The organism is Flavihumibacter sp. UBA7668 (genome assembly GCF_002483205.1).
In the GTDB taxonomy this organism is placed as follows: Bacteria; Bacteroidota; Bacteroidia; order Chitinophagales; family Chitinophagaceae; genus Flavihumibacter.
Map to the genome: position 1 here is coordinate 403,699 of NZ_DLHM01000007.1, position 57,671 is coordinate 461,369.

The window sequence follows — 57,671 nt, forward strand, 5'->3', positions numbered from 1 at the left end:
GATGGTGAATTGGAACATACTTATTCAACCTCAGGCAACAATTTGTATATAGTAACAGTGAAAGCCAGCAATGCTGCTGGTGATTTGACTAAGAGCACACAAATCCGGGTAAATGTTGCATCCACTGAACCGGGACTAGTTTGGAGTGATGAATTCAATTCAAATGGGGCACCCGATCCCAGCAAGTGGGATTATAATATTGGCACTGGTGATAATGGCTGGGGTAATCAGGAATTACAGTACTATACCAATCGCGCTGAAAATGCGGTAGTTACGAACGGAGTGCTGCGAATAACAGCACAGAAAGAAAATTACAATGGAAGCGCCTATACCTCTGCACGTTTGCTGAGTAAAGGTAAGTTTACCATGAAATACGGACGCGTTGAAGTAAGTGCAAAGATGCCGGAAGGGGTGGGTACCTGGCCCGCTATTTGGATGCTGGGTGCCAATATTGACCAGGTTAATTGGCCTGCATGTGGTGAGATTGATATAATGGAACACCTGGGCCGTGATTTGAATAATATCTATGGTACTTTTCATTATCCGGGAAGATTTGGCGGCAATGCAGATGGAGGAACCCGTCGGATTGAAAATGCCACAACTGAATTTCATAAATATAGTATGGAATGGCGGGCAGATAAGATCCAGCTCTTTGTGGATGACCAATTGATCCATACGCTTAACAATTCCCCGGCCGTGCCCTTTAATCACGAATTTTTCTTTATTCTGAATGTTGCGATGGGCGGTAATTTTCCTGGTCCGGTTGACCCGGCCTTCACCAGCGCTTCCATGGAAATTGATTATATCCGTGTATACGAATGAGAGATTAAGTGTCAGACAGGTGTTAGAACACTGTTAGAGAGGTGTCAGATACGTATTCTAACACCTGTCTGACACCTAATTGACGATTATCAACGAAACAACTGACCTGCATCATTTATCAAGAAAATAAACTTGATGAAATTAGAGGTTGAATTTATTCACCCGCTAAAAATAAGGAGGTTGTTATGTCAAACAAACCTATGTTGCAGAAAGAAAGCTCGCCATCCATTTTTGAAGATTTATTCAAACCATGGAATGAATGGTTTGATAGTGGTCATATATGGAACCGAACCATGAAAGTACCCGCTGTAAACATTACAGATAATAAAGAAAACTATATGGTCTCATTAGCCATTCCCGGCATGGAGAAAAAAGATTTTAACATTGACATTGAAGGCAATATGTTAACAGTCAGCTGTGAAAAAGAAGAATCAAAAGAAGAAAAAGACAAGGCCTATTCCAGAAAGGAATATAATTACAGCAGTTTCAGCAGAAGTTTCAATTTACCGGAAGAAGTAATGCAAGAACAAATTAATGCTGTCTATGAAAATGGAATTCTGAACATCACCCTTCCGAAAAAAATGTTAGAAAAAAAATCAGGCAATGGTAAGCACATAGAAGTCAAATAGTTAGTGCACTTTAACATTTTTCTGAGCCCGCAGGCATAGTTATTGAAACAGTAAGGGTGAGAACAGCATTACTCACCAAAATGGAAATACTATGGCAAAGAAAATAAAACAAAAAGCATTGAATTTTGAAGTTGTGGTTAATGGTCGTCCAATTGAAGTAGTTGCCAAACCATATACAGCAGCAAATGATCTTCCCAGATTTCGGGTAAGTATAGATGGTAGCCCGGTTCAGATTTTTGGATTGGAACCATCCATAAATAAAGTTGTTGTACTGGATAAAGGAGCAGCCCAACACCCGGCCAATGTTGAACATGTAATCGGAGAAACCCTGCTTCAGGCAATTGCAGCATAAAAACGTACCCACGACGTTGTCGTTCAGATAGGTTGTGTAAAAAGCCGGTTGACAATCAACCGGCTTTTCTTTTACCTCGCGAGTAAATCAGACCAAATGATCATTTATGATTTGTTTCAAGGTTGCTTTAGGCAAAGCACCTGGTTGCATCATCGGCTGGCTCCCAACCGGAATAAATAATAAAGTAGGGATACTCTGGATCCCGAATGCAGCACTCAATTCCTGCTCGGCATCTGTATCAATTTTATAAATAACCAATTTCCCTTCATACTCTTTGGCAAGATCCTCCAGTATTGGCGCTACCATTTTACAGGGGCCACACCAATCTGCATAAAAATCAACAATAGCAGGTAATTCCCCTTTATACAACCATTCCGTCGCATTATCATAATTGAATACTTCCTCCTTAAACTTCGCTGTTGTTAATTTTATCGTTGCCATCAAACTAAATTTTCAGCAAAATACCCATTCTTTCATGAAAACAACAGTGCCTTTTATCACCCGACCGGTGCCATCCGCCGCGGCGGAGTAACTTAAGAAAATAAATACCGAAGGTCGTCTTCCGTAAGCTGTTTGATAAAGCCCTCATCCTCGGTAATCAACGCATCTGAAAGCAACCGCTTCCGATCCTGCAACTCAATTATTTTTTCCTCTATACTATCCTTGCAAATCATTTGGTAAGCAAATACATTTTTTGTCTGCCCAATTCTGTAAGCCCGATCCACCGCCTGTTGTTGAACCGCAGTATTCCACCAGGGATCCACCAGAAATACATAATCGGCAGCAGTCAATGTCAATCCGGTATTACCCGCTTTCAAGCTGATTAGAAATATATTCACTTCATTTCCTGGAGTCTGAAACTGCTCTACCAATTCGGATCGTTTTGCTGGTGGTGTATCGCCATCAAAATGATAATAAAGCATCCCTGCCTGCTGACAAGCTTGCCCAATCAGGTTAAGCATCCCCTTAAATTGGGAAAAAATCAATACCTTATTATTACGCAAATTATTCTGTAATTCCTCCATCAATACTTCAATCTTAACGGAATCTGCCGTAACTAAGCCTGCATCCTTTACTAATGCAGGAGCAGCGCATACCTGGCGCAACTTCTGCATGCCGGCTAAAATCGACAGCTTGCTTTTATTCATTCCTTCCTGCTGAATATTCAGGAAAATACTATCGCGGATCTGACTTTTAATTTCATCGTACATCGCTTTCTGATCCTCCGACATTTCACACCACAAAACGGATTCCGTTTTAGGTGGAAGATCCGTTGCCACCTGTAGTTTGGTCCTGCGTAACACAAACGGTGCAGTCAACTGTTTTAATGCCTGCATTTTCTCCTCATTTCGCTCCCGATCAATCGGATGCGCATATTCCTTCCGAAAAAATTCCGGCTGACCAAATAATCCGGGTACCAGAAAATGCAACTGAGCATATAAATCAAAGGTATTGTTCATTACCGGTGTTCCACTCAATGCCACACGTGCAGCAGCTTTCAGCTGATAAACAGCTTTCGTTATCTGGGCAGACGGATTTTTGATGGTATGACTCTCGTCCAAAACCACCACATCCCAATTGACCACCTGCAAGCGCTCTATATCAGACCGCAAGGTTCCATAGCTGGTAATTAATACACGCGCACCGGATAAACGAAATGCTTCCATATCACGCGTACTACCATGATATATAAAAGACCCCAGAGAAGGTGCAAATTTCTCCAGTTCCAATCGCCAGTTATGCATAAGAGTAGCCGGACAAACAATCATGGATACACGAAAATCAGAGCCGGCAACTTCCATACGATGAGCAAGAAAACAAATTGTTTGAAGTGTTTTACCCAGGCCCATATCATCTGCCAGACAAGCGCCCGCATCAATTTCAGATAATAAACAAATCCACTCGAATCCTTTTTGCTGATAGGGCCGAAGTACGGCTTTCACAGCAGACGGGAGGGGTACAAGCGTTGTTTCTGCAGATTGCCAATGCAACCATTTTTCCCACCAGGCTTGCGCGATGGCCCGCCGCAATTGGTAGGATCCGCCAACCACCGGAACTTCCTCTAATTCACCGGATACTTCATCCAGGGTATCAACAGATTCTTCCTTCTGTAAGCCAAGCAAAATCCATTGCGGCACAATTAATTCAGCACCCTTGATTTTGCCATGTTTGACTATTGCGCTGAACCGGTTCAACCATTCTTCTGTCAATACCCCAATAGAATGATCTTTCAATAAAACCGATTTTACGCCGGCTAATAATAATTTTTGCAGCTCAGGTAATGGAATTGTTTCGGCACCAAATCTCAATGCAAAAGAAATATGCAAGGAACTGCCCTCTGTTTTAAGAATAGTGCAATCAGTTTCCGGAGGAAATTGCGAATAGCGGAAGGTGCGCAACATTTCCATTCCCAGCAACTCTACATTCTCCTCCAGCAGCCGATGATAGACTTTCAAAAACCAGTGTTTCCTTTTCGCTTCCGCAAAGGGCAGATTAAATACACCATTCAGCTGCCTGGAAAAATTCGGATGCAAGGATTGTAGCCGGTCATGAAACAACTGCTCCTCACCTCGATCCCGTTTTACCACAAAAACCTCTCCATTACGAGTAAACTCCTCCGTATGTTTCCAGGAACCTTCCACCCAAAAACCATCATAATTCCATCGGGGAGTCAGCATAAGAAAGCTGCCACTGATTTCACTTAAATAAACTGCATGCGTTGGCCGAACTTCCACCATTTCTTTATTCAAAAGGGAGCCCATCTCGATTTCATAATCCGATTCCAGCCGTTTCAAAACATGTTCCGAAAATCCGGCCGGATCATCCGCATAAACTGCCGGATCATTTGCTGCCAGCCATTGCAGGGTTTGATAGTCAGACAAACTCAATAACCAATAATTATTCTGTTGTGACAGAAAAAAATAATCGCGCTGAAAACAATCTAATCCGGTCTGTTCATTTTCCAGCCGGATGAGCGTAACCAATTGCAATCCGGCTTCCTTTTTCTCCACCTTGAAACTCAGTTTTGGCTGCAACCGATTCACCAAACAGGTAGTCGTCAGGTGATTTCCCGTAACCGGATTCACCGTTTGATGATACCAGCTGAATTCAACCGGTTGCTCTAACAGCGTCGTAAATAACTGGTGAACCTGCCGAAGAAACGACCGGTCAATATAGGAAGTCAGGGAAGTACCCGCTTTTTGTTTGGCATGCGTTCGGGTTAATTGTTGCACCAATTGGGCCAGAGCCTCATCGCCCAATGCGGCCAATGCCAGCTGAGCTGCCTGCGGCCAATGAGGAAATGCTTTCCGAGCCACTTCCACATCAAGGGCTTCACGGGCGAAATCCACCCCTCGGGTTTGTTTCGTGATATAAAAAGCTTCGACCGGCGACCAGCGCTGGCGCAGTCGGTTAGGCTTTAGAAAAATGGCCGATTTGCGATCCGGTTTACTCATAGAGCCGGCAAATATAAGCTCCACAATTGAACCAGGCAGACAAACCCTTTCCGTACCTTTGGCCCGCTAAAGGTCGATTATGAAACTGAGTTATTTGTCTGAAACGCTGATAGGGTCCGAGATTGTAAAGCTGGGAGGGGAGATTCGGGAGAAGATCCGCCTGGGAGAACGAATTTATAATTTTACCGTGGGCGATTTTGACCCGACTGTATTTCCGATTCCTACCGAACTGGAAGAAGAAATTATCGCTGCCTACCGCGCGCATTTCACCAATTATCCGCTTGCGGAAGGCAATCTCGACCTGCGGGAATCCATCGCGTCATTTATTAAAGAACGGGAGGGATTGGATTACAATAAATCCGAATACCTGGTGGCCGCAGGTGGCCGACCATTAATTTATGCGATTTTCCGGGCTATTGTGGATGCCGGCGAAAAAGTAGTGTATGCGGTGCCTTCCTGGAACAATAATCATTATACCCATTTTGTGGGAGGCGAGCATGTGGTGGTGGAAGCCGGACCTGAAACCAATTTCATGCCCAGTGCTGATTCATTGAAACCGCTGCTTAAAGGCGCGAGCCTGCTGGCCCTTTGTTCGCCACAAAACCCGACTGGAACCGTATTTACAAAGGAAGAACTTGAAAAAATCTGTGATCTGGTGCTGGCTGAAAATGCCTCCCGCGGTGAAGGGGAGAAAAAATTATACGTACTCTACGATCAGATGTATTGGCACCTTACCTATGGCGATATCGAACATTATAATCCGGTCAGCCTGCGCCCGGCAATGCGTGATTTCACCGTTTTCGTTGATGCTATCTCCAAAGTTTTTGCAGCTACCGGCGTTCGGGTGGGATGGAGCTTCGGTCCGGCTGCCATCATCGATAAAATGAAAGCGATTCTCGGTCATGTTGGCGCCTGGGCTCCCATGGCGGAACAGAAAGCAGTAGCCAAATTTCTCCAGCAAAAAGAAGCGATTGATCGTTTTCTTGCGCAGTTTAAATCGGAAGTGGAATTCCGACTACGGGCTATACATGACGGGTTTCAGTTGCTGAAATCGGACGGATTTTCAGTTGATTCAGTAGCTCCGCAGGCCGCCATTTACCTCACTATAAAAGTTGATCTTGTTGGAAAGCAAACGCAAGATGGTCAACTAATGGAATCTCAGGCGGATGTTACCAGCTACCTGCTGAATGCGGCAAAACTGGCCGTTGTTCCGTTTTATGCATTTGGTGCAGCTGCCCAATCACCCTGGTATCGCCTCAGTGTGGGTACCTGTAAAAAAGAAGAAATCCCAGAAATGCTGGAAGGATTGAAATCCGCGCTTTTAGGTGTCAGATAGGTGTTAGAACGTTGTTAGAGAAGTGTCAGACAGGTGTTAGAACATTCTGAGACATGTATCAGACACATGTTAGAACAGTGTTGGAACTGGTGTCTGACACCTAAGATTAATTTTTATTATTCAGGAAAACAAAGGGAGGTTCCCCATTGTGGATGAGCTTCATGATGCGCCTGCAATCAGTATTGATTCGAAACTTGTTGCAATCAATAATTTCATAGACATGCGAAAAGGTCTCCTGAGTTTCAACATCCATCAGAAGTTTGTTCAGTTGAACCAATTCACGTTCCATCGCTTCCTCATTGTCGCGAGCATGCTTAACCAGCACTAACAAATCTCTGTTTGGCGCTTTCATTTAATCAGATTTAATAGCCTACATAACCCTTATTCATATTGCAGCCACATCCTTTACCGCCAGCTTTTCTGCTGCTGCTGCAGGAAACAGCAATACTACTAACCATTATTACCAGAACGACGTATATCAGCGTCTTCTTCATACTTTTAACTTTCTAATTTAAACTTATTTTTTCACAAAAAAGTATCTGGGCTTGAGCAATTTTTCCAATTTACTCCCAAAATTTTCACAAGGCTCCAGAATACTGTTGTCTCCGATGGAATGGGGCCTTGGTCATGCCAGCCGTTGTTTACCTCTTTTAAACTATCTAATAAACAATTGTAAGGCAGATTTGGTTGTTGCAGCTAACGGTTCTCAGGCTGATTTAATCCGGGAATCCTTCCCTGCTATAAAAATCGTTCATCCACCAAGTTACACTATCCGATACCACAAAAACCGCGCCGGCACTATTGCCCGATTAGCCTTTTCCCTACCCCATCTGGCTCAGCAGATTAAAGCTGAAAACCAGTGGCTGCGTGATTATGCATTGAATAACCCTCCTGATGCAATCATCAGCGATAACCGGTACGGCTTCCGGCATCCATCTATCCCATCTTATCTCATAACGCACCAGCTTGCCGTCAAAACACCCTTCGGAAAAGCTGTTGATGCCCTGGTCAGAAAACAAGTATACCGGTATATAGAGCAATTTACCGCCTGCTGGGTCCCCGATTTTGAAAAGATCGACCGCTCCCTCGCCGGTGAACTTTCCCATCCGGCACAATTGCCTGCAATTCCGGTTCATTATATCGGTCCGCTTACGCGAATTCATGCCGCCGAGCCAGGACGCTCTCTTCCTCACCTGATCAATTCGCAATTGGAAAATGGCCGGAACATTCAACTATTGGTCATTTTATCCGGACCAGAACCACAGCGTAGTATGCTGGAGACCAAAATATTAGAGCAATGGAGTAAGGAACCGGGCAAATCACTTGTACTCGTACGCGGATTGCCGGAACAGGTTTCCGGCAATCAGGACCATTCACACATCCAACCTGAATTACTGCTTCCAAATTCCTGGGTTATCAATCATCTGTCTTCACCTGATCTTTCGCAGGCAATAGCAAATGCATCCATCATCCTCACCCGAAGCGGTTATAGCAGTGTGATGGATTTAATACCAAATCATAAAAACCTTTGGATGATTCCCACACCCGGACAAACGGAACAGGAATACCTGGCGAATTACCTGTCAAAAAAGGGACTGATCCGGACTGTAAACCAAAACCAGCTCTCGTTAGAAGAAATCCTTTCACCCAACGGGCACCAGCAGGTACCCGACCGGTGAAAATTGTCAACCAAACTTAGGGGCGTCGAAGAATAGAAAGGATTTGCGAGATAACGCAAAACCTGACCAGCGTTCTGTGTCTGCAGTAAATGCAAAGATTCCGCAGGTCGGCATATCATCAATACGGGTGGAAGTCAGCGAATTTACAAATTCAGTAATGCCCGGATTATGGCCGAAGATCGCAACAGATTGAACCGTATCCGGAAGAGCACTCAATACATCCCTATAAACTGATGCAGGTGCATGGTATAATTCATCTCGCAACTGAAGTTCCTCTAAAGGACGTTCGTAAATTTTGATAAAATGACTGGCAGTCTGAAGGGCACGTTTGGCTGTACTCGTCACAAAAGCATCCAGTTTAATTTGCTTGTCGAGTAATCGCCGGGCCATTTCCGGCGCATTTTTTTGTCCCCGCTCATTGAGCGGCCGATCAAAATCAGGCAAGGTTAAGTCACCCCAGCTACTCTTGGCATGCCTCACCACATAAATGGTTTTCATCCCCTAAAGGTAACCGGGTTTCGTGATTCATAACCGTTTTACATGGGTACGGAAGGAAAATAAACAGGCCTGTTTAATGGTCCATCATAGGTTGTGTATTAAAAACGGTCGGTCGGCGTTTAAGCATCAAATATGTTGCCAAAACAGGCCATGGGGGCGATTATTATCCAAATGGGGCGAACAGTTGACCAAAATCAATATCCCCGTTCATTCTTACCTTCCATATAATTAAGGAACGCCTTATTCACTACGCGATTACCTCCCTTGGTTGGATAATTACCTGTAAAATACCAGTCGCCCGTATTAGTAGGACAAGCGAGGTGCAAATCCTCAATTGTCTGGAAAATCAATTCAACCGGAAAATCAATTTCAGGAGGTGTTATCAGTTCTGCAATTTTTGCAGAAATTTCTTCCGCCGTAAAAGGCTGGTAGATTTCTTTCACCAGGTTGCGGCTATCCAGCTGACCCAAACGGGCTAATTCCTTACATTCTTCATGCAGTGTCACCAGCCGGTCTTCCATCCCCCGATCCTTCATCAATGCAATGGCCGCACGGAATGCAATGAAATCGCCCAGCTTACTCATATCAATCCCATAACAATCCGGGTAACGAATCTGCGGAGCAGAAGAAACAATGATGATTTTCTTCGGTTGCAATCTTCCCAACATACGTACAATACTCTCTTTCAGAGTTGTACCACGAACAATTGAATCATCAATCACCACCAGACTGTCTACATGCGGACGAACCGTGCCATACGTAATATCATACACGTGTTGCACCATTTCATTCCGGTTGGCATCTTCAGTGATAAATGTCCGCATTTTGACATCCTTGATAGCAATTTTTTCCATCCGGATTTTTCGGTTGATCATCTCCGTAAGCTTCTCTTCATCGAAATCATTCCCCCAGGAAAGAATCCGCTGAATCTTGATCTGGTTCATATAATCTTCCATCCCCTTCACCATTCCATAAAAAGCCACTTCTGCGGTATTGGGAATAAATGAAAAAATAGTGTTCTTCAAATCATAATCGATGGATTTCAAAACGGCATCGCGCAGGTTATATCCTAACTGGCTGCGCTCCCGGTAGATTTTCTCATCATTCCCACGGGAAAAATAGATCCGTTCAAAACTACAGGCCTTCCGCTCTTTGGCTTCCAGAATCTGCTCAATTTTAAAATTGCCATCCACGTCAACAATCAGTGCCTGTCCAGGCATCAGTTCCTTTACTTCATTTTCTCCCACATTAAATGTGGTACGAATCGCTGCACGCTCTGATGCTGCAACAATTACATCATCAGAAATATAATAATAAGAAGGTCGGATTCCATGTGCATCACGCATCACAAAACTTTCACCACTTCCAACCAATCCACCGAAATGATAACCGCCATCAAACCATTTAGCCGATTGGCGCAGTACATTGGCTATATCGGGTCTACCCGGATTATTCTGATCTTCCTGCACCAAAAAATGATGCACCACTTCCATCATCGCAGCCAGATCGCTCTGCCGCTGAAAAACACCCGGATCTATATTCACCAATCCGAACAATTCTTCCGTATTTACCAGGTTGAAATTACCCGCCAGTGCAAGGTTACGGCTTTGAATAGTATCCCGTTTAATAAAAGGATGACAGAATTCTGCATTGTTTTTGCCCTGGGTTCCGTAACGTAAGTGTCCCAATAATAATTCTCCCAAAAAACGCACATGGCCTTTTAATAATCCGGGATGTTTTCGAATATCAGGCTGATATTTTTCAAGATCTGCTATTTCTTCTCCAACCTGTGAAAACAAATCAGCTATTGCTCTTTGTTCAATGCTGCGATTTCGATTCAAAAACGGATAACCCGGTTCTACATGCAATTTCACCGCTGCGATCCCCGCACCATCCTGACCACGGTTATGTTGTTTTTCCATCAACAGATAGAGCTTATTCAGCCCGTACATAACTGTGCCATATTGCTGCTGGTAGTAGGAAAAGGGCTTGCGTAAACGAATGAAAGCCAGGCCACATTCGTGCTTAATTGCGTCGCTCATGGGAAGAATTGAGGCGCAAAGTTAGGAAATTGCCTTTCTTTGTGCAAAAACAGAAATGGAAGTAAATGGTAAAATTATACAACTGCTCGGAATTCAGACCGGTCAGGGTAAAAATGGCACCTGGAAAAAGCAGGAATTTATTCTCGAAACAGGCGATACCTATCCAAAAAAGATCTGTATTGCCGTATGGGGCGATAAAATCGATATGAGTCAGTTTCGGATTGGCGACCCAATTCAGGTATCTTTTGATGTGGAAAGCCGCGAATACAACGGACGCTGGTATACCGATGTTAAAGCCTGGAAAGTGGTGGCTGCGGGACAAGCAGGCGTGGAACCTCCTCCATTCACTGGACCAATTGACCCAATGCCGGAAGACGATTTGCCATTTTAACAAATCCGAAAAGCGGCACCTGCCGCTTTTTCTCTTATACTTTTACGGTTGTCGTGATTTTATCCGGCAACTCTTTTTCCTTAGATGCCAGCAGGGCAACCTGTTCTCCACAGTGATTCAATGCTTCCCTTACAGAATCCGCATATTCGCTTGAGCGCGAATGCGTGAATAGGTTTTCGCCATGCATCGTTACCCTGAGTTCACAAACTTTATTGTCTACAGGACTGATTTTCGAATCTTCCCGAATAGTGCATTCAATTCTTGAAATGCCCTTGTACAATTGTGTGAACCGGATAACGGAGAGCTTCACCAGACGCAGTACCGTTTCTTCCAGTCCCTTCTTTGGTGTATGTATCTCGATGGTCATTACTTAAAGTTACTACCATACTTTTACTTTGTCCAGTTTTTTGCCCACTAAATAAGCGAATTTCTTTACATTAAATTCTGTATCTTATAGAGCAGGATTACAAACCTTTTAATTCAACATCATGAGAGTTTTCGGCATTATTCTTATTGTTATCGGCATTGCTATGTTTCTGTTCAGAGGATTCAGTTTTACACAGGAAAAAAATGTAGTGGATCTGGGTCCGGTGGAAATCAATAAAAAAGAAAAGAAAAATGTATCCTGGCCCATGTATGCAGGTGCCATCGTTACTGCAGTTGGTGCATTTCTGGTTGTTAGCGGGAAGAAAAAATAATCAGCATATGAAATCATTGATACTATCCTGTTTGCTTTCTGTTTGTATGCTCAGTTCATTTACCATACGAAATCCAACAGGCAATAACATTATAACAAATACAGGATTAACCGGTTCCTGGATAACTGAAAAAGACCAAAAACAACATGTACTCTTGTTCACGAACCGTCATTATTCTTATACCGTCTATGATTTATCGGGAAAGAAATTTTACCATACCGAAGGAGGCACTTATACCATAGATGGTAATAAATTAATTACTACGCTTGAATTTAATTCTTCCGATCCTAATGTGATGGGCAAACAATATACGCTGACTGCAAAGCCAGACGCAAAGCAACTGAATATAAACTGGCCCGAAGAAGGTACTATATGGAAACGCATTGATTCGGGTGGTGGTGAATTAAACGCAACCTGGAGAATCACCGGAAGAGAACAACAGGGTACTATGAATCCCATTCAGAAATCTGCCCGTAAAACAATAAAGATCATAACCGGACAGCGATTCCAGTGGGCAGCCATCAATACAGCAACCGGTGAATTCTTTGGAACAGGAGGCGGAACATTTACGTTTAAGGATGGACGTTATACAGAACAAATTGACTTCTTCTCTCGTGATGGCAGTCGGGTGGGCATGTCACTCAGCTTTGAAGGCAAGGTGGAAGGCTCAAACTGGCACCATAAAGGCAAGAGTTCCAAAGGTGATCCCATCTATGAGATCTGGTCAAAAGAAGATTAACTCTTTCTGGCTCCTGAGGAAGAGAATACATCTTCAATTGCGTGAGCAAGAGAAGAAATGGGACCCTCCATTTTATTTGTACGATCATCCAGTGTATCGTCCTTCATGATATCACCCAAACCTAATTCTGGAGGAAGGTGCCCAAGTATGGATTGCCGTTGATTTCCGAAATAAGACTGAAGCGCATTGGCCGTTTTGTTATTCTTTATTTCCTGTTGAGTAAATTCCATTGCCTCTCTTGTAACCGCCAAAATCATTGTACCGGCTTGTAATGAAGTAGACCCAGCAAATTTAGATAATTGAGTTATCAACTCATCCTGTTTATTGTTCAATAACCGGCTCATTTCCAACTCAGCGGGTTTTGTATTTAGGAGGTATTCAGCACCATCGCTGCTTCTGGAATATTTATAAAGGATTACCAATCCGGCTGCCATTGCCCCCTGGGCAAGTCTTCCTGCCATTCCATCGGATGCATTTTTTGTTTCCTGGGTTACCGAATCAATTTCCGGCATTTTAGCACCCATATATTCTTCAAGATGTATAATAAGGGAGGATTTCATAATTCATAATTTTTAAGATGAAAAAACATGTGCGCCTATTGCTGGTTTACGATTTGGTTCTCCCATAAACCAGTCTGTCACACTTTCAAGCCAACCAAACAATTTACTGGTAACCGCAGATTTTCTCAGTGGGGTAACGGTTACCTGATTCATTTTCAGACAAACAATTAACCCATGATATCGAAGTGCTTTTGCCATACCATAGGATATAGCCGGGCAGGAAGACCACTCTTCAGGGGTAGTTTGAATAACACCCTTCCCGTTTGCCTCAACATAATAGTCTTTCCCCTTTTCATAAAAACGAATTCTTGCAGGAAATTCTTTTTCATATACAGTGGCGTCTTGTAAGTTGGAATGAAACAATAACCAACAATTTCCCATTTCATCTGCATGAATCAGTCGGGCTACTCCATTTTGAAGACGGAATTCCTGATCACTAAAATTCATGAACAAACCATGTTGGAAACTATTGATCAGTTCGGTGAGTGGGGTATTATTGTTCATATCCATTGATTTTATTGGTAAAATGAAAAAATAATACCACTGTGCAAGTTATCTGTAAGGAGTACAAGATGTGGAATTTCCACCCCAAAAACGTCGAACTTCACAGTGATTTCGAAGCTATTCCCCGTATTCTACAACTACTTAGGAAGATAATATCACTCCAGCAGTTGGAATAGAAATTGAACTGATTGAAATAACGAACTTTAAAGAACAAATAGTAAACCTAAAAAACCTAGCGTATGAAACCCAATTCAGATGCAGCAATTATGAAAAGTTTGAGTCATTGCATGGAAAAAATGACAAAAGACGGATACACAGCCAATTTTGGTGTGGTTGATCAGCACCTTCAACATATGGACAGTGGGCATTCCTATACTTCCGACCAGATTCAAATTGTTGACTTCTACCGTTTCGAAGGAGAAAGTGATCCTGAAGATAGTTCGATTTTATATGTAATTGAAACCAGTGATGGCCGAAAAGGTATGCTGGTTGATGCTTACGGTGCCTATTCAAATCCTGAAGTGGATGAGTTCATCAAGCAGGTAGAGGAAATAAAGAAGAAGAAAGGAAGTGAGAAGTGAGGCTTGAGATCTGAACAAGTGAACGTTAAAAAAGGGAGGCTGATGGTCTCCCTTTTTGTGATTATTATACATCGCACAAATAACCAAACAGGCTTCAGCGAAATCTTCCAGAATGGATTGATTACACTGAAACCTGTTACATATGTACAATTCTACTTTGCCCTTTTATGGCTATCGGTCTAAATTCTTCGGAATATCTTCATCCTATTTCGCTGTTGAATCTCCTTTCACCTTTCACTTTTCACTTTTCACCTCCTCACACCTCTCCCCTCTTGATAAAACTCAGCAGAATTGAAACAACTGCCAATACAAGTAGGATATGAATCAGCCCGGTTGCGCTGTATACAAAGAATCCAAGCAACCAACCAATAATAAGTATCACTGCTAATAGATATAATAAGCTTCTCATAACATTAATTTTTTGTCTTGATAAATGTTGTTGTTTCCCTACCTATCGAAAAAACGTGCCTCCTGAAATTAAGCGGTAGAAATCCGGATGTCGTGGAACACTTTCCCCAAAAAGGGAACCAGAAATATATTTTATACCAGTTTTTACCCCGGCATAATTTCTTTTCCACAATTCTGTCAGAAAACTGTCGATATCCCATTCTGAGAAACTATTAGGCTATGAAGAAGATAAGCATACTTGCAGGCAAAATAAAGAACCAGTCCATTCGATTTTTTGGATTGGTTAAAAATGCGGGGGCCGCCTTTATTCAGGATGATGCCATCAAGTTAAGTGCATCCCTATCTTATTATACTGTATTTGCGCTAGGACCAGTTCTTCTTCTTATCATTTCCATTGCGGGAATTTTCTATGGTGAAGCAGCATTGCAAGGCAAACTTTTTGGCCAGATAAAAGGAATGGTCGGCAACTCAGCAGCCTATCAGTTACAAAGTATACTGGCAAATATTCAAAAAGCAGACAGATCTGTTTCAGGTGCCATAATTGGTTTTATCGTGCTCCTGATTGGGGCTACCGGTGTGTTTACTGAAATTCAAAGCTCCATAAACTTTATCTGGTCCATAAGAGCAAAACCAGAAAAAGGCTGGTTAAAACTGCTAAAAAACCGGCTCCTTTCTTTTTCGCTTGTTGTTGGTGTAAGTTTTATATTATTGGTAGCATTGATCGTAAACGCTACCCTTGATCTTTTAAATGATCAGCTAGCGTCCATATTTCCCGGGATTGCCTATTTTGTTTTTTACATACTCAACATTTTCGTCATCTTTATCGTCATAACAGGTTTATTTGCCATTATTTTCCGGGTTTTACCAGATGGCACCATTGCCTGGAGAGATGCAATAAAAGGCGCTTCTTTTACCGCTCTGCTGTTTCTTTTGGGCAAGTTTCTTATTGGCTATTATATCGGTCGCTCTGATTACGGCATGACCTATGGTACAGCCGCTTCCATAATGATTATTCTGGCCTGGGTCTATTACTCTTCAGCTATCCTGTATTTCGGGGCCGCTTTCACAAAGGCGTATGCACTTAAATATGGATCGGGAATCCAGCCCAATGATACTGCCGTTTTCATAATTAAAAGAGAAGCAAAAGAAATAGAACCGATTGCTGAAACCTAGGATTTTTTCATATTAAAATCAACTTAAAGAATAAAAATGGACCTGCGTTCCCCAAACCCTTATTGGCTGCTCAAAAATGGATTGATCAGCAATTATCCCTCCCTTACCCAAAATGAAAAAACCGAACTTGTTGTTATGGGCGCCGGTATTACCGGAGCCTTGTGTGCCTGGCATCTGGTAAACGCCGGATTTCGTGTAATTGTCTGCGATAAACGGCATGCCGGCATGGGATCGACTGCAGCCAGTACCGCCTTGCTGCAGTATGAAATAGATACTCCGTTGCACGAATTAATTGACAAAGTGGGTGAGACAAACGCCGTACGCAGTTACGAACTTTGCTCATACGCTATAGAGGCGGTCGAAAAAATCTGCCGAAAGTTTAAAGGCAATGCCGGATTTACCTATCGACCAAGTTTGCAATATGCTTCCTTTAAAAAACATGTACCTGATCTGGAAAAAGAATTTCGTCTTCGGAAAAAACATGGTTTTAAGGTCAGCTGGTGGGAACCGGATAAATTCCATGATACCATGGGTTTTGAAGCACCTGCTGCAATTTATTCCCAACTCGGTGCAGAAGTAGATGCCTATCAACTCACTCATCATTTGCTGCAATCCTGTATTCGAAAAGGAGCTCGTGTATTTGACAATACGGCAGTTACAAAAATCAACTACCATAAAAAATCAGTAGAACTGCTTACAGAACAGGGGTACTATTTAACTGCCAGGCACCTGATAATTGCTGGCGGGTATGAATCGCAGAACTATATTCCGAAAAAAGTGGAAACCCTGCATTCCACTTATGCTATGGTCAGTGAACCAATGCCTGATCAGGATTTCTGGTTTCGTAACTGCCTGATCTGGGAAACCGCTGAACCTTATCTATATCTTCGAACTACAAAAGATAAACGTGTTCTTATAGGCGGACTCGATGATGATTTTTATTCGCCAGAAAAACGCGATGCCAATATTCAGTCTAAGTCAAAACAATTACTTGCCCAATTCAAGAAAAAATTTCCAGCCATTCCATTTAAAATTGATTTTCAATGGGCCGGCACATTCGCGTCAACAAAAGACGGACTGCCCTATATAGGTTCCATACCCCAGCGGCCCAACACCTCTTTTGCTTTAGGCTTTGGCGGAAATGGAATCACCTTTAGTTTGCTTGCAGCTGAACAAATTACCGCAGCCCTATGCAAAAAACCACACCCTGATATGCGTATTTTTTCTTTTAACCGTTAACAAAAAACCATGACACCCATCACCCTTGCACAATTCTTTCACTGGTACTATCCGTCCGACGGTTCCCTATGGAACCAACTTAAAGAAAAAGCACCTGAATTAGCCAAAACAGGAATCAATGCCGTTTGGTTGCCGCCTGCCTATAAAGGGGCTTCCGGTGGTTACTCTGTCGGTTATGACACCTATGACCTGTTTGATTTGGGCGAATTTGACCAAAAGGGATCCATTCGCACTAAATATGGTACCAGAGAAGAATACCTGGCAGCCATCGAAGCCTGCCACCAGAATGGTATAAAAGTAATTGCAGATGTGGTATTCAATCATAAAGCAGGCGCCGATGAATCGGAAAAAATAACCGTTCGCAGAGTTGATCCGAATAATAGAAAAGAATTTATAAGTGAACCGTTTGAAATAGAAGCCTGGACAAAATTCACCTTCCCGGGAAGAGGGCAGAAATATTCCAATTTCATCTGGGACCATACCTGTTTTACTGGTATCGACTGGGCAAAAGATATTGAGGAGAGTGGAATATTTTCCATTCAGAATGAATTCGGAGAAGGATGGGAAGACCTCACAGATGACGAATTGGGTAATTACGATTACCTGATGAATGCAGATATCGAATTTCGAAATCCACATGTACGTGAAGAACTCAAACATTGGGGAAGATGGTATCTCGAAACTACCAATGCAGGTGGATTTCGCCTGGATGCCGTGAAACACATGTCACCAAAAATCATCAATGAATGGGTGGATTATGTTCAGGAATACTGCCACGATCAGTTATTCATTGTAGGCGAATATTGGAATGTTCATGATGTAACTGCATTACATCAGTATATTGATGCAACGTCTGGCAGAGTGCAGCTCTTCGATGCACCGCTTCACCAAAATTTTTATGTGGCATCCCGAATGGGTAAAGACTTTGATATGCGGCATATTTTCGACAATTCCCTGGTGAAAATAATCCCCGAACTCACTGTTACGCTGGTAGATAATCACGATACGCAACCCCTTCAGGAGCTCGAATCGCCGGTTGAAGCCTGGTTTAAGCCAATAGCTTATTCATTGATCTTGCTGAGGCAGGAGGGCATTCCCTGCGTCTTTTATCCGGCACTCTATGGAGCCCATTATAAAGATCATGGGGACGATGGGCAGGAATATGAAATTTGGTTGTCTGCAGTGGAAGAATTACCCACCCTGCTTAAGCTCCGAAAACTTAGCCTAAAAGGCGATCAGCATGATTATTTCGATCATCCGAACTGCATTGGCTGGATACGAACAGGCACGGTTGAAGAGGAGAACAGTGGTTTCGCAGTTGTGTTATCCAATGGTTCGGATGGATGGAAATATATGGAGTTGGGAACACATCGTGCCGGACGGAAAATGGTGGACATTTTGGGTAAAATTCCCTCGGAAATCATATTAAATGAAAAAGGTGGGGCAGACTTTCCCTGTCCGGCTGGAAATCTCTCGGTTTGGGTAACAAAAGAGCTGGCACAGAATTTTTCTTCTCTCTGATACAAAATCGTATTATATGAGAAAAGAATGGAGAAATCTGGCCGTACTCTTTGTAACTGCAGGTGCAATTTTTAGCACCAGTCAGCTGCAGGCCCAACAACAGGAAATGAGTGGAAACGGACTAAGTCCCCGTTTCGGTGTTAAAGCAGGTTTGAACCTTAGTAATTTTTACAGTGATGAGGTGAATGACAATAACCTTAAAGCGGGTTTGAATGCTGGTGTGTATGCCAAATTACCCGTATTTAAAGGATTTTCTATTCAACCTGAATTACTGTATTCCAACAAGGGAAGTAAACGTACTTATGACAATGCCGTTTTTGGCGAAGGAGAATATCGTACCAATTTGCACTATATAGAAATGCCGGTGCTGGGTGTGATTAATCTCGCTAAAAATTTCAACATTCATGCCGGTCCATATGTTAGTTATCTGGCAGGTGCGAATATCACCGATCTTGAATCTGATGGATCAGTAGATGAAATTGCCGACTTGAATCCGGAAAACCTGAATCGTTTTGATTATGGTCTGGCTGCAGGTTTTGGTATTGATCTGGGACCTACTACAATCGGTGCCCGTTACACGCTCGGTATGAGAGAAGTAGGCAAATCCGGATCCATTGCCGGTGAAGCTTTCCGCGATACCAAAAACAGCAATATCAGCTTATTTATAGGTGTCGGGTTTTAGGTTGGAGTATCCGAATCCCGTAAAAAAGGCTGCCGTAAGGCAGCTTTTTTCTTTTAGGTACAGGGCATTTTACTGGTTTCTTCCAGAGGTAAATGAACTATAAAACTTGTTCCCTGATCCGGTTTCGAATACACTTCAATATATCCCTTATGCGATTGAATAATATTCATGGTGGAAGCCAACCCCAATCCCATCCCATTTCTCTTGCTGGTATAATATGGTTCAAACAAGCGACTCAGGTTTTCTGCAGTTATACCACACCCATTATCGGTAATTTCACAAATCGCCTGATTCTCCTGAGAAAAAAGTCGGACAATAAGGCGCGATTTTTCAGTTGTCTCCATCGCCTCAATTGCATTCACGACCAGGTTCATAAAAGCAATTTTCAATTTGCTCTTGTCAGCCAAAACATAAAATGTAGATGGCTGAAAATCCACCACCAACTCTACATTTTTCAATTGTAAACTATCTGCTGCCTGATCAATCACTTCCTGCAGCAACTCCTGTAAACCGGTTTTATCCAATTCAATTTCTGAAGGACGGGAACTGTTCAGCAATTCAGTAATAATTGTGCTGATACGGGCACTGTTTCTACGAATTACATCAAGATAAAGCAAGCCCTCCTCATCCTTCATTTCCTGGAGTAACTGATCAGCTGATAAGCTGATATTATTGAGGGGATTTCTAACCTCATGAGCCAATGTTCTTACCAACCGGCCGGCAGCAGCCAGTTTCTCCGTTTGCAGGGTTAACCACTCGGCTTTTTTCAGATTGGAGATATCGTGCAGGATTCCCTGGATGTATTTTCTACCCTCCATATCTGTTTCCACCGATGCGGAAAAAATACAGGAACGATTTTCATCTTCGGCTGTTTTAATCTCTATTTCCTTATCATTGACATCATTTCCTGATTGCAGCAGAATTCGAAAATGAGTAGCTAGCGACTCATTCTCCATAAAATCGGTTAGTGCATATTGCGTAAACGCCTCCCGATTAAGTCCCAACATTTCAATAGCTGCCGGATTCAGATCCAAAAACCGAAGTTGCATATCCGTTATAAAAACTGCATCCATCGATTGCTCAAAAATATTTCGGAATTTTTGCTCATTCTTTTTAATGGCTTTTATATTGGCAGAACGCTCCAGAGCATAGCGAATCGTACGTTCCAGTTTTTCCGTATTCAAATCTGTTTTTACCAGATAATCAAATGCACCAAGACGCATGGCCTCCCGGTCAATTTCACGATTGCCTTTTCCCGTTAGTAAAATAATTGGTGCTTCACAATTGGTAGTGACGGCCTCTCTTAGAAGATCAATACCTGTTTTAGCGCCGAGCCTATAATCAACAAAATAAACATCGTAGGTTCCGCTGCACATATTTTCCAACGCTTTGGTATATTGATTCGCCCAGTCTATCTGAAAATGTCCATTTTCTATTTCCTTTATATAATCACTGGTAATAAAAAAATCGTCCTCATCATCATCAACTATCAGAATACGGATAAGCTTATTTAAAAAAGGCATTTGTGGTTATTGTTTTTCGGGTAAAATGATAGAGAAAACGGCACCCTCACCTTCCTTACCGGAGGCGCTGATAAAGCCGTTATGCCGTTCGGCAATTCGTTTACAGATTGCCAGTCCTATTCCTGTGCCGGGGTATTCCGATTTTCCATGCAGCCGTTGAAATACCTGAAAAATCCGCTGTTCGTATTCCTGGTCAAATCCAATTCCATGATCCCTTATATCAATCTGAATATAGTTGGATGATGGGCTGAGAAAATGAGTTTCTTTTTCTTTTTTGTTCAATGGTCTCGAACTGATCTCAACCTTTGGCGCTTGTCCGGCCTGATGAAACTTAATCGAATTGGATAATAAATTTATAAAAAGCTGTCGGAGTAAAGATGGTATACCATCCACCTGAGGCAGTTTCCCCACCTGAATTTCCGCGCCTGTTTCTTCTATTGATAATTCAAGGTCACTGATGACATCGTAAAACAATTTATCAAGTCCCACTTTTTCAAAGGGCTGTTTATTCCGAGTAACCCTGGATAGTTCCAAAAGATTTTCAATCAGGCTTCTCATATGATCCGTTGCAACCTGCATACGATTAATATACATATAGCCTTCGTCTCCTAATTGAGCCGAAAATTTCTGAAAAAGCCTGGAACCAAAGGTCGTAATCTTCCTGAGTGGTTCCTGTAAATCATGTGATGCCGCATAGGCAAATTCTTCCAGTTCCTTATTGGAACGATTCAATTCACGCAAATTCCGCTGCAAATCGATTTCAACCTTTTTGATATGGGTAATGTCACGGGTATTACCAATCATCCGGATCGGATTGTTTTTGTTATCCACCACAACCGTACCCTTGGTATTTACAATTTTCAGGTTGCCTTTGCCTGTTAGAATACTGTATTCGATTTCGAATTCTTTTTTTTCTGCCAATGCATCCTTGATTGTTTTTTGAACCTTCTCCCGGTCATCTTCCACAATCTGATCAAAATACCAGAACATGGTGAGCGGTGTTGCAAAGGAAGCACGGTCGTATTCAAAAATTTCAAACAATCCGTCTGACCATGAAATGAGTTTGGAATCTGCATTCCAGATAAAGATTCCGTAATTCAGCATTCGCTCGGTCTCTTTCTGAAATTCCTTATTGGCATTGTACTCCATGGTTTGCTGGTACTGATCGCTGATATCACGATTGATACCATTTAACTTCAACACCCGGCCACCCTCATCCACTACCGGCTTGGTAACCGTTGTAATGAAAATTCGCTTCCCATCCTTACGCTCAATGGAAAAATCATGGCGAAATTCCTTTCCTGATTCCAGGGCCTCCTGAATTTTCAGACGCAACATCTCCAGATCCTTTGGGCAGACATGCTCATAAAACAAACCCGATGGAATCTGGGGCAGGTCCTGCCGGCTGTATCCCATCAACTGGTACATACCATCTGACCAATCAGTTTTACCGGTAGCCTGATCATGACTCCACATGCCCACTCCCAGCATTTGTTCGGTATCATCAATCAACTGCCTTGCAGCACTTCGTTCTTCTTCCAGTTTTATTTGTTCTGTAATATCCTGCGAAAGCAGCAGCAGACTTGCCGGTGCACCGTCTTCATTACGTCGTAAAACCGTACCAACTGTTTTGAAAATGCGAAAAGTATGTTCCTTATGACTCAGTCTGCATTGGAAACAATGTTCGGTTGCATCTGCATTGAGTTTTTTCAATTCCTCCAGTACGGTAGGCAGATCTTCCTGATAAACCAATTGGGAAAGATCTTCTTTCCAGGAAGCCACATCATCCCATGTATACCCAAGCAAATCAGTAATCTTACGGTTGATATAACGGATCTTGCCCTTATCTGTATCATATACATAAATAAGGGCAGGAAACAAATTGGTGATTTGCTTAACCAGTTCTTCGTTGCTTTCTCCCGATGCAAGCAGCTCACGAAGCTGCTGGATAGGGATTAAATCGTTTTCTACGGTCATTACATATTATTGAATTGCTGATATTGCTTCATTTTGTTGTAAAGGGTTTTTCGATCAATATTCAGCAGTTTGGCAGCTTTGGTTTTATTGAAATTGGATTGTTTTAATGCTTCCACAATCATTTCATATTCTGCATCAATGCTCACGGCTTTTAAACTGTTTTCATTGAAACTTGGAATACCAGGTGCAGCCGCAGTTTCTGCCGGTATGGAAACCGCATTCGATGATTGAAAATTCCCGGTTGCTGCAACTGCCGGGGAATTTTCTGAATTTAATTTATTGTGATAAATAATTTCAAATGGAAGTGCCTGCAATCCAACCTGTAACCCATCTGTTAAAAGAACTGAACGTTTAACTACATTTTTTAATTCGCGCAGGTTGCCATACCAGGGATAACTATTGAAAACCTGTTGCACTTCCGCTGAGAAATCGGCAATGTTTTTTCCTAATTCCTGATTGGTTAAAGTCAGGAAATGGCGGGCATATAACAGAATATCCTCCGCTCGTTCACGCAAAGGCGGAACATTAATGGAGAATTCATTAAATCGATGATATAAATCTTCCCTGAATTTTCCGTTTCTCGCTGCATCCCATAATTTTTCATTGCTGGCCACTATTATCCGAAGGTCCAATTCAATATCCTTGTTACCACCCACCCGGCGAATTTTTCTTTCCTGCACAACACGTAACAAAGCAACCTGTATATCATAGGGCAGATTGGCAATTTCATCCAGAAAAATGGTGCCGCCATTTGCCAGTTCAAGACTGCCTATTTTCTGATTTAAGGCTCCTGTAAAAGAACCCTTTTCGTGACCAAACAATTCACTCCCGGCCAACTCGCGCGACAATGCACCACAATCTATTGCAATAAACGGCTGTTGCTTCCGACTGCTTTGCATATGGATTTTCTGTGCGATGGCTTCCTTTCCACTGCCACTTTCTCCATAAATAATAACACTATAATTGGTTGGAGCAACCAGTTCAATCTGTTTGATGATATTCACCATCTCCGGTGTTTTGCCGAAAATGTATTTCTCCTCTTCACCTGCCGGTTTTGTTTTTCGGGCTGGTTGGGCTGCCGGAGCACTACTGAATAGTTGCTGCTCTGTTCTTTCCGAAGAAAGCGCTTTTTTGATAGTTACCAGAATTTCATCGGGGAAAACCGGTTTGGTAACATAATCATACGCACCCAGCTTGAGAATTTCCACCGCCATTTTTACATCGCTGTAACCTGTGATGATTATAAAAGGAACAGAGGGATGAATTTCCCGGGTTTTGATCAGGACCTGTTTGCCATCCATGTCCTCCAGGCGAAAATCACAAAGAATCAGATCTGGTTTTTCTGAGCTGATATATTCCAAAGCCTTTCTGCCATTGTAATACTCCACCACCTGGTAACCGCGCTTCGTAAGAAAGCGGTTGAGGAGGAGGCACATATCCCGATCATCGTCTATTACCAGAATTTTCTGCATTGGTCTTTTTTTTGTTTTTTATGTTATGCCCAGATGGCGCGTACCTGTGCTACCGGAATATGCAGCAGATCACGGTACTTGGCAACGGTTCTCCGGGCTACTTTATATCCTCTGTTTAATAAAATCCCTACCAATTGTTGATCAGTATAAGGGTTCCGCTTATCTTCCCGTTCAATCACCTCTTCCAATGCATGCCGGATTACCCGGTTACTGATAACTTCCCCTTCTTTGTTTTCGATCCCTTCTGTAAACAATTCTTTCAGGTGAATGGTTCCAAAAGGCGTTTGCGCATATTTATTACTGGTTAAGCGGGAGATGGTTGAAATATCCAAACCAACCTTGTCGGCAATATGTTTAAGTACCATCGGCTGAAGCAGGTTGATATCACCCTCTTCAAAATAAGCACGCTGCATCTGCAGGATGGCCTTGGTAATTTTCATGATGCTTTCATTCCGCTGTTTAACTGCATACAGCAACCAGTTGGCTGATTGCATTTTAGAACGAAGATATTGAAGCGCCGCTTTATCCTTGGTTTGATCCATACTTTCCTGCAGGGTATCACTCAAACGGAATTGTTCACTATGTATACCGCAAACGATGATCGTATAATCGTCTCCGTTACGCAGAATCTCCACATCCGGAACGATATTATTTTTGGGACTCAGGGAATGCACATCGTTCGCAACAGGACGCATAGGCATTTTACTAAGGAAACTGATCAATTCCCGAAACTCTACTTCAACCAATTCAAGTTTGTCCATCAGTTTTTCAAATCGGCGGTTTTTGAAATCCTCGTAATAATTCTCCAATAAATCAATTGCCTTCCGTACCATCAGATTTTTATGCGTCCGGGAACGTAATTGCAATAACCAACTTTCTCCGATGGAACGTGCTCCGATACCTACTGGCTCCAGGGTATGTATAAAACCAAGTATTGATTCAATTTCCTCCGGAGTTGTCAGAAATTGGGAAAAGGAAAAATCATCCGCAAGCGTATCGAGGTCCTTTTCCAGCAAGCCGGTATCTTCCAGGCAATCAATCAGGTAATTACCAATGGCAGTCTGCCGATCGGTCAGGTTGAGCAGGTCCAACTGTCGTTTGGCTTCCTCCCTAAAATCGGCAGGTGCAGCCAATGGACGTTCCGGCATGTCTGATTCGTTGAAATAGTTGGCGTACTCTTGTTTGTAATCGGGCACATCATTGTAAGCATACTCGTCCCAGTCTTTGTACTCCGCTTCCGCCTGGAGGTCGTATTTATCACAGGGACCTTCTTCTTTGTGTTCGGCTACTTCCTCCAGATAGGGGTTTTGTTCCATTTCCTGACGGAGATGCAGCAATAATTCCTGGCTGTTGTACTGAAACAGGTTCAGTAGCTGAATCTGCTGCGGTAAAATTTTTTGTGTCTGTTGTTGTGATTGGTGCTGGCTGATCATAAACACAGGTTTTGTAGGTTTATAGAATCAAGCAAAGAGCCAGTTTTTATAAGTGCTGCCGGATAGTAAATTTTTTTTCTAACGGATTGATTATAAGAAGTTTAAACTTTTATTTTTGTTACACGTTAAACAGCTTTTTTCACTGGATATTTAACAAATGTGGCTAAAATTCCCCATATCGGGGAAAACAATTTTAATGAAGCGTAATTTATTCCTATATCTGATTATTGGATTCACCACTACACTGATTGTGATGGTAGTTTTCAGCCTCATAAGTTTTCAGCGGATGAATTCCATGATCCGTTATTCCAATCAGGTGGAACATACCTATAAGGTAATGGGGACCCTGAAAAGCCTCAGTGATGTAATTACAGAAGCAGAAACTTCCATCAGAGGATTTGTTATCACCCGGGATAGCAGTTATCTGGTCCCGATGGATCAAATTAAGTCCGAGTACAAGGGATTGATAACAGAATTGGGAAAACTCATTACCGATAACCCCAGACAGGAAAACAGACTGGCCATGATTCGCAGCACACTTCAATTGCGGATTCAGTTATTGGAATCGCTGGAACTATCGGTTGATGCCGATTCTTCCCAAAAAGATATCCTGCAAAGGGTGGCCAAAGGCCGTGATCTGATGGCCAGTTTTAAAGAAAACCTGGCTTTAATGGAAAAAGAAGAAGAAGGTTTATTAAAAGAACGGTTTGAACAAAAAGAACGGTTCCAGAAACTTACTCCCCGCACACTTAAAATTGTTACTGCAATAGTTGGAATTGTTTTTCTTGCTTCTTTTATATTACTTGTGAAAGCGATGCTGGATCGTTTTCGCTTTCAGCAGGAGCTGCAGGAACAATTGTTATCCCTGAAACAAAGTAATGATGAACTGACCCAACTGGCCTTTGCCGCTTCGCATGATCTGCAGGAACCTGTTCGAAAAATCCGGACATTTTCTGACCGCCTGAGAATTCGTCAGAAAGACCGTTTGGATGAAGAAGGTCAAATGATCCTTTCCCGTATTGATGCTTCAGGAAAGAAATTGCAAGGGATGCTGGAGGATATCTCCACTTACATGAACCTGCTGGAATGGAAAGAAAAAGAAGTCCTGATTTCCACCAAAAAGCTATGGGAAGAAGTGGTTCGGGAAAAGCAGGATCGGATCAACCAACTGCAGGCAACAATTGAAATCGGAGATTTACCCGACCTTCATATCTACCCTGAACAGGTGCATACCATGTTCAAAGCACTACTGGACAACGCGTTGTGGTATCATAGAGAGGAGGTGCCACCAGTTATTTCGATTACTCACCGTGAAGTGGATATCAATGAAATAAATATTAAAGGTCTGCCAACCCTTCAGAAACATTATCATGCCATTACTATTCAGGACAATGGGATCGGTTTTGAAAATGAATACAAAGACAAGGTTTTTCAATTGTTCCGCCGACTGCACTCACAGGAAGAGCGATCCGGTAAAGGAATCGGGTTGGCTATCTGTCAGCGTGTTATGGCCAATCACAACGGAATAATCGATGCCTTCGCCGAAGTTAACCAGGGAGCCGCCTTCACCATGTACTTCCCCAAAGTCTAAATTCCACCCGACCGGTGGCACCGGTCGGGTGCCACCGGTCGGGTGAATGGTGCAATGGCACGATAATTTAACCGGGGGGATAGTATCTTAATTGATCACACCTAAATCAACGAATTATGTTACGCTGGACAATTATTTTCCTGGTGGTTGCACTGGTAGCAGCGCTTTTCGGATTTGGCGGAATTGCTGCCGGAGCAGCTGGTATAGCAAAAATTCTTTTTTACATTTTTATTGTATTATTCCTCGTATCCCTAATTGGAGGGATGCTGAAAAAGGGTTAACCCTGAAATTTATTGAAAGGGCAGGATCACTGCCCTTTCTTTGTACATTTACTTATGAATAAGATTTATATTCTCGTAGCAGAAGATGATGCCGATGACCGTTTCCTTTTGGAAACCGCTTTCGCGGAAAACGGTTTCACCGGTAAACTCCAGTTCGTAGAGAACGGAGTTGAACTGCTCGATTATTTGAGTAACCTGAACCCTCAGGATGCAGGCAATGAAAATCATCTGCCAGGATTTATTCTGCTTGATCTAAATATGCCCAAAAAAGACGGGCGCGAAGTTTTAAAAGAACTAAAAGAGGATCCCCGTTTCAAGAAGATCCCCGTAGTAGTATTTACCACCACCAAAAATGAGAACGAAATCAATCGCTGCTACGAATTGGGGGCGAATACCTATGTAGTAAAACCAGTAGGTTTTGAAAATTTAGTTAAGACTATTGAAGACATTCGTTCTTACTGGTTCAAAACAGCACAAATTCCATAAGTCAGGCATATTTTAACCTGCAGGAACAACTGTCTCTTTCCCGTTTTTACCACTTAATAAAGACTGAATCCCTTTCCATATACCAGAACCCTTTTTATCAAAAAGATTGGTAGCAAGGTTACGGACCAGTATAGGTGCGCCAAGTCTGGTTAGCAGTCCCGTATTTTTAAAAAGAGTTCTGCGCAACAATATATCAATACCAAGATCCAGACCTAATTTCAACAAGGGGTTATTGGATTTTGTAGAAGTAAACATACCCAGTGAACCCACCAGTTTGGTAGCCGGTTCCAATTCTTCTTCAATACCCATCCAATCTTGTCGAACCTGGTTTTTCTGAATTACCAGCAGACTCTTGAGTCGCGCTTTTTCTTCCAGCAAATCACGGTGTGTGCGTATCGGATTTATCATATATTGATTGTATTATCTGGTTACGAATCATCGGCACCAGAAGAGATTTACGAAATACAAGCAGCGCAGCCAGACCCAGCAGAAAAAATCCGCCAACAATAAAAAAGCCCGCTTTCATATTGTTCATCGTTTCACCGATCCACCAGGCCATGCCGATGCCACCAAAAAAAACCACAATCAGTCCGAATATGGCAGCAGCCAGGGCCACTACACTTACCGAACTGGCTTTGGCAACTTTTTCTGTTGCATTCACCACCGTCAGGCGATAATAGGTGTCTAGCAGTTCGCCTCCGTGTTCCAACAAATCCGCTGCCTTTGTTTTTAGTGTTTCCATAATGAACTGTTCAGAAGTTAAAAAATGTCGCATTGCCCAACCCGACAATGCGACCCGTTTCCACTTAACTCATAGAGCGCTTGGCTCTATTATATTCCTGACCAGCTTCATCTGCAATATCTTCTGCTTTGGATGCCATTTTCTTAGCAGCCATCGTTGCTTCAGACTTTTTATCGCTCAACCAGGTTCCAAATTCATCGGCCCAGTTTTTTGCATTATCGGCAATCTTGTTACGAAGATCTTTCCCTTTTTCAGGAGCTACCAATAGGCCGATTGCAACACCTGCTGCTGCAGCACCCAGTACCCCTAAAACGATTTTTGATGTAGTTGTCATAGTATTCAATTTAACTGGTTATAAATTTTAATCTGATTAGTCTGGTCAAAACTTCGTGCCAGACTAAACTTTACCTAAATTGTACCCAGCTTACATTTCAGAGGAAATTCATGGGGAAAATACTCCCCATACCGATAAGGATTCACCCCCTGGTAAGCGTAAAAAATTGTGGCATTTTATTAGCGGAAGTTTAAACATGGGTTCAGCCAAGAAAATACTAATCGTAGACGATGAAGAGGATTTGTGTTTGTTGATGAAGATTTATTTTACCCGAAAACAATACGAAGTATCTATCGCAAACACACTGGAAGAAGGCCTGGCCAAGCTGGCAACGCTTAATCCCGATGTACTCTTTTTAGACAATAACCTACCCGATGGACTCGGATGGGAACAGGCACCGGAATTACTTGATAAGTACCCGGAGCTGAATATTCATTTAATAAGTGCATTCCATCCAACTATTCCGCAACATGTGGACCAGCATCGGTTACGAATTATGGAAAAGCCCTTTACCCAACAGCAATTGAATGAACTGGGATTATAAGAATAGAAAATTTTCAGGTCTCGGCTATATAAAAGGTCCCGGCTGCATTATGCAAACGGGACCTTTTCACTTATCCACAACCTGCCACTTTGGGCTTATTGTATCGGTTGATATTCCTTAAATAATTGAATCGGATTAGCTTCCACCAGCTTCCGGTACCCTGCCCATTTGCCACTGAAAAAGGCATTTATTTTGGTTACTGCTTCACCCAGTTTGAACTCTGCGTCTTTCACCAGTTGTTCTTCCTGTGCACCCGGTTTCACCGGCTTGGCACCTATGTACCTGCCTGCCAGTTGCAATACACTCATCGGAGTGGGTGGCTGCTGCGGACGGCCATAGCCCTGGCGTTCAATGGTTTTTCCATTAATAAATTCGCGGATCGATTTGATTTCTTCCTGCATCGCTTTCCCTGCCTTACGTAAGGTGTCCGCGTCCTTACCGGTAAGATCTTTTAATTGTGCGTCCATTTTTTTGGTCAGGTCTTCTGCATCTGTCAGGCGATCCATCCCTTCGATTAATTTATCACTGCTTTTTTTAAGCCGATCTCTTAACTGCCGCTGTGCCAATAATACTTCGCGCCGATCTCCCATGCGGGGATCACCCACCACGGTCAGCATGGTAGAATCCTTCACGCCTGCCAGTTCCATTACCACTTTATAGGTTCCCGGGAAAACATCCTCCCCTCCCGGCTCCGGTGCATTCGGCCGTGGCTTGGGTGAACCCGGACGCCGGTATCCTTTCTGCTCAAAACCCCAATAATTGCGATTATACCCCGAATCAGCCTTCCATTTCAACGTTCGGATCAGTTCATTTTTATCATCGTAAATTTTTACCCAAAGACTATCTGCTTTCTTCCTTGCGCTTGTATCCAGGCGGGATTTATCTACCAAATAGGTCAATGCCGCACCTCTGCGTCGGTTCTCTGCATCCCAGATTCCCCAGGTACTCCATTCATAACCGGGGGCATTCCGGATTTCCGCCTGCACACCAACAGGTGCGGGGAAAACAGTCAATGCCGTTTTGGTGGCCATCCCTTTGTTGGCGGCCAGTTTACGAAGGGGTCGGATATCATCCAGAACCCAAATCGACCGTCCAAAAGTCGCAATCACCAGATCTGCTTCCCTTTCCTGAATCGCCATATCATAGGTAGATACGGAAGGATAACCGTTTTTCCATTGCTCAAAGCTGACTCCATTATTCAGACTCACCCACAGGCCCTGTTCGGTACCCACAAAAATCAGGTTGGGTTCGGTTGGATCCTGTAAAACAGAAAGCGCATATCCCACCAGATTCTTATTGTCTGCAAGGTTTGTCCAGGTTTTACCAAAATCCAGGGTGCGAAAAATATAGGGTTTGAAATCGCCCCGGCGATAATCATTCACCACCACCATGGCCTCTGCTGCATTGTGGCGGGAGGGTTGGATTTGCTGCACCCAGGATCCCAAGGGCATTCCCGGAATTTTACCCCGGAAATTCGTCCAGCTTTTCCCGCCATCCTGTGTAAGCTGAACATTTCCATCATCGGTACCTACCCAAATAACTCCCTGCTGTTTGGCAGATGGTGCAATAGTTAAAATAGTACAATGGTTTTCTGCTCCAGTGATATCAAGGCTCAGTCCGCCATTTTTATTCTGATCAATTTTGCTGGAATCATTGGTGGTGAGGTCGCCGGAAATCATTTCCCAGGTCACCCCTTTATCTGTACTCTTATGCAGGTACTGACTTCCGAAATAGATGGTTTTTTTATCGAAGGGATCCTGCGCCATCCCGGCATTCCAGTTGAACCGCAAAATCGTTTGAAGATTGGGGTTAGCCGGTTTGATAGTCCAGGATTCGCCGGTAGTAACATTATATCTGCCCACATTTCCCTGCTGGCTCATGGCATATACCCAGCTGGCATCTTCGGCATCAGGCATCACATCAAAACCATCACCGCCCCAGAGATTTTCCCAATAATAGTTTTTGATACCGGCGCTCATCCAGGTATAAGCCGGACCTCGCCAGGAGCCATTGTCCTGCATGCCACCCATTACATTATAGGGCTGCTCGTTATCTACATTAATATGATAGAATTGCCCAACCGGCAGCTTTTCATCAAAAACCCAGTTCTTACCCATATCGCGGGTGATACCGATACCGCCATCATTTCCGTCGATGATGAATTTATTGTCTTTGGGATGAATCCAGAACGCATGGTGATCGGGATGGATCCCATTATAGGGGATGACCACTTCAAAATCCTTACCACCATCTTCACTTTTGGCAATCATCTGATAAATCAGCCATACCCGGTTTTCGTTGAGCGGATCCACGGCAATTTCCTGAAAATAGAAGGGCCGGTTTGTTACCCAGGCCGGATTGCTGTTTACCAATTTCCAGTTGTACCCACCGTCTTCGCTTTTGTACAAGCCGTTTTTGGTGGCTTCCACCAGCGCATAGACCACATTCGGATTATTACGTGCAATGGCCAGACCGATTCTGCCGTAATCTCCTTCCGGCAAACCGTTTTCCTTGCCGAGTTTTTTCCATGCTTTACCACCGTCCACGGTCATATACAAGCCGCTTCCGCCACCGCCACTCATGAAACTCCAGGGCGTGCGGTAATGCTGCCACATGGCGGCAAATAGTTTATTGGGATTGGAGGGGTCCATGATCATATCAGAAATTCCGGAACTGTCGTTGGTGTAGAGAATCTTGTTCCAGCTTTGTCCGCCGTCGGTGGTTTTGAATACCCCACGATCGGGATGGAACGCATAGGGATTGCCAATAACCCCGGCATACACGGTGTTTGGATTGGAGGGATCAATCAATACCCGATGGATATTCCGCGTTTTTTCGAGTCCCGTGCGGTTCCATGATTTACCACCATCGATGGATTTATACATGCCTTCACCTATATTGATCGAGTTTCGCGGATTGCCCTCGCCGGTACCCACCCAAACCACATTGGGATTGGATTGCTGCACCGCAACCGATCCGATATTGAGGATGGGTTGTTCATCAAAAACTGGTTTCCATTCATGGCCACCGTTGATGGTTTTCCATACTCCGCCGGAAGCAGAACCCAGGTAAATAATATTGGGGTCATCCACCACGGCATCAATGGCAGTGATACGGCCACTCATACCAGCCGGACCGATATTCCGGGGTTTCATGTTTTTGAACTGATCCAGTGAAACGGTTTCGGCAACAGGTGCAGGGCCCGGTGTTTTTCGAGCTGTCTTTTTTTGTGCTGTTGTTACAAAAGCAGAACCTACCAGCAGAAAGCCTGCCAGCCCTAATTTTCTCCAGTGTGTCATGTGCAGTAAAAATTTGAACTTGGAAATTAAAGGATAATGTGGGAACAATGATCGGAAATTGATGAAAGGTGTACCTTAGTGTTTAACCAATAAAACCAATTTATATGCAAAAATGGAACGTGCTTATGGTGGCGGCTGCTATGACGCTTGGATTCTCTGCCTCAGCTCAAACCAAATGGAAACTGGACAAGGGACATTCCAGTGTTCGGTTCTCGGTGAATCACATGGTAGTATCAGAAGCAGAAGGAACCTTTAAAATGTGGGATGGAACAGTAGAGCACTCCAAAGATGATTTTTCTGATGCAAAGATTGCCTTTACAGTGGATGTGAACTCCATCAATACGGATAATGAGCGCCGCGATGGGCACCTGAAAAGCGATGACTTTTTCAATGCGGAAAAATATCCCACTATCAAATTTGAAAGCACCTCAATGAAACCATTGGGAAATAACAAATACAGCCTGAGTGGCAACCTGACGATCCGGGATGTAACCAAACCGGTAACCTTTGAAGTATCACATGGTGGGGTAATTGCGGGTGGCCGTGGCCGTAAGGCAGGTTTCAAGGCAACTACCACTATTAATCGCTTTGATTATAACCTGAAATGGGACCGTGCAACCGAAACCGGCGGACTGGTTGTTGGCAAGGACGTAGAAGTAACCGTGAAGGTGGAATTGGATGAAGTGAAGTGATAAGTGTCAGACAGGTGTTAGAACAGTGTTAGAGAGGTGTCAGATACATGTTGGAACTAGTGTCTGACACCTAAACGAAAAAGCCCCCGTCCAGAGGGGCTTTTCTTTTTTAGTAGTGTTAAGTGATCCAGATCCAGAATTTGTCCATATGTAACAACCGAGACAATTCGCTTACTGCTGCTTCATGATGTAAAGATGCACCGGCTAATCTTTAAAAAAGAATGTCTTCGGTCATCGCTCACCATTTCCCGATCAATCGACTTTTTTGCCCGTTTTCCGGATCTTGGCAACTGGATTATTGTTCCTTATTCTTTTCGTTATAGGCTTTTTCTGCGGCTTTTGCTTTTGCAAAGTCCAGAATCAGGCCGTTAATGCAATAACGGAGGCCGGTTGGTGGGGGACCATCTTCAAAAACATGTCCCAGGTGCGCCTTGCAACGGCCACATTGAACCTCCGTGCGGCGCATGCCATGGGTATTATCGGGCGTATAGATGATACTGGTTTTGGAAATAGGCTGGTAAAAACTGGGCCAGCCGCAACCGCTTTCAAATTTGGTATCGCTCTGGAAAAGGGCGTTTCCGCAGGCAGCGCAATGGTAAGTACCTATTTCTTTAGAGGTTTCGAAGGGGCTGGACCAGGGACGTTCTGTTCCTTTCTGGCGGGCGATATGATACACATCAGCCGGCAGGATTTTTTTCCATTCCTCCTCACTGAGATTGACTTTATCGGTTGAGGAACGAGAGAATACAGGGTTTTTAGACGTATCCATTGATTTGATTTTTTCTTTTGATTGCTGCGAAAAACTGCATTGCTGGAAGGCCAGCAGACAGGCGAGCAGGGCAAATTTCACATACATAGTTCGCATATTTATATAACAAAGCTACGGCCCACTGGTTCGTTTGGATTGTCAGCTGGTTGACAGTTTTCAAGGTTAATCGGGTTTTAATGGAATATTTTTAGGCTCTAACCCGTAAATTTGACATTCATCTGAGCTTTTTAACAACATGTTTAATTTAATTCTATTTGGTCCTCCCGGCAGTGGGAAAGGTACACAGTCGGAGCGACTGATCTCCCGTTATGGTTTGAAACATTTGTCTACCGGCGATTTGCTGCGTTCAGAGATCGCCAATAAAACCACTTTGGGGTTGGAAGCCAAGGGTTTTATGGACCGGGGTGAACTGGTTCCGGATGCGGTGGTTATCGGTATGATCCGTTCTGCACTCGACAATAATCCGGAAGCGAAGGGATTCCTGTTTGACGGCTTTCCGCGTACCAAGGCACAGTCAGAAGCGCTGGATACCTTACTGGCGCAGCGGGAGGAGGCTATCAATGTGGTACTGGCCCTTGGTGTAACCGAGGAAGAATTGGTAAAACGCTTATTGAACCGAGGACTAACCAGCGGACGTACCGATGATGTGAATGAAGGTATTATCCGCGCCCGAATAGAAGAATATCATAAAAAGACTTCAGCCGTAGCCGACCATTACCGTGAATTCGGCAAAGTGGTGGAAGTAAAAGGGGAAGGCACGGTGGATGATATTTTCGAAGCACTCTGCGCCGAAATCGAAAAGCGCAAAGCCGCCTAATTTTCACCCGTCGGGTTTACCCGACGGGTGTGTTTTTTCTCCCGTTGGGTAAGGCGGCAGCCGTCCCGTCGGGTGAAAAAACACACCAACTCATATGAACCACTCCAAACTATACTTCCTGCTGGAAGAATTTCCTGCTCTTCTCAACACCCTTGATCCGTCCACCCCACCCTGCTGGGGCAAAATGAATGTCCAGCAAATGGTGGAGCATTTTATTGATGCAACACTGGTAGCTGCCGGAAAAATCCCCATTCAATTATACACCCCGGCAGACCGCCTGCCGCTGATGGTTAAATTCCTGTTCAGCGAAGAACCCTTCCGCGAGAACACCAAGAACCCCTTATTACCAGAAATACCGCAACCCGTTCGGCTGCCCGATATGGAAACTGCCATCTCCGAATTAAAGCGGGCTCTCACCGCCTTTGAAAAGGCATTTGCCGAAAACCCGGAGCGGGAAATCATTAATCCATTTTTTGGTCCGCTTAATTATGCTGGACAGATACAGTTACTCCACAAGCACGCGAAGCATCATTTAAAGCAATTTGGTCTGTAAAACCATAGTTACGGACGATTATAAAAATTTATACCTGTCCGTAACTGATATCAGACCAAATAACAGGCAGGATTGCAGAGAAAAAAATACTGAATGAAGCGCTTCACTCCAAACTTATTTAATCCGTAATTATTTTGAAAACGAATTTGAATTTGCAGGTGCCTTTGGGCTTCATTAAATCAACAGCTGGGCCTCACGCCAGCTTATGCTGAAACTTGTTTTATGCGGATCAGCAGCGTCCTGGATGATTAAAATAATCATCAACAATAAAGGCGGATTACATAACCGGATAACAAGAGCGCCGATTCAGTTACTACCCTTCAAGTTGTATGAAACCCGTGAATATCTGTTAAGCAGAGGAATCCGCCTGGATTCCTACCAATTGCTGGAGCTTTATATGGCGATGGGAGGAGTGCCACATTATTTAAAACAAATCCAGAAAGGCGAAAGTGTAAAACAGGCCATTGATCGTTTATATTTTACCCGGGGCGCGATGTTGAAAATAGCATTCAGCAATTCTTCTCGTTTGCTTTAGAATAGAAAGAGAAAAGGCAGCCAAGCAGCAGCAATAATCAATACATACATCAGGATTTAAAGCTAAGTACAGTCTGGTAATCAAGAAAAAAAGGTGGCACCAGACCTGCTGTATTTGAGAGGGGGAGAATTTCTTTAGGCAGCAAAAAACCCAGTTCCTCCTGCATGAAATTCCTTCGCGCCATACATCGATCATAACAATCGGGGAAAGCCTTCTTTAATTCCTGTTGAAGCTTTTCATCCGCAACTACATATCCATCCTCCATGCGTGAAGAAAAATATTGTTTCGACCTCGGAATTATATCCAACTGAAAATACATACCACTGCGGATAGTGTCTAAGGAGCCTTCATAAATTGGAGAGCTAACCCATTCTTCAAAATGAATCAGGTGACCGGGATTCAAAAAAACATTGAACTGTTCAAACGGCAGCAATTCCTGTATGCGCGAGTAGATTTCACCTCCAACTGCACCAATGCGCAACATCTTCAACCATTCTGCACAGGCGCTGAAATAGGGCGCAGCAAACGCACGGATATACGCAGCCGCTTTCTCCGGCAACTCTTTCTCACTGGCAACCACCCATCCGGCCCTGCAAATATTACTGCCCCAATAAGACAGGTTGGTTGAACAGGGATCGCCCTGTTGAATTACACCTCCGGTTGGGCTTGATAATCCTATATGCTGGTTGGCATCACTTTTTAATCCGATATGGCAACCAAGCGGATAACCCGTGTACTTATATTGCTGAACCATCTCAAAATCAGAGATACCAATTTTAAAATTTTTAAAGAAATGAATCATTCCTTCTGATGCCATCGTATTGGAGAATTCAAACTGGGCAATTTCAAATGCTGAACAGGTGGCTTTTAATCCATATACCGGCGACATAAATATGTCCGTTGCATTTTCCACAGCATCGTACCCGCAATTATTGCGTACCGTATCAGCAATAAATCCAGGAATATCCAGCATTTTTTCCGGTTGCGAAAATTCTATGTAGTTAAAATATTTCCAACCCACACAACCAACCTTCGCTCCTTTCACCATTCCTTCATCAGCAAAGATCGCTGCCAGCGGACGGCTTGAATTCCTGGGTTGACTGATCAATGAAAATGGCTGGTATCGTTCATGCCTTAACCGGCCTGCCTGATACAAAGGAGAAACCGTCAAATGGGATACACACTCATTTCCCACCAGAAGCAACGGATCTCCCTCCAGTCCCAATATCAGCAAAGCCTCTTCAAACCGGGGATCAAAATGCACGAGATAAAGCAGGTTCGCAAAATGTTCCCGATCGCCATATATAATCAGGTGGCTAAACCCCCGGTTATGCATATACGCACGGCACAGACTGATCCGCTCTTCCAATTCGGAAACCGGTGGAAAAATTACAGGGCGGCCTTCCCCAAACGATGGCCATTCGAGTTTTTTCAGATATACCTCTTTTGCTGCCATAATTTATTGTTTTATATACTTTGCCGGAATCAGAAAATGAATAATTAACCAGGCGAGCAGATACACCATGCCGCAAAAAACAAACAGCGTCTGGTAACCAGGAATGATATTCCCCTGATTTTTATAATGGTCAAGCAGAAGCCCGGTTACCAGTGGAAATAAGATGCCACCCACGGAACCCGCCATCCCGCCAATACCAATTACAGAACTCAGAGAATGCTTTGGAAACATATCGGAAGCAATGGTGAAAATATTTGCACTCCATGCATTGTGGGCGGCAGCAGCCAAACTGATAACAAGAACAGCAATCCAGATATTGTCAACATAACTTGCAATCGTAACAGGCACAACACAAACAGCAGCTATGAGCAGTGATAATTTCCTGGCTCGTACAGGTGTTTTTCCTTTTTTTATCATGTAGGAAGAGAGATAGCCTCCACCTATACTGCCTAAGGTGGTTGCAGCATAAACAATAACCAGATGCAGGCTTGGCTTACTCAGATTCAATGCAAACCGGCTGGCAAAAAAAGAAGGCATCCAGAAAAGGAAAAACCACCAGATAGGATCCGCCAGAAATTTTCCGGTTATAAATACCCAGGTTTCTCTCATTTTGAAAAGAGAAGCCCAGGATACTTTTTGCTGCGGTATCAATTCCTCTGCATCACTGTTGATATAGGCAAGTTCGCTAACGGAAACACCTGCAGTTTGGGCTGGCAGATAATACATATGCCACCAGAAAAACAACCAGATAAAACCAAGGGCTCCGGTTACAATAAAGGCCCATTGCCAACCAAAAGAAGCCAATAACAACGGAACTACCACCGGGGCCAGTACAGCTCCCACGCTTGCTCCTGAATTGAACAATCCGGTTGCCAGTGCACGTTCGCGCCTGGGAAACCACTCCGCCACGGTTTTAATAGCAGCGGGGAAATTTCCGGCTTCACCAATTCCCAACAAGCCTCTGGCAATCATAAAACCGCCTGTGGTAGAAACAAATGCGTGCACCATAGCTGCAGCACTCCATACAATTACCGAAACTATGTATCCCTTGCGGGTACCAATTTTATCAATCCACCTGCCAAATAACAACAGGCCAATGGCATAGGTAAATGAAAACGCCATCACCATTTTACTGAAATCCGTTTCAGACCATTGGAATTTTTGCTCCAGCACCGGCTTGAGCAAACCAATTACCTGGCGATCGAGATAATTGATGGTGGTTGCAAAAAATAGCAACACAACCACCACCCACCGGTAATGCCCTCTATCCTTCAGTTTTTGAAGTACGGATCTCTTCATGCAGATGATTTTTTTATTTCCCTGCGCATTTTTTCCAGTATTTGCTCATTTACTTCAATGAGATGCCTGGTTGTACCGGCACGATGCCATTCCGGAAATCGGTCCTGGTGATAAAAGGGTTCAGGAGTTAACAATTCATTTTCCAGATAAGTCAATAAAGAGGAATAATAACTGTCTGCTTCGGCTTGTATCAGGATTCTTGCCCTCAATGCATTGTACTCATTCAATTGGCGGTTGATGGTTTCGATATACCGGGGATGTTCAGGAAATGGCTCGTTAGAACTTTTCAAAAGTGCATCAATAAATTTACCTGCCCCTCCGTCCTTGTTGGGTGCCTGTTTTTGCATCAGCGCAGCAATGGTCGGACTAATATCTGTATGTTCAAAATAAGGAAGCTTTCTGTTGCCTGCGATTGACGGACCATAAAAAAGAAGCGGTGTAAGTGCACTGTCTATATCTATAACCGGATGCCATCCTTTCACACTTTGGCCATGATCACCACCAACAACCAATAAGGTAGAATTCATCCAACCTTTCTTTTCAAGAAAAGAAATAAATATACCCAACTGCTCATCGGCATTTTTAATTGCAGCTGCATAGGGAGAACCCTCTCCCCAGATATTACGGTAATAGGGTTTATCCGGGCTTGTCATGGTAAGATACCTGCCTTCGTTGCCGGGTGTCTGCAGATGAATGCGCATATACCGAACCGGTAGTTCATCCAGCAGCTCCATACTTCGCTTTACCAATTTTTCGTCTGTATAACCATTGTATTGTTCGCAAATATCAAAGCCGCGGGTTACAGAATCGTATGCCTTTGAATTCGCCATAAAAGCAGTTAATTCATCAGCTTCAAAAATATCCTGCAGCATGCGGTTTCCCTTTTTCACAAAGATGGTCCCCTCCTGTAATACCGGATTTGGAAAGGAGGTAGAATGCAATTGACCATATTCACCAACAGTGGGGTGATGTGGAACAATCATACATGATTTTTCTATGCTGGTTCCTTCTATTGCCAAAGCGTTATAATGGGTCATGCTGAGCAGGGATGGTGCCTGCCAGTGCATACCGTCGATGATAAAAACGATGACTCTCTCTATACTCATAACAACACTAAATTATCCTTTATCAGTCTCTCTTTCCCAGAACTGCCCCTTTTTCAATTGGCATTACATTTTCTGCATATATCTTCAGCCAGTTGTTCTCCAGCTTACGAACAGCAGGCCGCCATTCTTTCATTCTTTGCACATACAAAACGGGATCAATCAGCAAATCAATTTTTCGCGTTGAAAGATCAATCCGGATCGTATCGCCCTCTTCCACTATAGCCAGTGGCCCGCCACAGGCTGCTTCCGGCATTACCTGCCCAATCGTAATGCCTTTGTTAAGCCCCGATAATTCACCATCTGTAACCACTGCAACTGTTGCTCCTTTACCAGCACCGCTTAATGCGGCCATAAAGCTACAGGCGAATACCGTACCCGGTCCGCCTACCGGCCCCATCATACGCAGTATTACAATATCACCGTCCTTAATTTTTCCTTCGGACAAGGCCAGCATGGCAAGATCTTCATCATTGAAAACCTTGGCCGGTCCCTCAAAAATCCGATGGCTGGTGCCAATACCTGAAAGTTTTACGATAGCGCCTGCTGGTGCCAGATTGCCACGAATGATGGTGAGTCCGGGTTCATTCCGGAAAGGATTATCAACTGGCCGTATAATTGCTTCATTAATTTCAATTGCATCTTTCAGCAATAATGACAGGGATAAGCCATCTACCGTCATTACATGTAAATTTAGCAGCTGCTTTAACCGATATAATACTGCCCTCGTTCCTCCTGCGCTTTCCAGGTCTTCAATTCTATCCGGACCATTTGGCCTGATCTGTGTTATTTGGGAAAGCTGACCAGCTTCCTGCTCAAACATGGCCACTACATCAATGTCCAGTCCGGCTTCTACAGCAATGGCGGATAAATGACGAACAGTATTGACAGAACAACCAATAGAAATAGCCACCCGGATTGCATTCTCAAATGCTCCGATGGTTAATATATCTCTTGGACGGATATCCTTTTCTATCAATGAAATAATTTGTTGGCCCGCTTTGCGAACAACATCACGCAGTTTATCGCTTGCTGCGCGAATGGGTGTTGTACCTGAGAGCGCCATTCCCAATGCCTCCGTAAGGCAATGCATGGAATTGGCTGTAGCCATACCTGCGCATACTCCCGGTCCTTTGATTGCACAGCGTGTCCATTCTTTCATCTCAGCAAGGGTCATTTTACCCATGAGCAGGGTTCCCACCCCTTTATACACTTCTTCAATATCCACTTCTTTACCATGGCAATTTCCACCCAACTGATAGCCACATGGAATAACCAGTGCAGGAATATTCAGTCTGGCTGCCGCCATCAGATGCGCTGGTGTTGTTTTATCACAGGAGGAGAGTAAGATCATTCCATCGAGTACCGCTCCTTCCAGCATCACTTCAATTTCATTCACCATCAGATCGCGGGTAGGCATCAGGTAACGTGCTTTTTTTCCTGCTGAGGTTACAAAATCAGATGGTGCAATTGTATTGATTTCAAAAGGAAGTCCACCCGCTTCCCGAATGGCTTCCTGTGTTAATTGGGAGAATTCATCCAGGTGCTGATAACAAACAGACAGTCCGGAGGAGGAATTGATAACGGCAATCTTTGGCTTTTCAAAATCAGCTTCATCAATACCCATGGCAATCCACTGGGCACGTCGAACCGCCCAGCGGGTACTTCCTTCCTCAAAATTGCTACGCAACTTATTGCTCATATGCGGTCTTAAGTTTATTTGATTTCATCCATTGGTTTACAGCAAATCCGTTGATATTCATTACTGGTAGCTGCTCCTTTACAGATAAAGCAGCAGCAGCTCCTGCCGCATAACCCATTCCAAAACATTGTGCTGTTACGCGGGCAGAGGCCAGTGCTTCATGTTCGGCCGATAAACAACGGCCAGCCACCAGGTAATTGGTAGCACCAATTGGCACCAGTGTTTCAAATGGAATCGTATAATAGTCGTTGTCCAGATAATGAATCTCCAACCTTTCTGCGCCATGCAATTCAATCGGCCAGGCAGAAAGAGCTATCGCATCTCCCTGTTTTCTTGCCAGCAAAACATCTTCATTACTTAGTTTATACACCCCTTCAATTGACCGGCTTTGTCGGATGCCTACCTGACACCCTGTATCATTGAGATAGGCATTTTCAAATCCGTCTATATGTTCAATAAGAAATCGTGCATAGGATTCGGCCTGACGTCGTCCTTCCATTTCTGCAAAACTCATATCGGCTGAATTGGTTCCTATTGGTACCCGACCATCGGGAAATGTGATTTTTGTCATATTACACAACACTTCCCCTGAATGTGGCAATGGAAAAAGATAAACATGATGACGGGGCAGCTTGTATTTACCTGCCTGATGCGATTCAGCAATCATCCTGTTTATTGAATCCGGATCTACTCCTGTAAATGCGGCCATATTAACATTGCCCATTTTGAACATCATGGTAGGGGTTTGAATGCTTCCCTTTTTTCCATAATAGGTAGCACATCCGATTGAATGCACCAGTTCCGCATCTCCGGATGCATCTATCACGAAACGCGGATACACCAGAAAAAATCCATCCATAGCTTTTAGCAAAAGGCTGCTTACTCTACCTTCTTCAGTCAAAAAAGCCCGCAGAAATTGGGTATGATACAATACCTGACAATGGTGCTGCAGGAGCAAATCGTCCGCCACACATTTCCAGGAAAAAGCATCATGCGGCACCAATAATGTTTTACCAAATGGAACAGGGTCAGTAACCCCATTTCGGTGGATTAATGCCTGGTAAAATTCATCCGCAAAACCAAATACAAGCTGCTGCCTGTTGGTACCGCTGCTGAATAATCCGCAGATGGTACCACTTAAACCAGCCACCGACGCACCACCACAAAAACCATATCGTTCCACAAGCAGTACAGACAATCCACATCGGGCTGCAGCAATGGCAGCCGAAACACCAGCGGCTCCTCCGCCAATGATGCATACATCCGGCTGATATCGTACAGGTATATCAGCTAAATGAATATCCTGTGTCATGTAAGAGTTTATCTTTTTTGTCTTTTGGAAAATAATCGAGATTACAGATATGCTTTGGCACCAGACCAGCAAGTGTATCCATTACTGCCTGAGCAGCAGCTGTTGCAATACGTTCATTCGATTCAGTAGTGGATCCTGCCACATGTGGCGATAATATCACATTTGAGAAAGCCATAAGTGGATGGCCGGCCGGTAATGGCTCCCGCTCAAATACATCAATGGCAGCCCCTGCAATTTGATTTTGCGAAAGTGCCTGCACCAATGCGCCTTCATCTACCAGATCACCACGGGAGGCATTTATCAGACAGGCACCGGGTTTCATCATTGACAATAAGCGTCTTCCTACCATATGTTGGGTAATGGTTGTAGATGGACAATGAAGCGTCACAAAATCAGCCGTTCTGAATAACATATCCAAATCATCCGTTTGAGAAATGGCAGGCAATGGATTGATTACATAGGGATCATAAGCTATTACATTCATACCCAGATTACTACAGAACCGTGCAGTTGCCAATCCTGTTTTACCTAATCCGACAATGCCCAGCATTTTATTCTTGACATCCCGTTGCTTGGGTGAAAATCGTTCCTGCCAGCGCTGTTCCCTTACCGCCCGATCCATACCTATCACCTGCTTGGACAAGGCCATTACCATTGCTACCACATGTTCCGCAACGGTTTCATCGTTGGTACCGGGCGTATTGCATACATAAATTCCTTTCTCTCCCGCAAACTTCATATCAACATTATCAAGTCCCACACCGGTTCTGACAATCGCTTTTAATTTTACACCGGCTTCAATTACATCACTGTCAAAGCGGGTAGTTGCCCTTAGAATTGCAGCATCGGCCTCTTTGATCATATTCAGGGCCGTTTCCTTTCTGGTATCTGGAGCCAACAAAATTTCTACCTGATCACCAAGAAGATCCATGCCCTTTTTATTGATCGGTTCAGAAATAAATATTTTAGGGATAGCAGTCATAAATACAGATTATCCGTTTTGTTTATCAAAAATTTGAATTAAGGCACTGAAATCCAGGTCACCTTTGCCTGCAGAAACGAGGCTGTCCATTTCTTCAAATAATAATGCTGTGCCGGGCAAATGGATCGATGCTTCTGCTGTAACGGCCCTGGCTATGCGCAGATCTTTTCGGTATAACTGCAGTTTAAAGCCGGGAGAAAAATCTTTCCGCACCATCTTCTCTCCGGTTATCTGCAGGGCCCTGCTATTGGCAAAACCACCCAGCATCACTTCGCGCAGGCGTTCTAAATCAATACCAGCAGTTCCTGCAAGTGTAAATGCTTCAACAATGCCCTGTGTTGTAAGTGCTGTAGCTATCTGGTTGCAGGATTTGGTGATTTGTCCGGCACCAATTCCGCCCATATGATTCACTTTATTTCCCATTACCTGCAAAACAGGTAATGCTTTATCAAAAGCAGTTTTATTACCTCCCACCATAATGGAAAGGGTTGCATCAATCGCCCCTTTTTCACCTCCTGAAACCGGTGCATCCAGGCTATCAGCACCTAGTTTTACCATGGTTTCATTTATTTCTTTTTCCGTTGAGGCGTCAATGGTTGACATATCTATAAACAACTTACCCGCAGCAATGCCCGCAGCTACGCCTTCTGTACCAAATACAACTTCTTTGATATGTGGTGTGTCAGGTACAATGCAGATAATTATATCTGAGCTATTGGCCACTTCCTTTGGAGAACCGCATGCTTTTGCACCAAGATTTGTAAGCTGTTGAACAGCAGATGCATTGATATCATAAACAAATAGGGTATAACCAGCCCTGATCAGGTTGCCCGCCATGGGCAGGCCCATAATTCCGAGCCCTATAAATCCGATACCGGATGTAAGCATATCGTTAGTTTAAGTTTTAATTCTTTTTTTATAGGGTGGCTATTGACTGCCGCAGGTTGCTGAGGGTGCTTCGCGCACCTTTCATCAGGAAACCCGCTTCGGTGCCGCATGCAATACAGCGAATACCCAGTTCTGCATATTTTTGTACTTCGGCAGAATCTGCAATCAGAATACCGGTATGTTTGCCGGCTTTCTTCGCTGCTGTTATTATCGCTTTAAGTGCATCAATAAAAACCGGATGATCGGTTTGACCGAATATGCCAAGCGACATAGACAAATCAGATGGTCCGATAAATAAGACATCTACCCCTTCCACCGCAGCAATTGTATCCAGGTGTTGCAGGGAATTCACTGTTTCAATCTGGATAATACCCAGTAAATCATGTTCAGTTATCCTTTGATATGCATCAAAATCAGCACCATACCCGGCTGCAGGTATCATTTTAGCTACTCCCCGTATTCCTGCGGGGGGATATCTCATGGCACGAATGGCAAGTGTTGCATCTTCAGCAGTATCTATACGCGGACACATAATTCCTCCCGCACCAAAATCCAGTACCCGGTGAATGCGTTGTTTCTGGTGACTTTCAACTCGTACAATGGCTGTGGTACCTGAATTTTTTATCGATAAAATCTGGTGAAGTGCAGCCTGTTCATCACCCAGGCCATGTTCAAGATCAATAACAACCCAATCAAAGCCGGCCTGAGCAATCATCTCGGTGGTTATTGGATTGCCGAGGCTTAAAAATGTACCAAATACAGTATCGCCTCTTTTTAATTTCTGTTTTATTCCTTCCATATAAAAATTCAACTATATGAGCAAGCGGGTGGTTGTTTATATAAGCAAATAACCAGCTATTTCTTCCCTTTATGCGTTCCATTATTTGCAAAAAGGACGACTATATTTGCCGTATTTATTCTGTTAACCTGCATTACGATTGATTGGTTTTTTTTGGTAGATTGCAAGAACATCGTTTGCCTGCCGAACATGAAACCCATTCACATAAAACAGATTCATTCCGCCAACTATTCTTTCAGTATTGAAGAAAGAGTACGACCCGGTTTCACGGTTCCTTATCATTTCCATAATGAATATGAACTTACGGCCATATTGAAGGGCAGCGGCTCCCGCTTTATCGGAAATAATATCAGCGATTTTACCGACCGGGATATGGTGCTGGTTGGGAAAAACCTGCCGCATCACTGGCATAATAATGAAGAAGATCATGGCCGTGGTGTTGAAGATGCGGTTAAATCAATTGTGCTGAAATTTGATTCTGAATTTAATGGCGTGCGTCTTTTTGATCTCCCAGAAAATTATGAGATTCAGCAGTTACTTGAAAGAGCATCCGGTGGGTTAAGTATAAAAGGAGCCACATTTGATAAACTGGTATCGCTTATGCAACAATTATTGCAGGCCAGTGGTCCGGATCGCATATCCTTATTGCTAAAGATCCTTCATGAAATTGCGGTTTCTGAAAATGTTGAAACCCTTTCTACCGAAGGAAAACTGGCTGTGTCCTATGAATTTGAGAATCATCGTATGAACCGGGTCTATGATTATATCATGTCCAATTACCTGGATGATATCAGCCTGACCGAAGTGGCTTCTGTTGCCTGTATGAATGAAGCAGCATTTTGTAAATATTTCAAGAAGCGATATAACAAAACCTTTATACAGGTGGTTAGTGAATTGCGCATCAGCTATGCCTGCCGCGAGCTGATCAAAGAAGATTCTAATATTACAGATATCTGCTACCGAAGCGGATTCAAGACTTTTTCCAATTTCACCAAGTCCTTTAAAAAAATTACCGGTACCAGTCCGAGGGAATACAAACTTAAGGTGAGTAAACAAAAATGATTACTTGAAGATTTCCTGTCCGGGTAACTCCTCTCCATTCCAGATTCGTTGTTGCGTCCATGCAGTTGCATCTTCCTTCCAGAATGGCTTCTCTTCGGAAATCCCCAGATGTGTAAGCCCAACTGTACACATGTAAAGTGCTCCTGTATAATTATAATAGTCCCTTGCATTAACCTGTTCTCCTACAATGCCCGCATTCAGGTAACCGGCTTCATCAAATGTACCAGGCATTGACATCATGTTTCGGATTACAGCAGTAATAGCTGCCCTGGTTGCTCCTGGTGAGCAGGTAGCAGGAATGAAATCATCCCGAAAGGCAAGGTATTCAAGCAGCTGAAGTGCAGCAATTCTATAAACAGAGGAGCGCCCTGTTACCGGGAAAGTCCCCTCAGGTGAAATCATGTTCTCAATCAGTTTTGCATACAGTTTTCCGCGTTCAATACTTTCTTCCAACGATATTTTAGTCTTTAGCCCAAGTGAAGAACATTGACGAATCGTTTCAATCAGCAATGGATGGATAACATAACTGTTATAGTAATCGCGATGAAAATCCGGACCGTCCCCATAAATTCCATCACCCAAATACCAGTCGTCCATTTTTTTAACTGCGTAACGGATTGTTTTTTGATTGGCATCGCCGGTAAACTTAAGGATGGCCGTTTCGATGATGGCAGGAAATAACAACCAGTTACTTGTATTTGGTTTAAATAAACGATGCGTTTTCAACGCTGAAATAATATTGTTTTGCTGCTCTTTAGTTAGTGGATCCCACAATTGTTTTGGAGCTAACAGTAAAGGATACGCGATATATGCTGCATGTACAATTCTTTCCTGGGTAGCCTTGCCAAACAGGTAATCAGGTGAAACCGGATTGCTGGCATTGATCAGTGATTTACGGGCAAGTTCAATATAAGCCGCACGTAAATTTCCTTCCATTGTTTCATCTGCTCCAAGAGAAAGCCAGGGTGCCATACCTGATAGGGTACGTCCAAATGCCTGAAGCGGCGAAGTTTCAATATTGCTTTCCCTTGTTTCCCAATTTTTACGCGGAAATTCCTGGCGCAGTTTTTCTTCACTCAGTGGTTTAAGTACCGGATCAGCAATCTGCTGTAATAATTGAATTGTGTATGTACGATCTTCCTGCCCGCCTTTTTTATAATATTTCACCAGCTCAGACCCTGCCAGCAGAAAAGCACCTGTTCCATAAGTTTCAGAATCATTGAAGGTTACATCCGTAGGGGCATCCCCCACTTCCTGAACATAGCCAAGCTTTCCATTTGCATGTACTGATTCCTGTAAAGCCTTCCACCCTTTCTCAACCGTTATTCCAAATTTTGCCGCCGGTAGTATGCCCTGATTAATGCCCCAGGTTATAGCATACACATAAAATCCGGTTCCGCTGGATTCTTTCTGCGGGTAATTTTCAGGATCCAACAAACTTTGACTCCAGAATCCATTCTTCATTTGCAGCCGTTTGATCTTATAGGCAATTTCTTTGTACTGGTTCAAAAAATAGGGATAGTCAGGATGTTGTTTGGGCAGGTATTGCAACACGCGAGCCAGCCCGGCAAGCACCCAGCCATTTCCCCTCGACCAGAAGATAGGCTGGCCATTGGTTGATTTCATGGTAAAAAAGCGATCGTCTCTGAAATAGAGGCTGTCCTTTTTTGAATACAGATAAGTGGAGGTCCGCTTATACTCCTGTATCATGAAATCCATGTATTTGGGTTCATTGAAAACCGTAGCCATCCTTGCATAGGCAGGTGGTGCCATAAAGATGGCATCGCACCAGGACCACCATTCCCACCAGTATTTATTTTTATCAAAACTTATATCCGGCTCCAGTTCCCTTCGCATGGGTGCGTCCATCACAAAGCGCGATTTGTCAACATACTTTTTGTTGCTATCCTTTTCATACAACTCAATAAATACCTGGGAAATGGCCAGTACATTGGCATCGTAAGGCCTTGGCACTGTTTCCCAATGTACTCTTTCACCCATCGCTTTAATGGAATCCAGCCAATGGTTTTCACCCGACACATTATGCAAAGCCATCAGTCCAATATAAAATGGCCCGTATTCCCATGAGTTCCACTCTTTTCCTGTGGGGTTTTTTAGTTGCCAGTCTGCCACTTTATTCATCAGCTCCAGCATTTTTGCCGGGTTCGTTGTAAACTGCTGTTTCGACTGCGCAGCGGCATAACCGTAAGTAAGCAGGAAAACCAGGCAACATCCCAGTCTTTTGATCGTTGTTCGTATCATCTGTAAAAACTTTTTGCGTTGAATACTTCTTCTTTCGTTGCGCTTTTAACGGCATAGGTAAATCCGGGTTGGATACTGTAGCCTCCATACGCACCTGTTGGCGCCAGTGCAATAAATCCAACCTGCAGGTCTCTGCTTTTATCGGGATTGATCTTAACTATTTTCTCCACCGCTTTTCTGCAGGCAGCTTCGGGTGCTAATCCCTGTTCCATATAACTCACTATAAGATGTGCACCGGCAATACGGATGATTTCTTCACCCACACCGGAAGCGGTGGCGGCTCCGGCAGCATTATCAACATACAGACCTGAACCAATGATGGGAGAATCACCCACACGGCCGCGCATTTTATAAGCCATCCCACTGGTTGTACAGGCGCCACTAAGGTTGCCGCTACCATCCAGGGCCAGCATACCGATGGTGTCATGATTAAGTTCACCACCCAGCCGGTTTTCAATATTTTTTTCGGGCTTATAGTTCGAGGTTTTAAGCCATTCTTTATAATCCGCTTCGCTTTCAGGAGTAAGCAGGTTTGTCTTTTTAAATCCATTGGCAAGCGCAAACTGAAGCGCCCCCTCTCCGGCGAGGTATATATGCGGTGTTTTTTCCATCACCATTCTGGCAACGGAAACAGGATGCATGATCTGCTCCAGACAAAGTACTGCACCACAATTAAACCGACTGTCCATGATACAGGCATCCAGTGTTACTTTTCCTTCGCGATCCGGTAAGCCACCATAACCAACCGTTCTGGCACCGGGATCAGCTTCTGCCAGTTTTACACCGGCTTCCACCGCATCCAGTGAAGATCCTCCCTTTTCAAGGATGGGCCAGGCCACTGCATTGGCTTTACGACCATAATTCCAGGTGGAAATAAGAAGCGCATGCTGCCTGCCTGCCCGTTTGGATTGAGCAAACGCTGCCGGCAGAGGGCCTGCAACACCTGCTAACAAAGCAGCTTTTAATAGTTCCCGACGTTTGATATTCACGTTTAAATTGATTTTATAGTACAGGCTTAAAAGCCTTCAGGCAAAAAGAATTCAATCCTGCTTTTCTGATTTAAGGCATTACCGGTTGTTATTAGTGTTATCCGATACAAGCGTTCTCCCCAGGATGCTTGTAATTTTTCATCATCCATTAATTTCTCTTCCACCTGAAAACGCATCTGCCGGTTATCAAAATTCATCTCTAATACAGGTTCGCCCTGCGTATTCAGGAATTGCACCTGACCGTCTCCGGTAGTAACCGGTTTGGCATAACTCATAAAATGCAGGCGGGTAGAATCTCTATAGGCAGAAAGCCTGAATTGATCCGTAAGTGTTAGTCTGGACGCTTCCCTGTTTAACAGGAAACTTCGCTGCCAGAATGAAACAGCAGCGGCAGCAGGATAGGCACCAGCCAGATCCATAGTAAGATCAATATTCTTTTTGGTAACTGCGGTACGGGCAGAGCCTGCTTTAAATTCTCTTCCCTCCTTTTGCATAACTCCATTAATAGTGGGACAATTATGCCATTGGGATTGCATATTCCATAATTCATAGCGGCGATTGCTAAAGGTTTGTGCGGTATAAACACCAACACCGGCATCCACGAGTACCGGTTGCCCCTTTGCGTACAGAATAAAATTGCCCACATCATTGTGGTTATGACTTTCGCCATTATGTCCCGCCTGTGCAGCCACAAACAGGCTGTTGTTTGTACTGCGCAGTATATAAACACCCAAATTATCGAAAAAACGAAATGGTGCAACCGGAACTTCCTTATTCAATGAAGCTATACTTTGGTATACCCTGGCTGTTTCAAGGAAATCAGCAATACTTTTTGGGGTATAAAAATGACGGGCTCTGTTAAGCAGACTCCCTGCAAAAAGTCCCAGATCTTCATCCTGAAACATCCTGGAAAACTGGTAAACAGCCGCGGCATTCGGATAGGATCCCGGACTGGCATCAGCAAAGTTTACATAATAGCTGCCGGCTATATGCACATCATAAATGTACCTGCCCATGCGGTGTAATAATTTTTTATCCTTCCATTGCATTTTTCCATCCGAAAGTTCCGTAGCCAGATCAAGCAATCGTATCAGTTTTCCTCCTGCAAGGTTCCAATATGATGGCCCTTCATCACAACCACCGTCCTCAGGATATTGATTGATAAAAAAATCAGTACTCCGCGCTATTTTTTTCATCAGGAAGTTAACCGAATCAGCAGAAAGATCCGCCATCAGAGCAGTTTGAAATACATTCTGATTGATCCAGACATTCCAGTTATTGACCGGCTTACCTGAAAATCCCATCCACCAGAAATCAGAGCGTGATAAATACGGTTGGAGTATCCGTTTTTTGAGTTCTGTATTGGTGCGCTTAACAAGCATAGGTGAAACGGCATCCAATTCATCCTGCAACATAAAAACAATAGCACTTAGCTGAACCGCAGTTTCTGCATTCACCAGCCCGATCACTTCTTCCTCCGGATCAGGAAGATCCGCTCCGGCTTTTTGCAGCACAACAATTGCCGGTATTTCCCAGGTAGATTCTTCCAGTGTAGCCCATAATCCGTTTACCAGTGCAGGAAGGTATTTAGTACCTCCTGCAATCAGTTGTGCCACTACCAGATTTCCAAGCGCAATTCTGCGTTCATCCTGCTTTTTCTCAAATCCTGTTCGAATGCCTTTTTCTTTGAATTCGAGAAAACTGGCAGCAGGTAAAGCAGGCCATGAAAAATTGAGGTATTGGTCGGCTTCCTGAAGCAATTCCGTTTTGATACTATCGGGTAATTGCCGGATACCCAGCAGGTATTGTTCTTTTGTAGTTTTTTTCCAGTTTGTAAGTACTGGTTCCGTTACAACAAATCCTGAAGCAGCAAGCGCAGCAGACAGATAATTACGATCAGTTTGCTGCGCCTGAGTACGCTGCACTATCAGCATTACTATCCACCCAAGTAAAAAGAACCTGAAATATGGATAGCTGCGATCGTACATGCGGGTATGATTATTTACCAGTTGGGGTTTTGTTCAAGATTCGGATTCAATGCCAGCTCTCTGGTTGGCAGTGCCCAAAGATAGTCTCTGTCTGCATTAAAGGTTCTGAATCCATTTGCCTCCAATAATACATAGCCGTTTTCAAGATTCGGCGTAACACCACCCGGATTTTCGGAAGGAAAATATTTACGGCCAAGCATTGCCGTCGGAAGTGCTGTTTCAGCCGTTTTCCAGCGTAACAGATCCCAGTAGGCATGTCCTTCAAATGCCAGTTCCACGCTTCTTTCGCGACGAATTTCCGTTTGCAGGTCCAACCCATTGGCACTTACAAAAGCATTTGTTAGCAGCGGCAGTTTTGAAACATCGCCACCAGTTGCCCTGTTACGGAGTGCATTGATGGTAAGATTCAGATCCGCATCACTGATAGCACCATCCATTTCATAGGTCGCTTCAGCGTAGTTCAGCAATACTTCGGCAAAACGAAGAATATTGAAATTGACATAACTAACGTTGGCAGTCCAGTCGCTCACTATCCAGTACTTGCGACTACGATAGGTGGTTCCCGGAATATATTGAATCAGTCCGCCTACAGAAGGAGTGATCATGGTTCTGTTATGCACCGACATTTCCAGACGCGGATCGCGGTTTCTGAATTCAGTAAGGGTGCTGGTTTGTTCATCCGTTGAATCAAATTCAGACTTACCCATTGGCAACCCATCCTTATAGAGATAGAGATCAATCATATTTCTGGTTGGCGCAATACGGGCCTGATCAAGGTAGGTACGACCAAAGCTGTGAGACGCGATATTATTCGTCTGGTTCTGGCCATATAAACGTACCAGGATATTTTCTTTATTACCGGCATAGGTGTAATTCTTCTGTGCGCCCACCACGGCCTGAATAGGGTTGCCGTTGGCTCCGCCATCGTACTGGAATTCATAGTAATAACTATTGGCTCCTTCTGCTGTATACAGGTTGTGCTTGCTTTCTGTTATTACAGCATTTGCAGCAGCTTTCGCTATGGCCAGATTGCTTTGCGCAGTTGCAATTCCCCGGAATTTATCCCAGGTGCCTTCAAATAATCCCACCCTTGATTTATAGGCTAAAGCAGCAGCGCGGGTAATACGTCCGTATTCAGAAGCCGGCATTGCATCGGGCTGCGGACAATTGGCTGCAGCAAAATCAAGATCAGCATAAATACTGTCCACAATTATTTGGCGTGCAGTTCTTGGGGCATACAATAACTCATCACTTTGCGTCAATGTTCTGTTTATCAACAGGACATCACCAAATCGTTTTACCAGTTCAAAATAAGACATGGCGCGGAAGAACCGGGCCTCGCCTACATAGCGGTTAATATCTGCAGCAGTACCTGTAACCTGTCCGGATTTTTCGATGATATTATTGGCTGCGCGAATGGCTTTGTAATAGTTCGTCCATTCAGCCCAGGTGGCAGGAGCCACACTGGAACCATCACCAAAACCTACCGATCTGTCGCCAAAAGACTTGTCGGAATAATTATCCTGCAACGGAGTTGGGAAACCGGAAGGATCATCTGTAGATAATCCATTCAGGAAGGTGTACAGATAATTGGCGGCCTGTGCGAGATCAGAACTGGTTTTCCAGAAATTACTGTCAGACAATTGTGATTCCGGCTGCTGATCCAGTTTTTTAGTACATCCGATTACCAATGCCAACACCGCAATTACCGGAATCAGTATTTTTTTTCTGTTTATTTTATAGCTGTTCATGAAGTTCGTTTTTGCTTTAAAAAGTTACATTCAGGCCCAATGCCCATGTTGCAAAAAATGGATAGGAGTAGGAAACATTATTGGGACTTTCCGGATCAAAATATTTGTACCAGGCTTTGGTGGCAGTCCACACATCCTGACCACTAACGAATACCCTTACCCGCTGAATTTTAATGGAACGGGTCAGGTTTTCCGGAATGGTATAACCCAGTTGGATATTCTTCAGCCTAACATAGGCTCCATTTTGTACAAAGGCACTGTTGATTCTGGTATTGGTTCCGCCGCCTGCAATGGGTCTTGGGAAACGTGCATCGCGATTGTCTTCTGTCCAATAGTTGCCCGGATAGTTATCGAGCGGATAACGCCAGGACTGCATATAAGGAATTACCTGGTAAGGATACATCATGTAATAACGCCTGCCAACACCCTGCAGGAAAACGGAGAGATCAAGCCCTTTCCATTGTGCACCCAGGTTTAGTCCGAAATTATAACGGGGTGCAGTATTGCCGAGATAAACCAAATCACCATGATTATCGGGGGTACCGATACCGCCATTGATTACTCCATCGCCATTTACATCCTGGTACCTGATATCACCCGGTGCCTGGTTTGTGGTTCCGAATTGTTTGGCGCTTTTCTCTACCTCTTCAGCCGACTGGAAATAGCCCTGGGAACGATACCCGTATATGGAATTGATCGGCATTCCGGGCAGGGCAGCATTCAACCCTTCTGTGTAAACAATATTGCCGAGGTATTTGGTGATTTTATTCTGGTTATCGCTCAGGTTGGCCGATACAAAGTATTGAAAGGCCCCGATGCGATCTTTCCAGGACAGTTCGAGATCCCATCCCTTTGTTTCCATGGAAGCGGCATTTGCTGTACTGGGGGTTACACCTAATGCAGCAGGCAGGTTAACCGGAATCAGCATATTATCGTTCACCCGCTTATACACGCTGAATGATCCACTCAGTCGATTTTTCAGCAGACTGAAATCTATACCCAGTTCAGAGGTTGTAACTGTTTCCCAACCCAGGCCTTCAGAAGGCAGATCACGCTGGTAGATATAGGTAGTAGCTGCATTGTTGAACGGATAAACACCGTTGATCAGCAAGGGCGTGGAGAGATAGTTGTTTTCGTATAACTGTCCCAGTTGTGCGTTTCCGAGTTTACCCCAGGAAGCGCGCAGTTTCAGCTCATCAATAAGTCTGCTTTCACCAAACCAGTTTTCCTGCGAAATCCGCCAGGCGGCAGAAAGGGCAGGGAAGGTCTGGCTTCTGTGGCCGGGTGCCAGGCGGGAGCTGGCATCCTGACGTACAGTTGCTTCAAGAAAATATTTATTGGCGAAATCGTAGTTGATTCTGCCGAAATAGGATACCCAGGTATTGGCTTGCAGGTTATCTGATAAAGCAGTAACCGGCAAAGTAGCATTGGTGGTATAATTGGTGGTAGCCAGGTTATTATTGATCAGATTGGTTTGTGCACCATTCATCCGGTCATAATCATAACTCTGGTATTGAAAGCCACCCAGTGCGCGGAAATTATGGTCGTTAATTGAATAATCGTATTCTGCCAGCAGGTTGGTGGTGTAGGAAACCTGTGTGGTGCGGTATTTATAAAGTGAATTGGAGCGGTTTACCCAGGCGTTTTGTTCAAAATTACCGCTCGCTTTTACAAACGTATATAAGGGAACCGTTTTATTGAAGATATTCTGGTTGGTTTGCTGATAATGCGGGCTATAGGTAGCACTGAGTGTTAATCCGTCTACAATATTGGCCGCCTTTAAAGTGAAGACCGCATCAAAGAGATTATCATTGATATTGTTATAACCACCTTCTCTCAGGGTGGCATAGGTATTTACACCGGAAACCAGTTTGGATTCATCACCCGGAACAAAAATGGGGTAGATGGGGCGCAGGTTATAGATATTATAAAGCAGTCCATAATCACCTTCCAGTGTACCGGAGGGAGCTTCGATTTTGTTTTGGGTATAGGAAATCCGGCTATCGAGACTTAAAATTTTATTCAGTTTGGTGGTGAAATTGATCCGGGCATTATAGCGTTTGTTGCCATCCGGACCAACCGTGAACATGCCTTTATTATCGGTGTATCCCAAACCAACAAAATAGCGGGTAGTTTCATTACCGCCGGAGATGCTGGCATTGTGGTTAACAGCACCCACGCGGTCTTTGATTGTCATATCTACATAGTTCATTTCCTTGTAGTAAAAGGTATTCCGGGGGTCATCGGGTACCAGGGTAACATTGGGATCCTTAAACCAGGCGATTTGTTCATCCGTAAAGGAAGGGGAACCACCGTTGTTGATATTGGCGAGGTTCTGAATTTCTGCACTGATATGGAAGGGTACTGTTTGCGGTAGACTGAGTGGCTTTTTGGATTGCGCCATCATGGTATAATTCACCGTCACCTTTCCTGATTTTCCGGATTTGGTGGTAACCATCAGTACTCCGTTGGATGCTTTTGCGCCGTAGATAGCGGCAGCGGAGGCATCTTTCAATACAGAGATGGATTCGATATCATCCGGATTGAGGAGGGTGAGGTTGGGGTATTCCACACCATCCACCATCACAAGCGGACTATTGGTTCCGTTGAGGGAGGAGATTCCGCGAACGTTTACATTCCATCCTTCGCGGCCGGGTTGTCCGCTGCTGCGGGTAATGACAAGGCCGGGGGAGAGCCCCTGTAAGGCCTGAACGGCATTAACCACGGGTCGGTTTTCGAGTGATTTTTTTCCAATCACGGAAACCGAGCCGGAGATGCTGGCTCTTTTCTGGGTGGAGTAGCCGACTACTACTACGTCGGAGAGGGAGTTATCTCCACTTTTCTGTAAGGTGATGGAATGAAATTTATTGCCGGCAGTAATTGTAATGGGTGAGAAGCCGACGAAGCTGATTTCAATTTTTTCGGTTGGGGATGCCTGTAAGCTAAACTCACCGTTGTCGTTGGAGGTGGTGGTAACCTGCGTGGTGGTGTTTCTGATGGATGCGCCGGCCAGGGGGCTTCCCGCATCATCAGTAATTTTTCCTGAGATGGTTTGTGCGAAGGACAATACCGACAAGCAGATGCCACAAAGCAGCAATAGCAGTTTTTTAAAGTTTTGGTCTCTGGTCATAGCCTTATCTTGTTTTGAATGATAGCAAATAGATGCCTGTGCCACAAAAACAGCAATACAGTATGCTCTCAAATAGAGCAATAAATCAATATATTTTCTTTGAAAGCCAGAATAACAATAGGGCTATTGCCGGATGGGCATAAAAGTTCCGGGGTGATTTAACCTATGGCAATTCAGCAATCGTGAGACTGTATGTTACACAGTGCGCGTGTTCATATTACAATTAAAATGAACGGTCTATTTAATAAGTCAAATATAGAAGGAGGTTTAGAGAGCAGCGTTTCCAAAATTTGCTAAATAAAGTAAAATTTTTGCCGGGCAGGGTGCAGCACAAATTATTCAAATTGCCTATATGATATGTAAAATATTTTGGTGAACTATTCCAGCAAGAAAATAAATTAATAATAGTGGAACTGTCTTCACTATTTCAATCCTTGGATTTCTACTATCTGTTATTGATTTTTCTGTTATTCGTCATTCTCACATTTTTTCTTCGGCTACTTCGAGCAGTTGACCTGGCTGAAGGCTTTAAGTAAAAGGGTATCACTGAATAGGGTAAATCAATGCCCTGGAGGCATCATTGGTGCCGTA

Annotated in this window: 54 protein-coding genes (1 of these 54 running past the window's edge); 22 read left to right on the top strand and 32 right to left on the bottom strand. The window is 43.8% G+C overall.

Annotated elements, in window-relative coordinates:
• The 3 genes from B2746_RS19230 to B2746_RS19240 form a co-directional block, all read left to right on the top strand.
• Positions 1-822, top strand: the 3' portion of a protein-coding gene (locus B2746_RS19230) for a family 16 glycosylhydrolase (RefSeq protein WP_290797672.1). Its footprint begins 225 nt before the window's first position; the window shows 822 of its 1,047 coding nt (coding positions 226-1,047); its start codon lies beyond the left edge, outside the window; it ends in the stop codon at positions 820-822.
• A gap of 185 nt (positions 823-1,007) precedes the next feature.
• Positions 1,008-1,451: an Hsp20/alpha crystallin family protein gene (locus tag B2746_RS19235; protein WP_290797674.1), complete on the top strand. Its 444-nt coding sequence runs from the start codon at positions 1,008-1,010 to the stop codon at positions 1,449-1,451.
• A gap of 91 nt (positions 1,452-1,542) precedes the next feature.
• Complete coding sequence (locus B2746_RS19240; protein WP_290797677.1) at positions 1,543-1,803, top strand: hypothetical protein; 261 nt, start codon at positions 1,543-1,545, stop codon at positions 1,801-1,803.
• Between the two features lie 87 nt (positions 1,804-1,890).
• Here B2746_RS19240 and trxA read toward each other — a convergent pair whose 3' ends face one another.
• Both trxA and B2746_RS19250 read right to left on the bottom strand, forming a co-directional pair.
• Positions 1,891-2,244, bottom strand: coding sequence for a thioredoxin (gene trxA / locus B2746_RS19245; protein WP_290797680.1), 354 nt, complete (start codon positions 2,242-2,244; stop codon positions 1,891-1,893).
• Between the two features lie 92 nt (positions 2,245-2,336).
• Complete coding sequence (locus B2746_RS19250; protein WP_290797683.1) at positions 2,337-5,258, bottom strand: DEAD/DEAH box helicase; 2,922 nt, start codon at positions 5,256-5,258, stop codon at positions 2,337-2,339.
• Between the two features lie 79 nt (positions 5,259-5,337).
• On the opposite strand from B2746_RS19250, the gene B2746_RS19255 reads away from it, so the two are divergent.
• Positions 5,338-6,594 carry a pyridoxal phosphate-dependent aminotransferase gene (locus B2746_RS19255; RefSeq protein WP_290797686.1) on the top strand — a complete coding sequence of 419 codons (1,257 nt, stop codon included), beginning with the start codon at positions 5,338-5,340 and terminating at the stop codon, positions 6,592-6,594.
• Positions 6,595-6,700: 106 nt separating this feature from the next.
• Here the strand turns inward: B2746_RS19255 and B2746_RS19260 are convergent, their stop codons facing one another.
• A complete protein-coding gene (locus B2746_RS19260) occupies positions 6,701-6,946 on the bottom strand; it encodes a hypothetical protein (protein WP_290797689.1) in 246 nt (81 codons plus the stop codon).
• Between the two features lie 10 nt (positions 6,947-6,956).
• Positions 6,957-7,088, bottom strand: a complete 132-nt coding sequence (locus tag B2746_RS19265) for a hypothetical protein (protein ID WP_290709501.1) — start codon at positions 7,086-7,088, stop codon at positions 6,957-6,959.
• Between the two features lie 114 nt (positions 7,089-7,202).
• Between B2746_RS19265 and B2746_RS19270 the strand changes: the two genes are divergently transcribed.
• On the top strand, positions 7,203-8,273 hold the full coding sequence (locus B2746_RS19270; protein WP_290797692.1) for a glycosyltransferase: 1,071 nt from the start codon (positions 7,203-7,205) through the stop codon (positions 8,271-8,273).
• A gap of 6 nt (positions 8,274-8,279) precedes the next feature.
• On the opposite strand, the gene B2746_RS19275 is transcribed toward B2746_RS19270, so the two are convergent.
• Together B2746_RS19275 and B2746_RS19280 are read right to left on the bottom strand one after the other, a co-directional pair.
• On the bottom strand, positions 8,280-8,771 hold the full coding sequence (locus B2746_RS19275; RefSeq protein ID WP_290797695.1) for a SixA phosphatase family protein: 492 nt from the start codon (positions 8,769-8,771) through the stop codon (positions 8,280-8,282).
• Positions 8,772-8,965: 194 nt separating this feature from the next.
• A complete protein-coding gene (locus tag B2746_RS19280; protein ID WP_290797698.1) occupies positions 8,966-10,813 on the bottom strand; it encodes an amidophosphoribosyltransferase in 1,848 nt (615 codons plus the stop codon).
• Between the two features lie 55 nt (positions 10,814-10,868).
• On the opposite strand from B2746_RS19280, the gene B2746_RS19285 reads away from it, so the two are divergent.
• On the top strand, positions 10,869-11,204 hold the full coding sequence (locus tag B2746_RS19285; protein ID WP_290797702.1) for a DUF3127 domain-containing protein: 336 nt from the start codon (positions 10,869-10,871) through the stop codon (positions 11,202-11,204).
• A 34-nt stretch (positions 11,205-11,238) separates the two neighbouring features.
• On the opposite strand, the gene B2746_RS19290 is transcribed toward B2746_RS19285, so the two are convergent.
• A complete protein-coding gene (locus B2746_RS19290; RefSeq protein WP_290797705.1) occupies positions 11,239-11,571 on the bottom strand; it encodes a hypothetical protein in 333 nt (110 codons plus the stop codon).
• Positions 11,572-11,692: 121 nt separating this feature from the next.
• Here B2746_RS19290 and B2746_RS19295 point away from each other — a divergent pair, with 121 nt between their 5' ends.
• Entirely contained in the window at positions 11,693-11,902 is a 210-nt protein-coding gene (locus B2746_RS19295) for a hypothetical protein (protein ID WP_290797708.1), read from the top strand.
• 7 nt (positions 11,903-11,909) lie between these two features.
• Positions 11,910-12,641: a hypothetical protein gene (locus tag B2746_RS19300; RefSeq protein WP_290797711.1), complete on the top strand. Its 732-nt coding sequence runs from the start codon at positions 11,910-11,912 to the stop codon at positions 12,639-12,641.
• On the opposite strand, the gene B2746_RS19305 is transcribed toward B2746_RS19300, so the two are convergent.
• Positions 12,638-13,201, bottom strand: coding sequence for a hypothetical protein (locus B2746_RS19305; protein WP_290797713.1), 564 nt, complete (start codon positions 13,199-13,201; stop codon positions 12,638-12,640). The genes B2746_RS19300 and B2746_RS19305 overlap by 4 nt on opposite strands.
• Positions 13,202-13,213: 12 nt before the next feature.
• Positions 13,214-13,705 (bottom strand): hypothetical protein, encoded by a 492-nt coding sequence (locus B2746_RS19310; protein ID WP_290797718.1) that lies wholly within the window; start codon positions 13,703-13,705, stop codon positions 13,214-13,216.
• Positions 13,706-13,944: 239 nt separating this feature from the next.
• Between B2746_RS19310 and B2746_RS19315 the strand changes: the two genes are divergently transcribed.
• Positions 13,945-14,286: a hypothetical protein gene (locus B2746_RS19315; RefSeq protein WP_290797722.1), complete on the top strand. Its 342-nt coding sequence runs from the start codon at positions 13,945-13,947 to the stop codon at positions 14,284-14,286.
• Positions 14,287-14,542: 256 nt separating this feature from the next.
• On the opposite strand, the gene B2746_RS19320 is transcribed toward B2746_RS19315, so the two are convergent.
• On the bottom strand, positions 14,543-14,695 hold the full coding sequence (locus B2746_RS19320) for a lmo0937 family membrane protein (protein WP_290797725.1): 153 nt from the start codon (positions 14,693-14,695) through the stop codon (positions 14,543-14,545).
• 218 nt (positions 14,696-14,913) lie between these two features.
• Here B2746_RS19320 and B2746_RS19325 point away from each other — a divergent pair, with 218 nt between their 5' ends.
• From B2746_RS19325 to B2746_RS19340, 4 genes are read left to right on the top strand one after another with little or no spacing between them, the layout of a single operon-like run.
• Positions 14,914-15,867: a YihY/virulence factor BrkB family protein gene (locus B2746_RS19325; protein WP_290797729.1), complete on the top strand. Its 954-nt coding sequence runs from the start codon at positions 14,914-14,916 to the stop codon at positions 15,865-15,867.
• A 36-nt stretch (positions 15,868-15,903) separates the two neighbouring features.
• Positions 15,904-17,106 carry an NAD(P)/FAD-dependent oxidoreductase gene (locus B2746_RS19330; RefSeq protein ID WP_290797732.1) on the top strand — a complete coding sequence of 401 codons (1,203 nt, stop codon included), beginning with the start codon at positions 15,904-15,906 and terminating at the stop codon, positions 17,104-17,106.
• A 9-nt stretch (positions 17,107-17,115) separates the two neighbouring features.
• Positions 17,116-18,627, top strand: coding sequence for an alpha-amylase (gene amyA, locus B2746_RS19335; protein WP_290797735.1), 1,512 nt, complete (start codon positions 17,116-17,118; stop codon positions 18,625-18,627).
• A 16-nt stretch (positions 18,628-18,643) separates the two neighbouring features.
• Positions 18,644-19,309, top strand: coding sequence for a porin family protein (locus B2746_RS19340; protein WP_290797738.1), 666 nt, complete (start codon positions 18,644-18,646; stop codon positions 19,307-19,309).
• A 53-nt stretch (positions 19,310-19,362) separates the two neighbouring features.
• Here the strand turns inward: B2746_RS19340 and B2746_RS19345 are convergent, their stop codons facing one another.
• Genes B2746_RS19345 through rpoN form a run of 4 tightly spaced genes read right to left on the bottom strand, consistent with a single transcriptional unit; the run spans position 19,363 to position 25,714 of the window.
• Entirely contained in the window at positions 19,363-20,832 is a 1,470-nt protein-coding gene (locus tag B2746_RS19345) for a hybrid sensor histidine kinase/response regulator (protein WP_290797741.1), read from the bottom strand.
• Between the two features lie 6 nt (positions 20,833-20,838).
• Positions 20,839-22,809: a PAS domain-containing sensor histidine kinase gene (locus B2746_RS19350; protein ID WP_290797745.1), complete on the bottom strand. Its 1,971-nt coding sequence runs from the start codon at positions 22,807-22,809 to the stop codon at positions 20,839-20,841.
• Complete coding sequence (locus tag B2746_RS19355; protein WP_290797747.1) at positions 22,809-24,281, bottom strand: sigma-54-dependent transcriptional regulator; 1,473 nt, start codon at positions 24,279-24,281, stop codon at positions 22,809-22,811. The genes B2746_RS19350 and B2746_RS19355 overlap by 1 nt, the downstream gene beginning before the upstream one ends.
• Before the next feature lie 23 nt (positions 24,282-24,304).
• Positions 24,305-25,714, bottom strand: a complete 1,410-nt coding sequence (gene rpoN, locus B2746_RS19360) for an RNA polymerase factor sigma-54 (RefSeq protein ID WP_290797749.1) — start codon at positions 25,712-25,714, stop codon at positions 24,305-24,307.
• 196 nt (positions 25,715-25,910) lie between these two features.
• Here rpoN and B2746_RS19365 point away from each other — a divergent pair, with 196 nt between their 5' ends.
• From B2746_RS19365 to B2746_RS19375, 3 genes are all read left to right on the top strand, one after another.
• Positions 25,911-27,305: a sensor histidine kinase gene (locus B2746_RS19365; RefSeq protein ID WP_290797752.1), complete on the top strand. Its 1,395-nt coding sequence runs from the start codon at positions 25,911-25,913 to the stop codon at positions 27,303-27,305.
• 116 nt (positions 27,306-27,421) lie between these two features.
• Complete coding sequence (locus tag B2746_RS19370) at positions 27,422-27,586, top strand: DUF1328 domain-containing protein (RefSeq protein WP_290797755.1); 165 nt, start codon at positions 27,422-27,424, stop codon at positions 27,584-27,586.
• 54 nt (positions 27,587-27,640) lie between these two features.
• Positions 27,641-28,072, top strand: coding sequence for a response regulator (locus tag B2746_RS19375; protein ID WP_290797758.1), 432 nt, complete (start codon positions 27,641-27,643; stop codon positions 28,070-28,072).
• Between the two features lie 12 nt (positions 28,073-28,084).
• On the opposite strand, the gene B2746_RS19380 is transcribed toward B2746_RS19375, so the two are convergent.
• From B2746_RS19380 to B2746_RS19390, 3 genes are all read right to left on the bottom strand, one after another.
• The gene (locus B2746_RS19380) at positions 28,085-28,480 is read right to left on the bottom strand and encodes a hypothetical protein (RefSeq protein ID WP_290797760.1); all 396 of its coding nucleotides are present in this window, start codon (positions 28,478-28,480) and stop codon (positions 28,085-28,087) included.
• Positions 28,452-28,814, bottom strand: a complete 363-nt coding sequence (locus B2746_RS19385) for a phage holin family protein (RefSeq protein WP_290797764.1) — start codon at positions 28,812-28,814, stop codon at positions 28,452-28,454. The genes B2746_RS19380 and B2746_RS19385 overlap by 29 nt, the downstream gene beginning before the upstream one ends.
• A 64-nt stretch (positions 28,815-28,878) precedes the next feature.
• A complete protein-coding gene (locus tag B2746_RS19390) occupies positions 28,879-29,148 on the bottom strand; it encodes a YtxH domain-containing protein (protein ID WP_290797767.1) in 270 nt (89 codons plus the stop codon).
• Between the two features lie 196 nt (positions 29,149-29,344).
• Between B2746_RS19390 and B2746_RS19395 the strand changes: the two genes are divergently transcribed.
• Positions 29,345-29,692, top strand: coding sequence for a response regulator (locus B2746_RS19395; protein ID WP_290797768.1), 348 nt, complete (start codon positions 29,345-29,347; stop codon positions 29,690-29,692).
• A 95-nt stretch (positions 29,693-29,787) separates the two neighbouring features.
• Here the strand turns inward: B2746_RS19395 and B2746_RS19400 are convergent, their stop codons facing one another.
• Positions 29,788-32,991, bottom strand: coding sequence for a WD40/YVTN/BNR-like repeat-containing protein (locus B2746_RS19400; protein WP_290797770.1), 3,204 nt, complete (start codon positions 32,989-32,991; stop codon positions 29,788-29,790).
• Between the two features lie 104 nt (positions 32,992-33,095).
• Between B2746_RS19400 and B2746_RS19405 the strand changes: the two genes are divergently transcribed.
• Positions 33,096-33,683 (top strand): YceI family protein, encoded by a 588-nt coding sequence (locus B2746_RS19405; RefSeq protein ID WP_290797773.1) that lies wholly within the window; start codon positions 33,096-33,098, stop codon positions 33,681-33,683.
• 295 nt (positions 33,684-33,978) lie between these two features.
• On the opposite strand, the gene msrB is transcribed toward B2746_RS19405, so the two are convergent.
• A complete protein-coding gene (msrB, locus tag B2746_RS19410) occupies positions 33,979-34,539 on the bottom strand; it encodes a peptide-methionine (R)-S-oxide reductase MsrB (RefSeq protein ID WP_290797776.1) in 561 nt (186 codons plus the stop codon).
• 148 nt (positions 34,540-34,687) lie between these two features.
• Here msrB and B2746_RS19415 point away from each other — a divergent pair, with 148 nt between their 5' ends.
• The 3 genes from B2746_RS19415 (at position 34,688) to B2746_RS19425 (ending at position 36,357) form a co-directional block, all read left to right on the top strand.
• Positions 34,688-35,269, top strand: coding sequence for an adenylate kinase (locus B2746_RS19415; protein WP_290797779.1), 582 nt, complete (start codon positions 34,688-34,690; stop codon positions 35,267-35,269).
• A 94-nt stretch (positions 35,270-35,363) separates the two neighbouring features.
• Positions 35,364-35,822, top strand: a complete 459-nt coding sequence (locus B2746_RS19420) for a DinB family protein (protein ID WP_290797783.1) — start codon at positions 35,364-35,366, stop codon at positions 35,820-35,822.
• Positions 35,823-36,027: 205 nt separating this feature from the next.
• Positions 36,028-36,357 carry a hypothetical protein gene (locus B2746_RS19425; protein ID WP_290797785.1) on the top strand — a complete coding sequence of 110 codons (330 nt, stop codon included), beginning with the start codon at positions 36,028-36,030 and terminating at the stop codon, positions 36,355-36,357.
• Between the two features lie 49 nt (positions 36,358-36,406).
• Here B2746_RS19425 and B2746_RS19430 read toward each other — a convergent pair whose 3' ends face one another.
• From B2746_RS19430 to B2746_RS19465, 8 genes are read right to left on the bottom strand one after another with little or no spacing between them, the layout of a single operon-like run.
• On the bottom strand, positions 36,407-37,813 hold the full coding sequence (locus tag B2746_RS19430; RefSeq protein WP_290797788.1) for a hypothetical protein: 1,407 nt from the start codon (positions 37,811-37,813) through the stop codon (positions 36,407-36,409).
• A gap of 3 nt (positions 37,814-37,816) precedes the next feature.
• Positions 37,817-39,112 (bottom strand): MFS transporter, encoded by a 1,296-nt coding sequence (locus tag B2746_RS19435; protein ID WP_290797791.1) that lies wholly within the window; start codon positions 39,110-39,112, stop codon positions 37,817-37,819.
• Positions 39,109-40,218, bottom strand: a complete 1,110-nt coding sequence (locus B2746_RS19440; RefSeq protein WP_290797794.1) for a sulfatase-like hydrolase/transferase — start codon at positions 40,216-40,218, stop codon at positions 39,109-39,111. The genes B2746_RS19435 and B2746_RS19440 overlap by 4 nt, the downstream gene beginning before the upstream one ends.
• 22 nt (positions 40,219-40,240) lie before the next feature.
• Positions 40,241-41,917, bottom strand: a complete 1,677-nt coding sequence (locus tag B2746_RS19445) for a dihydroxy-acid dehydratase (protein ID WP_290797796.1) — start codon at positions 41,915-41,917, stop codon at positions 40,241-40,243.
• Complete coding sequence (locus B2746_RS19450; RefSeq protein ID WP_290797798.1) at positions 41,907-43,229, bottom strand: FAD-dependent oxidoreductase; 1,323 nt, start codon at positions 43,227-43,229, stop codon at positions 41,907-41,909. Before B2746_RS19450 ends, B2746_RS19445 begins: the two co-directional genes overlap by 11 nt.
• On the bottom strand, positions 43,204-44,211 hold the full coding sequence (locus tag B2746_RS19455; protein WP_290797800.1) for a hydroxyacid dehydrogenase: 1,008 nt from the start codon (positions 44,209-44,211) through the stop codon (positions 43,204-43,206). The genes B2746_RS19450 and B2746_RS19455 overlap by 26 nt, the downstream gene beginning before the upstream one ends.
• Before the next feature lie 9 nt (positions 44,212-44,220).
• A complete protein-coding gene (locus B2746_RS19460) occupies positions 44,221-45,099 on the bottom strand; it encodes an NAD(P)-dependent oxidoreductase (protein WP_290797802.1) in 879 nt (292 codons plus the stop codon).
• A gap of 28 nt (positions 45,100-45,127) precedes the next feature.
• Positions 45,128-45,898 (bottom strand): HpcH/HpaI aldolase family protein, encoded by a 771-nt coding sequence (locus B2746_RS19465; protein ID WP_290797805.1) that lies wholly within the window; start codon positions 45,896-45,898, stop codon positions 45,128-45,130.
• 189 nt (positions 45,899-46,087) lie between these two features.
• Between B2746_RS19465 and B2746_RS19470 the strand changes: the two genes are divergently transcribed.
• Positions 46,088-46,960 carry an AraC family transcriptional regulator gene (locus tag B2746_RS19470; protein WP_290797807.1) on the top strand — a complete coding sequence of 291 codons (873 nt, stop codon included), beginning with the start codon at positions 46,088-46,090 and terminating at the stop codon, positions 46,958-46,960.
• Here the strand turns inward: B2746_RS19470 and B2746_RS19475 are convergent, their stop codons facing one another.
• Genes B2746_RS19475 through B2746_RS19495 form a run of 5 tightly spaced genes read right to left on the bottom strand, consistent with a single transcriptional unit; the run spans position 46,961 to position 57,080 of the window.
• Positions 46,961-49,222: a DUF2264 domain-containing protein gene (locus B2746_RS19475; protein WP_290797810.1), complete on the bottom strand. Its 2,262-nt coding sequence runs from the start codon at positions 49,220-49,222 to the stop codon at positions 46,961-46,963.
• Complete coding sequence (locus B2746_RS19480) at positions 49,219-50,211, bottom strand: isoaspartyl peptidase/L-asparaginase family protein (RefSeq protein WP_290797813.1); 993 nt, start codon at positions 50,209-50,211, stop codon at positions 49,219-49,221. Before B2746_RS19480 ends, B2746_RS19475 begins: the two co-directional genes overlap by 4 nt.
• 26 nt (positions 50,212-50,237) lie before the next feature.
• Positions 50,238-52,199 carry a heparinase II/III domain-containing protein gene (locus tag B2746_RS19485; protein ID WP_290797815.1) on the bottom strand — a complete coding sequence of 654 codons (1,962 nt, stop codon included), beginning with the start codon at positions 52,197-52,199 and terminating at the stop codon, positions 50,238-50,240.
• A gap of 14 nt (positions 52,200-52,213) precedes the next feature.
• A complete protein-coding gene (locus tag B2746_RS19490; RefSeq protein ID WP_290797818.1) occupies positions 52,214-53,950 on the bottom strand; it encodes a RagB/SusD family nutrient uptake outer membrane protein in 1,737 nt (578 codons plus the stop codon).
• Between the two features lie 16 nt (positions 53,951-53,966).
• The gene (locus B2746_RS19495; RefSeq protein ID WP_290797821.1) at positions 53,967-57,080 is read right to left on the bottom strand and encodes a SusC/RagA family TonB-linked outer membrane protein; all 3,114 of its coding nucleotides are present in this window, start codon (positions 57,078-57,080) and stop codon (positions 53,967-53,969) included.
• Positions 57,081-57,671 lie beyond the last annotated feature (591 nt).

Coding starts and splice junctions, on each gene's coding strand:
- B2746_RS19235 (WP_290797674.1), top strand. CDS start 1,008: ATGTCAAACAAACCTATGTTGCAGAAAGAAAGCTCGCCATCCATTTTT.
- B2746_RS19240 (WP_290797677.1), top strand. CDS start 1,543: ATGGCAAAGAAAATAAAACAAAAAGCATTGAATTTTGAAGTTGTGGTT.
- trxA (WP_290797680.1), bottom strand. CDS start 2,244: ATGGCAACGATAAAATTAACAACAGCGAAGTTTAAGGAGGAAGTATTC.
- B2746_RS19250 (WP_290797683.1), bottom strand. CDS start 5,258: ATGAGTAAACCGGATCGCAAATCGGCCATTTTTCTAAAGCCTAACCGA.
- B2746_RS19255 (WP_290797686.1), top strand. CDS start 5,338: ATGAAACTGAGTTATTTGTCTGAAACGCTGATAGGGTCCGAGATTGTA.
- B2746_RS19260 (WP_290797689.1), bottom strand. CDS start 6,946: ATGAAAGCGCCAAACAGAGATTTGTTAGTGCTGGTTAAGCATGCTCGC.
- B2746_RS19265 (WP_290709501.1), bottom strand. CDS start 7,088: ATGAAGAAGACGCTGATATACGTCGTTCTGGTAATAATGGTTAGTAGT.
- B2746_RS19270 (WP_290797692.1), top strand. CDS start 7,203: ATGGAATGGGGCCTTGGTCATGCCAGCCGTTGTTTACCTCTTTTAAAC.
- B2746_RS19275 (WP_290797695.1), bottom strand. CDS start 8,771: ATGAAAACCATTTATGTGGTGAGGCATGCCAAGAGTAGCTGGGGTGAC.
- B2746_RS19280 (WP_290797698.1), bottom strand. CDS start 10,813: ATGAGCGACGCAATTAAGCACGAATGTGGCCTGGCTTTCATTCGTTTA.
- B2746_RS19285 (WP_290797702.1), top strand. CDS start 10,869: ATGGAAGTAAATGGTAAAATTATACAACTGCTCGGAATTCAGACCGGT.
- B2746_RS19290 (WP_290797705.1), bottom strand. CDS start 11,571: ATGACCATCGAGATACATACACCAAAGAAGGGACTGGAAGAAACGGTA.
- B2746_RS19295 (WP_290797708.1), top strand. CDS start 11,693: ATGAGAGTTTTCGGCATTATTCTTATTGTTATCGGCATTGCTATGTTT.
- B2746_RS19300 (WP_290797711.1), top strand. CDS start 11,910: ATGAAATCATTGATACTATCCTGTTTGCTTTCTGTTTGTATGCTCAGT.
- B2746_RS19305 (WP_290797713.1), bottom strand. CDS start 13,201: ATGAAATCCTCCCTTATTATACATCTTGAAGAATATATGGGTGCTAAA.
- B2746_RS19310 (WP_290797718.1), bottom strand. CDS start 13,705: ATGAACAATAATACCCCACTCACCGAACTGATCAATAGTTTCCAACAT.
- B2746_RS19315 (WP_290797722.1), top strand. CDS start 13,945: ATGAAACCCAATTCAGATGCAGCAATTATGAAAAGTTTGAGTCATTGC.
- B2746_RS19320 (WP_290797725.1), bottom strand. CDS start 14,695: ATGAGAAGCTTATTATATCTATTAGCAGTGATACTTATTATTGGTTGG.
- B2746_RS19325 (WP_290797729.1), top strand. CDS start 14,914: ATGAAGAAGATAAGCATACTTGCAGGCAAAATAAAGAACCAGTCCATT.
- B2746_RS19330 (WP_290797732.1), top strand. CDS start 15,904: ATGGACCTGCGTTCCCCAAACCCTTATTGGCTGCTCAAAAATGGATTG.
- amyA (WP_290797735.1), top strand. CDS start 17,116: ATGACACCCATCACCCTTGCACAATTCTTTCACTGGTACTATCCGTCC.
- B2746_RS19340 (WP_290797738.1), top strand. CDS start 18,644: ATGAGAAAAGAATGGAGAAATCTGGCCGTACTCTTTGTAACTGCAGGT.
- B2746_RS19345 (WP_290797741.1), bottom strand. CDS start 20,832: ATGCCTTTTTTAAATAAGCTTATCCGTATTCTGATAGTTGATGATGAT.
- B2746_RS19350 (WP_290797745.1), bottom strand. CDS start 22,809: ATGACCGTAGAAAACGATTTAATCCCTATCCAGCAGCTTCGTGAGCTG.
- B2746_RS19355 (WP_290797747.1), bottom strand. CDS start 24,281: ATGCAGAAAATTCTGGTAATAGACGATGATCGGGATATGTGCCTCCTC.
- rpoN (WP_290797749.1), bottom strand. CDS start 25,714: ATGATCAGCCAGCACCAATCACAACAACAGACACAAAAAATTTTACCG.
- B2746_RS19365 (WP_290797752.1), top strand. CDS start 25,911: ATGAAGCGTAATTTATTCCTATATCTGATTATTGGATTCACCACTACA.
- B2746_RS19370 (WP_290797755.1), top strand. CDS start 27,422: ATGTTACGCTGGACAATTATTTTCCTGGTGGTTGCACTGGTAGCAGCG.
- B2746_RS19375 (WP_290797758.1), top strand. CDS start 27,641: ATGAATAAGATTTATATTCTCGTAGCAGAAGATGATGCCGATGACCGT.
- B2746_RS19380 (WP_290797760.1), bottom strand. CDS start 28,480: ATGATAAATCCGATACGCACACACCGTGATTTGCTGGAAGAAAAAGCG.
- B2746_RS19385 (WP_290797764.1), bottom strand. CDS start 28,814: ATGGAAACACTAAAAACAAAGGCAGCGGATTTGTTGGAACACGGAGGC.
- B2746_RS19390 (WP_290797767.1), bottom strand. CDS start 29,148: ATGACAACTACATCAAAAATCGTTTTAGGGGTACTGGGTGCTGCAGCA.
- B2746_RS19395 (WP_290797768.1), top strand. CDS start 29,345: ATGGGTTCAGCCAAGAAAATACTAATCGTAGACGATGAAGAGGATTTG.
- B2746_RS19400 (WP_290797770.1), bottom strand. CDS start 32,991: ATGACACACTGGAGAAAATTAGGGCTGGCAGGCTTTCTGCTGGTAGGT.
- B2746_RS19405 (WP_290797773.1), top strand. CDS start 33,096: ATGCAAAAATGGAACGTGCTTATGGTGGCGGCTGCTATGACGCTTGGA.
- msrB (WP_290797776.1), bottom strand. CDS start 34,539: ATGTATGTGAAATTTGCCCTGCTCGCCTGTCTGCTGGCCTTCCAGCAA.
- B2746_RS19415 (WP_290797779.1), top strand. CDS start 34,688: ATGTTTAATTTAATTCTATTTGGTCCTCCCGGCAGTGGGAAAGGTACA.
- B2746_RS19420 (WP_290797783.1), top strand. CDS start 35,364: ATGAACCACTCCAAACTATACTTCCTGCTGGAAGAATTTCCTGCTCTT.
- B2746_RS19425 (WP_290797785.1), top strand. CDS start 36,028: ATGCTGAAACTTGTTTTATGCGGATCAGCAGCGTCCTGGATGATTAAA.
- B2746_RS19430 (WP_290797788.1), bottom strand. CDS start 37,813: ATGGCAGCAAAAGAGGTATATCTGAAAAAACTCGAATGGCCATCGTTT.
- B2746_RS19435 (WP_290797791.1), bottom strand. CDS start 39,112: ATGAAGAGATCCGTACTTCAAAAACTGAAGGATAGAGGGCATTACCGG.
- B2746_RS19440 (WP_290797794.1), bottom strand. CDS start 40,218: ATGAGTATAGAGAGAGTCATCGTTTTTATCATCGACGGTATGCACTGG.
- B2746_RS19445 (WP_290797796.1), bottom strand. CDS start 41,917: ATGAGCAATAAGTTGCGTAGCAATTTTGAGGAAGGAAGTACCCGCTGG.
- B2746_RS19450 (WP_290797798.1), bottom strand. CDS start 43,229: ATGACACAGGATATTCATTTAGCTGATATACCTGTACGATATCAGCCG.
- B2746_RS19455 (WP_290797800.1), bottom strand. CDS start 44,211: ATGACTGCTATCCCTAAAATATTTATTTCTGAACCGATCAATAAAAAG.
- B2746_RS19460 (WP_290797802.1), bottom strand. CDS start 45,099: ATGCTTACATCCGGTATCGGATTTATAGGGCTCGGAATTATGGGCCTG.
- B2746_RS19465 (WP_290797805.1), bottom strand. CDS start 45,898: ATGGAAGGAATAAAACAGAAATTAAAAAGAGGCGATACTGTATTTGGT.
- B2746_RS19470 (WP_290797807.1), top strand. CDS start 46,088: ATGAAACCCATTCACATAAAACAGATTCATTCCGCCAACTATTCTTTC.
- B2746_RS19475 (WP_290797810.1), bottom strand. CDS start 49,222: ATGATACGAACAACGATCAAAAGACTGGGATGTTGCCTGGTTTTCCTG.
- B2746_RS19485 (WP_290797815.1), bottom strand. CDS start 52,199: ATGTACGATCGCAGCTATCCATATTTCAGGTTCTTTTTACTTGGGTGG.
- B2746_RS19490 (WP_290797818.1), bottom strand. CDS start 53,950: ATGAACAGCTATAAAATAAACAGAAAAAAAATACTGATTCCGGTAATT.
- B2746_RS19495 (WP_290797821.1), bottom strand. CDS start 57,080: ATGACCAGAGACCAAAACTTTAAAAAACTGCTATTGCTGCTTTGTGGC.